Source organism: Ruminococcus sp. HUN007 (genome assembly GCF_000712055.1).
In the GTDB taxonomy this organism is placed as follows: Bacteria; Bacillota; Clostridia; order Oscillospirales; family Ruminococcaceae; genus HUN007.
Genome location: NZ_JOOA01000001.1, coordinates 57,672 through 115,342 on the forward strand (window position 1 = coordinate 57,672; position 57,671 = coordinate 115,342).

Here is a 57,671-nt window from a genome sequence, read left to right on the forward strand (position 1 = left end):
ACGCCGGAATACCAGTACCGTAGAACAGATTTGCCGGAAGTCCGATAACTGCATCGAGAAGATTGAAATCTATTATCTCCTTACGGATCTTCCCCTCACTTGCTCCGCGGAAAAGAACACCGTGCGGAAGAACAACTGCCATTCTGCCTCCGTCTTCATCAAGGCAGTTAAGCATATGAAGTACAAATGCATAGTCACCCTTTGATGACGGAGGAACGCCCCAGGCAAATCTGCCGTAAGGATCAAGTGAAGCAGTCATTTTCTCTTTCTTCTTATCCTCACCGCTTACAGCTGAAAGGAAGCCACTGTCCCATTTATCGAGTGAGAACGGAGGATTGGCAACCACACACTGGAACTTCATGAGTTTATCATCTTTGATATTCTGCGGATTAGCCAGCGTATCGCCCTGCCAGATCTTTGCGTCGTCAACGTTATGAAGGAACATGTTCATCGTACAAAGCGCCCAGGTCTGATTGTTTACTTCCTGACCATACACGGCTACCTTGTGCGAAGGAACTTTTTTATACGCTTTCAGAAGCAGACCGCCCGAGCCGCAGGTTGGATCGTAAATACGGTCATTTTCCTTCGGCTCAACAAGTTCAGCTACAAGCTTTGACACGTTGTTAGGCGTAAAGAACTCACCGCCTTTTTTACCGGCATCGGAAGCAAAGTTTGCTATCATGTACTCGTAGGCATCACCAATGATATCCGCACTGTCGAGCTGTGAAGGGCTGAGATCAAGTGTCTGGAAATCTTCAAGAAGATTACGTAAAATCGCATTCTTGTCCTTCGTCTCACCAAAGTCAACAGTAGAGTTAAAATCAATAGCTCTGAAAACATTTCTTAGTTTTTCACTGTTGTTATTTTCAATCTCAGCAAGAGCAACGTTTATTTTCTGTCCGATCTCATTATCGTTTCTGTTCTTATACAGATAATCAAAAGTAGAAGTTTCAGTAAGGGCGAAACGTTCATTTCTCATTGCACGTTCAACTCTTGCCATGTCGCCCTTGTACTTTTCAGTGTATTCTTTCTTTGTTTCTTTATAAACGTCATTAAGGTACTTTACGAAGAGCATAGCAAGAATATAATCCTTGTAACGAGAACTGTCTATTTTGTTTCTGAAACTGTCGCAGGCACTCCAGAGTACCTTTTCAATATCGCTTTTACCTGTCATTGTAACATTCCTCACATTCTGTTTATTTTATTTATCAATGCTTTGTAATACTGTTCTTTTTTCATCTTAAGCTCTTCAAGAAGTTTTAATTCTGCAGAAGCAAGCTTATAAACTTCAATTACATTTTTCTGTTTCTCACAAGCCGGTAAATCTATTTCAGTTTCCCCGACAAGTGTTGGTTTTATCTGTTTAAGAATTCCGGCACAACTCATATTGAATTTCTTTTTAATTCTGTCTTTGTTCATATACCACGCAATGTATTCCGGATCGGCTTTTTTATTTCTTACTCTGACAATAACAAAGTGAGACGGAATAACCAGTCCTGAATACTTTTCGTTTATATAGACCGCAGTATACGGTTCTGATGTTTTTATGATCACATCACCGGTCTGTGTAAGGTAGTTTGAAGGAAGCTCCTCTTCAGTATAATACGGAATCAGTTCATTCATGATAATCTCGCAGTTACTGTTTACCGCCTTAAGATTAAGCTGTCTGTATTCAAAACCTTTTTCCTTGTCCTTCGCTTCTTTTCTTGAAAGTACAAGACCGGTTTTGACCGAAGCTATTTCACTTAGTTTCATATGTCCTCCGATAAATTTATTGTTATGATAGTCATGTAACCCTATGATTTAATTATAACCTCTGATAAAAAGGTTGTCAATAGTTTTTTGAAATTTATTTTTGTTATGTATTCTATGTAACTTAATGATTATATGATTACGTTCAGAGCTCCGGCAGTCACAGTTCTGCAAAACAGAAACATTTTGAAGTTAGCATCCTATAACTGATGTGTCATAAAAAAACACAGCTCCCTCAGGAAAAGGAACTGTGTTTAAGTAGATTACGTATTATGGATATAGGATTTGGTAAATCAGTATGTCTTTGATGCGCACTGCATCTGAACGGCGTCAGGGATCGGGGCTTGCGCCCCGGGGCCTTTACGCCTTAGCAGTATTATTTTTTTACGTGGAAAGCGTTAATACCTGGATAGCATGCAGAATCGCCGAGTTCTTCTTCAATTCTGAGGAGCTGGTTGTACTTTGCAACTCGTTCTGATCTTGAAGGAGCACCTGTCTTGATCTGGCATGTGTTGAGGGCAACTGCAAGGTCAGCAATTGTTGTGTCTGCTGTTTCACCTGAACGGTGTGATGAAATAGCTGTGTAGCCGGCAGCGTGTGCCATTTTGATAGCTTCGAGTGTTTCTGAAACAGAACCGATCTGGTTGAGCTTGATGAGGATTGAGTTACCTGCACCAAGTGAGATACCCTTTGAAAGACGTTCTGTATTTGTAACGAAGAGGTCATCACCAACGAGCTGAACCTTATTACCGATCTTTGCAGTCATTCTCTGCCAGCCTTCCCAGTCTTCTTCGTCAAGACCGTCTTCGATAGAGATGATCGGGTACTTGTCTACGAGTGATTCCCAGTGAGCGATAAGTTCATCTGATGTGAATTCCTTACCTGACTTAGGCTGCTTGTAGAAGCCCTTGCCCTTTTCGCTCTTCCATTCTGATGAAGCTGCGTCCATAGCGATCATAAAGTCCTTGCCAGGTTCGAAACCTGCAGCCTTGATAGCTTCGAGGATCTTTTCGATAGCTTCTTCATCGCTTGTAAGCTTGTTAGGAGCGAAGCCGCCTTCGTCACCGACAGCAGTAACGTCGCCCATGTCTTTGATGAGCTTCTTGAGTGTGTGGAACACTTCTGCACACCAGCGGAGACCTTCCTTGAATGAAGGAGCGCCTACAGGCATGATCATGAATTCCTGTGTGTCAACTGCACTGTCTGCGTGAGCACCGCCGTTGAGGATGTTCATCATAGGTACAGGAAGCTTTGTTCCCTGAATGCCGCCGAGGAATCTGTAAAGCGGGATTCCGAGAGCTGTTGCAGCAGCACGTGCTGAAGCGATGGAAACAGCAAGGATAGCGTTGGCACCAAGCTTTGACTTGTCCTTTGTTCCGTCTGCAGCGATTATAGCCTTGTCTATTGCATAAATATCTGAAGCATCCATTCCTGTAAGAACATCATTGATAACTGTGTTGATATTTTCCACAGCCTTCTGAACGCCCTTGCCGAGATAGCGTGACTTGTCTCCGTCACGGAGCTCAAGCGCTTCGAATTCACCGGTTGAAGCACCGCTCGGAGCAGTACCTCTGCCTACTGTTCCGTCTGCAAGATAAACTTCAGCTTCAACAGTAGGATTTCCGCGTGAATCAAGAATCTCGCGGCCGACAACCTTTTCAATTTCTAAAAAATCCATATTATTTTACTCCTTATCTGCCGCTTTAAATATGCGGCTTATCAGTATTATTAAAGTGAAGGCGAATTTCGCTCACTAAATAATCAAAGTTCTTTCAGACTTAAGGCGGAAAGCTCGCACTTCTTTCCGCCTTTTGAAAGAAGTCTGAGAATATGAATTATTGATTAGCCTTTGCTAACCGTTTATTATTTTATCATAATAGTTAGCCTTTGTCAACTGTTATTTTATAATTAATCATCCAAGAGCCGTATCAAGCGCCATCATAAGAGTAAATCCAACCGAAAACATTAAAACACCGATATTTGAGTGCTCGCCTTCAGATATTTCAGGAATAAGTTCCTCAACGACAACGTAGATCATTGCACCTGCAGCAAAACTGAGCAGGTACGGCATTGCCGGAAGTATAAGTGATGAAAACAGTATGGTAAGAATCGCACCCGCCGGTTCCACAGCTCCTGAAAGAACACCTCCGCAGAAGGCTGCAGATTTTTTCTTTCCTTCCGCACGCAGAGGCATTGAGATGATCGCACCTTCCGGAAAGTTCTGTATCGCAATTCCAAGTGCAAGAGCAAACGCTCCGCCGGACGACATCTCTTCCGTTCCTTGCAGGAGTCCTGCGTAGACAATACCGACTGCCATTCCCTCAGGAATGTTGTGAAGTGTGACCGCAAGCACCATCATAGTAGTTCTCGCAAGCTTTGACGGCATACCTTCTGCTTTCTCCGCATTCATGTGCAGATGCGGAATGATCGTGTCAAGAAGCAGCAGGAACAGAACGCCGAACCAGAAGCCGGCAACTGCCGGAATAAATGATAATCTTCCCATCCCCTCTGCCAGCTCCATGGCAGGTATGATAAGGCTCCACACCGAAGCTGCAGTCATAACACCTGCTGCAAAGCCTGACAGCATTCGCTGAACGTTTCTGCTCAGGCCGCGCTTCATAAAGAATACGCACGCCGAACCGGCTGATGTTCCGAGAAACGGCAGCATAAGTCCGGTTATAATTTCGTTTTTCATATGCATCTACCTTTCTCTGTTACTAAGTAAACACTGATTAAATCGGAAATCCGACTACGCCGGATTTCCGGATGCGGGATTTGCGGGGCTTCGCCCCGGAGCCCCACGCTGATTTATGAATAAATCAGCGTTTCCCTAAAAAACAACAGGCAGGCCGGATCATTGTCCAGGCCTGCCGGCTGTCTCGCCATGTGGTTATTCTATGAATTACAGTATGTCGAAGATGTCATTTTAAGAAAAATCAGATAGTTTAATTATGCAAAACGTGCGCCAAGTTCTTTAAGTTTTGCAAGATCATCGTCTGAAGGAGTTTCATTTACCATAACTCCTGCACCGTCAACAAGTTCAGCACCTGTCTTCTTTGTACGTTCTTCCCAGTTGCGCATCCATTCACCGTCACCCCAGCCGTATGAACCGAAAAGAATTACTTTCTTTCCGCCAAGACTTCCTTCAACTGATGAGAAGAACGGCTCAAATTCTTCTTCCTCAAGCACTTCCGCACCCATTGCCGGGCAGCCAAAAGCAATAACGTCGTAATCGCTTACACTGCCTCCGAACTCTGAAACTGTAAAAATATCTGCGCCGGCACCATCTGCAATTGCTTTTGCCATTGCTTCAGTATTTCCCGTACCACTCCAGTAGATAACCGCTGTTTTCATTGAAATTCCTCCTTGTATTGCTGTACTGCAGCAAACAGCTCAGTACCCTGTTTTATCTGAGAACAGAGATACTCTCTGCATTCTCCGTATTTTTTAAAAAGGAGCTTTGCCTTCTCTGCTTCATGATATACTTTCCATGTCCCGCAGAGAAGACAGTTCCTTCCTTTGTTATTTATAAATCCCCGTACATCATCAACAGGATATCCGAGAAAAGCTCCTATCTCATGCGGAAAATTTCCGAACCGTATACGTGATGACAAACGTTTCAGCTTGTGCTCGGTACTGTCATCAGAACTGTATCCGTATTCGGAAAGCAGTTCCTTTACATCGGGACGGGAAAGCCATGCTTCAAGTATATCTCTGTGATAAATGTATATAAGTGTTCTTCTGCCGCATCGGCAGAGCACTTTCATATCAAGTCCGAATCTACCTGCACGTCCGGAAAACTCTTCGCAAAGCTCACCGATCAGCTGCTCCGGCTTATCGACGGTAAAAAGATTGGCACATTTAATACCTGTAAGAGCGGGAGCTGTATGCTCGGAAAGCTCTTTGTCAAATTCTCTGCGTTCAGGCTCAGACATCAACTCACCTGCTTTTCGTACTGTGCAAGAAGATTCTTTAAAGCGCTTGCACTTGATGAGTGAAGATGCTTAACCGGAACACCTGATTTCTCAGAATGTTTCTTTACCCCGCCGAGCATCTTGTGTGAACAGGTGCCTGTAAATACTATCACAAGATCAGGTTCACCGATCTTATTTTCAAAATCAGCCGGCATTTGTGTAAATACCTTTGATTTGAAGTTATAATTATTACAAATATCCTTATATCTTGTTGCCATGCGGTCGTTGCCGCCTACTATCACCACGCTCATTTATTACTCCTTTTCCATTGGGTTAGTTTTGACTAACCGGCGTACAATAAATAAGTTAGCGTTTGCTAACTGTAAACAGTATAACATAATTGCTATGACTTGTCAACCCCTGATCGCCTACATTTTTTTGTCGGCATTATCTGAGCAGAACAAAGCGGTGAATAGCAGTTAAGCTTATTCCAGAACGGGAGCTTTTAAAATATGCACCTTAAAGATATATGCAGAAAAAAGACCATCGGGTAATGAATGGCCTGATCATAAAAAATTGTGAAAATCATAAATCTGCTTTCATCTAAACAGTAAAAGATACTGCCCTTCCGTTTCTGATCTTCAGAGTACAGTCGCAGCATTCTTCAATAAACTCAGGATCATGGGTAGATACAAGAACAGTACTGCCATTCTCTGCAAGTTTACGCAAAAGTACGCCTACCTTTTTCATGTGCGAATAATCAAGGCCGGATGTCGGTTCGTCAAAAAGCAGAAGTTCTGCACCGGCAGCAATTGCTGAAGCAATAGCCACGCGTTGTTTCTGACCGCCGGAAAGCGCCATAGGATGTGTGTCTTTAAACTCAAGAAGACCGAGATCATCAAGTATTTTATGGCAGCGTTTTTCATCCTTGTCTTTCATTGAAAGCAATACTTCCTTTTCGACACTGTCGGTGAACAGCTGATGGTTCACATCCTGCATTACCATGTACGAAAAACCGATACGCTTGTTTTTTCTGTACTCCCTGTCTTCCGAAACAATAACGCCAGTGCAGTCCTTTTCAAGTCCGCACACGCATCGCAGAAAAGTGGATTTACCTGTACCGTTGCTGCCTATCACCGCAATTATCTTTCCCTTCGGAACGGTAAGTTCAGGAATACACAGACTTAAAGCGTCGCCGTCAGAAGCAGAATATTTCTTTTTCCGGAAAATATACGGCTTATGATGATACGAAAAATAAAAATCCTTTAAATGTATCCCGTCAGTGATCTGACAAAAACTGTCGTTCTTATTATTATCCGAAAGCAGTGCGAGATAGTGTTTATTAATATTTGTCGGACGCAGTTTAAGCTTTGCTGTATCTTCAGGAGACAGTCCGGCAAAATCTTCGGCTGACCATTCACGGATGATCCTGCCTTTATCCATACATATCACACGGTCGGCGAGATCCTTGATGTACCAGAGTCTGTGCTCGGATATAACGATCGTCTTCCCCTGATTTTTCCACTCAGCTATAATATCATGAAGCATTTTCATCGATTCCATGTCAAGATTGGAAGACGGTTCATCAAGCAGAATGATATCCGGAAGCAGTGCCGCCACTGATGCGCAGGCTATTCTCTGTTTTTCACCGCCGGATAATTCAAAAAGACTTCTGCCAAGCAGATTATCAAGATGCATTTTCCGGCAGACCGTTTTCTTTCTGGACAGTATTTCGTCAGGTGAAAGTCCGATGTTTTCAGGACCGAAAACTACCTCTCCGTCCGTATCTACAGAAAAGAACTGGCTTCTCGGATTCTGAAAAACAGTTCCGACTACCCCTGCAAGTTCATAAAGAGGCGTTCTGGCAATATCATGACCGTTTACAGTAACTTCACCTGTAACATCTCCATGATAGTAGTGAGGTATAAGACCGTTCAGAAGACGGATCACTGAAGTTTTGCCGGAACCGGATGCGCCGCACAAAAGAAGTGTTTCTCCTCTTTTGACTGAAAGAGAAACACTGTCAAGAGAATTGAGCGCAGCACCCTTGTACCTGTGAGTAACATTATTTATCTGTGCTATTGTCTGCGTCATTTTATATACTTGAAAACCACGAAAACTGCAAGCGCTGTCATAAACAGCAGAATAAAAATATAGTCTGCTGCTCCAATTTTCAGCACCTGCGCACTGGTTCTTTTCTCCTTTCCTCCGAGGCCTCTTGTTAAAGCGGCAGCGGATAATTCATCGCCTATATTCACACAGGAAAACAAAAGCGGTATCATACGGTATTCGACCATACTGGCAGCATTACCTCCGCCAAGCATTATGCCACGCATTTTCATCGCATCACGTATAGCGGAATATTCCTCTTTTATCGTTGGAAAAAAGCGCATGACTACTGCAAGAGATATCGTAATACCATCAGGAACGTGCATTTTCTGCATGGCACTTACGAACTCACCTATCTTTGTAGTTTTTACAACATACCAGGCTGTGATCATTGCGGGCATGAACTGCACGATTATGCTGCAGTAGCCTACAAGAAAAGCTGACAGAAATCCTTTTGAATTCTCGGAAAGAAACTTAAAGGAAATAAGCAGCGCTGCCACATAGAGTATCAGAAACCTGAACGCCGCAGCATAATGTTTTTCAGAAATAAGCAGCATTATAGGTATCATGGTTATTATGATCCTGACTACCCAGAGAAAAGGTGAAACAGCGCTCATCATAACAACAGCCGACACCACAAATATCATTAAAAGCTTTGTTCTCGGGTCTAGCTTTAATTTCATTACACGATTCCTGCCTTCTCAAAATGCTTCTTAACAACAGCCTTGCCGATATAGGCACCGATACAGCCAAAAACAAAGCAGAGAATGAGCAGTACAGCTATTGTTTTAGAGTTGATCGCACGGAAAAGATTGTCGCAGTACTCTGCGGAGTAACCTCCGTCAACAAGACTTTTTTTGTAGGAATCAGCAGTTACGATGACCGGGAAATAATTTGCGCATATCCAGAGACAGAAAACACCATGACTTAAAACTGTCTTTTTAAAACTCTTGTATCCGCCTGATTTTGCAATAAGATCTGCGATCAGACCTGCTGCAATTATAAGCGGTGCGCCGAGATATCCCATACCGGTTACGAACATAATAATCGCAAGAAGAACTGACATGATAGTCAGCATTCCGAATTTTTCAATTTTTGTATAGAACAGCATCATAGGAACAGAACCGACGATCGGAATCATCACTACATAAGACGCTACAATGTACGGGTGAATAAATCCAAGCATTCCGCATGCAAATTCAACCACGAACAGAAGTGCAGTAAAAATACCTATCGTAATAAAATCCTTTGCTCCAAGTTTGTTATTATCCATTAAAAAAACTCCTCTGTTATTTTTGAGAACCGCGGTTACCTTACGCAGTCCTGGTTTTATGTTTTATCATTATCCTGCCCTGAAGTCACCACCGGAAAGTTGCCCAGCGGTCGTTCATCTTAGGGAACAGTAAAGCGAACAGTTTTGCGCGCAGGGTATACTTTGTCGCTTCCTCATTAAAGCTGTGCTCTTCCACAAGACGAATACCGTCTGTCAGATCAGCTATTTCCTGCGCTGTATCAGTACCGGAAAGAAAGTGCGCATTTGTATTTCTGACTGTATCATGCTGTTTCTCCATTTTAACCATCATTTTGCAGTTCTGTTCTGCTATAAGCGTACCTCCGTCAGGGAAATTGTTTTTGAGTATTTCGAGGAAGGTACGGATCTGGTCAAAAGTGAAATACATAAACAGTCCTTCAGCCAGAAAAACCGGCTCTGATTTACGTCCTTTGAGTGCTTCTTTCACCTGGCCGCACCAGCTGTCTTCAAGCGCACTTCCGGCGATCATTGTTACTCTGTCACGTTCGTCAAAAGCTTTTTTCCGGGCAGCAACTGCATCAGGCAGGTCGAGGTCGAACCAGAGTATTTTTCCGTTGTCCACTCTGGAAAAACGATCATCAAATCCTGCTCCTACATTGACCACAACAGTATCCGGATTTTTTTTAATTATCTCCTTTAACTGACGGTCCAGCATTATCGTTCTTGCAACAACGCCTTCATGTGACATAAACTTATCATACTGGTCAGTTTCAATATTAAGTGCCTTTATTATTTCGACTGCCTTCTGATCCCTTATACGCGGCTTTTTTCTGAGCGTTTCATTGGCCTTTATAGCCAGCGGAATAAGAGCAGTAGTCTGAACATCACCTAATTTTAGTTCCATAATGAATAATCCTCCTGTTTTTGTTCGGTTAGGTACCGCTAACTATTATAACACAGGATAATTCAGGAGTCAAGGGAAACACTGATTTAATCGGAAATCCGGAGGCGGGATTTGCGGTGCTTCGCCCCGAAGCCCCGCGCTGATTTATTAATAAATCGGCGTTTACCAGGAAAAAAAGAGGCCGTAAAAACAGCCTCTTTTTGTATTTATCATTTCAATAAACAAAACCCCATATCAGAAAGCATCTTAATATCACCGGCTATATCGTTGCCTGAAGTTGTAAGCATATCTCCGGTGATCGTTGCATTCGCTCCGGAAAGGAATGCTTTTTTTCCGCAGTCTTTCATAAGATCCCTGCCTGCAGCAAGACGAATCTCAGCTTCAGGAACTATATACCTGAATATAGTAACAGTCCTGAGTATGTCATCTTCAGAAAGACGCTCAAGATTTTCAAGCGGAGTACCCGGAATCGGCATAAGAGCATTTATCGGGATGGATCTTACTCCGAGTTCGGCGAGACTAACTGCCATATCAATTCGGTCTTCCCATGTTTCACCCATACCGATTATGCCGCCGGAACATACCTCGAAACCTGCGTTTACAGCACGTTTTATACAGGCGATCTTATCATCATACGTATGCGTTGAGCATATTTCAGGAAAGTATCTCCGTGAAGTTTCAATATTGCAGTGATATCTGCTTACACCGGCCGAACGAAGTCTCTGAAACTGTTCATCTGTGAGAAATCCGTGGGAGCCGCAGAGCATCATATCAGTATTTTCATGAAGTACGGTATATGCTTCAACGGCTTTTTCAAAATCAGTTTTATTAAGTGTCCTGCCGGCAGTAACGATCGAAAACCTGTGAACTCCCCTTTTTTCGTTATGCCTGCACTCTTTCAGTATTTCTTCTGTCCCGAGGAAAGGATATTCATTAACTCCGGTACAGTTGTGAGCTGACTGGGCACAGAAACGGCAGTTCTCAGAACATTTTCCGCTTTTCCCGTTAATAATACTGCACAAATCAACCTTATCACTGCAGAAATGTCTTCTGATACGGTCAGCACCTTTACACAGTGAATCGAGATCTGCTTTGAGAAAAAAAATCTGTATTGTCGCCGCGGACTATACGTTTTCCGTTTATGATCTCACCGGCAAGTTTTAAAACATCCATAGCATTTTCCTTTCATACGTGCATCATAGTTAAATAACCACCTGACAAACAGGCTCATACTACTTTATTATACTCTTTCAGAATTTAAATGTCAACTTATTCTCGAATGTCAGGTATACAATGTACTGGGAAGCAAGAAAAATATGATTCTGAGAACAGAAAAAAATCTCATATTCGCTCTCAGAATATATAAAAAGAGCAAAAAATGATATGTAATTACTGCTATAAAAATGATAAAAAACATTGAAAAAAACAGTAAAGTATGATATAATAATCAACATTAAAACTGAAAAGAATCAACATTAAATATGAAAAGAGGCTCAGACTATGATAATTGACAGAATAAACTCACCGGCAGATGTAAAAAAACTAAACAGCGACGAACTTATTGCACTTGCAGCAGATGTCCGTAAAGGTCTTATGAACAGACTTTCAAAGCGCGGCGGACATTTCGGTCCTAACTTTGGTTTCGTTGAAGCGACCATCGCTTTGCATTACGTTTTTGATTCACCGAAAGACAAATTTGTATTTGACGTATCCCACCAGTGCTACACTCACAAAATACTCACAGGCAGAAAAGCAGCTTTCTACTCGGACGAGCACTTCGGTGACATTTCCGGATACACTAATCCTGAAGAAAGTGAACATGACTTTTTCAATGTAGGTCACACTTCAACTTCCGTCAGCCTTGCCTGCGGTCTTGCGAAGGCAAGAGATCTTAATGGCGGAAAGGAAAATATCATCGCTGTGATCGGTGACGGATCACTCAGTGGCGGTGAAGCTCTCGAGGGACTCAACTTTGCTTCTGAACTTAAAAGCAATTTCATAATAATTGTAAATGACAACGATATGTCTATCGCTGAAAACCACGGCGGACTTTATAAGAACCTAAAGGATCTCCGTGATTCAGGTGGCAGATGCGAATGCAATCTTTTCAAGGCTATGGGGCTTGACTACATGTATGTAGCTGAAGGCAACGATATTTCCAAACTCATTGAAGCTTTTAAAAAGGTAAAGGATACTGATCATCCGACAGTTGTACATATCCGCACTGTAAAAGGGAGGGGCTATGAAATTGCTGAAAAAGAAAAGGAAAACTGGCACTGGCACATGCCGTTTGATCCGGAAAATCCTGACGCACCTTCTGAAGGCAGCGGTGAAGACTATGGCAGCATGACATGTGACTATCTGCTTGCAAAAATGAAAAAGGACAAAAGCGTTGTTGCAATGGTCGCTGCCGTTCCTGTTAATATTGGTTTTACAGAAGAAAAACGAAAAGAAGCCGGCGATCAGTACGTTGATGTCGGAATTGCTGAGGAGCATGCTGTTGCTATGGCATCCGGCATTGCCAAAAACGGCGGAAAGCCTGTTTTCGCAACTCATTCAAGCTTCTTCCAGAGGACCTACGATCAGATCTCACAGGATCTGTGTATAAACGGAAATTCGGCTACCCTGCTTGTAAACACTGCTTCGGTATTCGGAATGCATGACATTACTCATCTGGGTATATTCGATATTCCGATGATATCAAACATTCCGAACATGGTTTATCTCGCTCCGACATGCTGTGAGGAATACTTTGCTATGCTCGACTGGAGTATTGAACAGAACAGCTTCCCTGTTGCCGTAAGAATACCATGCAACGGTGTTGTCCACTCTGACAGAACTTTTGACACAGACTACAGCGACCTTAATAAATACAAAGTAACGGCCGAAGGCGAAAAGATCGCTGTTATCGCCCTCGGTGACTTCTATCAGACCGGTGAAAAGCTTGCCGCTCTTATCAAAGAAAAAACAGGAACCGCTCCGACACTTATCAACCCGCGTTACATAACCGGTATTGATGCTGAGCTTCTTGAAAGCCTTAAGAAGAACCACGACAGAGTCATCACTCTCGAGGATGGAATACTCGACGGCGGTTTCGGAGAAAAGATATCACGTTTCTACGGCCCGTCTGAAATGAAAGTATATAACTACGGCCTTAAAAAGGAATTTATTGACCGTTACAGCGTTGATGACATACTTAAAGCCAACAGAATAACTCCTGAACTCATCTGCGAGGATGTACTCTGATATAAAAAAGAAGGGACAACATGGGGACAATAATTGAAATCAAAAACGTAACAAAAGAGTTTAAAACACTGAACCGCCACGAAGGTCTTAAAGGAAGCCTTAAAGATCTGTTTTCGCGCGATTACAAAACCGTGCGTGCGGTAGACAATGTTTCGATGAGCATTGACCAGGGCGAGATAGTCGGTTATCTCGGACCGAACGGTGCCGGAAAATCCACCACTATCAAGATGATGACAGGCGTGCTTGAACCGACTTCCGGCGAAATACTTGTCGGAGGAAACGTTCCGTATAAGAACCGTTCAAAGAACGCAGCTGAAATAGGCGTCGTTTTCGGACAGAGAACACAGCTGTGGTGGGCACTCCCCCTCATCGAATCGTTCAGACTGTTAAAAGACATTTACCAGATATCCGACAAAGACTACAACGATATGCTTGAGCTCTACAAATCGCTTGTTGACATTGAGCCGCTCCTGCACAAGCCGGTACGCCAGATGTCGCTCGGTCAGCGTACACTCAGCGACATTCTTGCTGCATTTCTGCACAATCCGAAAATAGTCTTTCTCGACGAGCCGACGATAGGACTTGACGTATCGATGAAAGCAAAGATACGCATGCTTATCCACGAGCTCAACAGACAGAAGAATACTACCGTTATTCTTACAACACACGACATGGGTGACGTTGACGCACTCTGCCGCCGTATAGTTATTATCGACAAGGGCAAAATGCTCTACGACAACGACATAGAACACCTCAAAGGATTTTTCGGTTCATACCGTACTCTGAAGATCAGAGTTGACGGAGATATGAACACTGAAGCTGAAGCAATAAAAACGGAAGTGCCTGATTTTAAAGTATCTTCCGACGATGAATGGATATCGGTACTGGTAGATGAGGAAAAAACGAAGGTACTTGATGTACTTGGCCTTCTGCAGAAAACACACAATATCCGCGATATGAAACTCGAAGAAATATCCACTGAGGATGTCATCAAAAAGATCTACGAGGAGGGTGTGCAATGAATCTGAAGAAATATCTCACATTCACCCGTGCCGGAATCATCGAGGCACTGCAGTTCCGCCTTTCATTTGTAGTAATGGTCGCAGGAAACCTGCTTTATCTCATAGTTGTTTACTTTCTCTGGAAAGCAATTTACGCTTCTGCCGGAACCGATACTGTAAACGGCATGACTTTTACTGATACGCTTATCTATCTCGTACTGGCCACTGCGCTTTTCAATTTCATGGAAATGTACACGGTCTGGGAGATGGGACGTAACATACAGTCCGGAAAGATCGTCCTTGATCTGCTCAAACCAATGGAATACCGGAGGCTGCTCTTCTGGTCATATTCGGGCAGTTTCGTGATGCAGTTCCTTCTCACATTTCTGCCGACATTCATTGCGGTTTCAATCGTGACCCGCGGAGCAATACACTTCGGTATCAATATTCTTTACTTTATAATATCTGTAACGCTGGCGGTCATGATCAACTACAGCATTGATTTTCTCGTTGGAACAGTCTGTCTGTACACAGAATCCATCTGGGGCATAAACATTATGAAACAGGTCATTGTCCTTCTCCTTTCCGGTGCAACGATACCGATAGCATTTTTCCCGGATACAATGAGAACAGTTGTATACTATCTGCCGTTTCAGTCCATTTACAACGCGCCGCTTTCGATTCTGCTCGACGCTGATGCTGAACCGAAAACCGTATTCAGCACTCTCGGGATACAGCTTGTATGGTGCGTGGTAATGGCCGTGCTCAGCAAGGCATTCTGGAAAACATCGCTGCGACAGATAACCGTGAACGGAGGTTAAACCATGAAACGAAAAAGTTTAAGTTTTTATTTCCGTATCTACTGTAAGATCCTCGCACAGGACCTTAAAAGCAAAATGAGTTACCGTGCCGACTTTATCATTTCCACCATCGGCATGATATTTACCGACATATCCGGTTTCATAAGCTTCTGGATCATGTTCCGTAACTTTCCTTCAATAGACGGATGGAACTACTACGAGATACTGTTCCTGTACGGATTTTCACTGATCTCGCTGACACCGGTGCAGTGCTTCTTCGACAACAACTGGAGCCTGCGTCAGAACGTATATTCCGGCGACTTCATCAAATACTGCTTCAGACCGATCAATCTTTTCTTCTACTATCAGTCGGAAGTATTTGACATAAAAGGCCTCGGCCAGCTCGCTTTCGGTATCGGAACGCTCATCTACGCCTGGATAAAACTCGGTCTCGGATGTTCAGCGTTCATGATCATCAAACTGATCATCTTCCTGCTCACTGCGTCGCTTATCATGATAGCACTTCAGAACGCAGCGGCAGCTACATGTTTCTGGATACAGAATTCATTCTACGTACTTGACCTCGTATACCGTTTCAGAGACTATGCAAAATATCCGGTAACCATCTTCAGCCCGGTATTCAGATTTATTTTTACATTCTTAATGCCGATAGCATTCATCGCTTACTACCCGAGCCTTGTAATACTCCGTCCGGACCAGATACCGGTACTCTCGTGGCTTTCACCGGTCATCGGTGTTCTGTTCTTCTTCATCAGCTACAAAATATGGATGTACGGAGCTACAAGATACAGCGGCACAGGTTCGTAATGTAATGTTACCGACCACCTGTAATGTCGTCCGACAGCCGCTGTATCTTTTCATGCAGACACCGCTGCCGTTATAAAAAATACAGCACCATCATTCCGGTACATAAAAACTGGTCTGATGGTGCTGTTTTCTTTTAGGTTGGGATAAAGCCGGAAGGAATATGCTGATTTTCATTCCTTCCGGCTGTTATAATTAATATCTGTAACTAAAGGGTTGCTTCGTACAAGGTCTTGTCACCTATCTGAATCTTTTTAATTCCCTGTTCTTTGTTCTTATTGAAATTAAAACTGAGCATATATCCGACCGTCAGATCAAAATAATCAAGGTAATCGCAGATCTGCTTTTCACCTTTCTCATTGTATCTTTCACCATGCCAGATTTTCAGTTCAATCACATATCTTCTGCCAAGGTAATGAACGACTACATCCATGCGCCTCTGATTGCTTGTCTGTTCTTCGATGCTGTATGTTCCTGTACCATTTATGATCGGTGCAAGGTAAGTAAGGAAACGTTCTCTTCCTTCAGCTTCAAGAAATTCCTCAGTATCGTTTCCGTGAATACGATTATGTTCCTTTATAAAATACTCCATAATAAGCGGAATATCAAGACCGCCGTCAACCTCTGCAAAAATCGTCTTATTCGCAGAAGCCATACGTTTAAGATCTTCATTCTTCCTGCTTTCACCAATGAAGTAAGTACAAAGTCTCATCTCAAAAATACGGTTTGTTATTGCTACAACATTATGCTTATTGTAAATAAATCCGTACATTCTAAGCTGTTTCTGAGCTTCGTCATCTGGAAGATGAGCAACTGTATCTCCTCTGAAAAGTATGTTTCTCAGCTGAAGCTTTAAATCAGGATATTCCTCTAACTTTCCCATAACTGAGTCAAAAAGCGAATTATCTTCCGAAAGGATTATTCTTACAGCCTCATCAACACCCGCTTTTGTCCACGCTTCTGTAAGACTGTCAAAATACTGCGGAACAAGTTTCGTATCTATAATCTGACAGATTCGGCTCACAAAAAACGGGTATCCGTTTGTATAAGCTGTAATCTCCTTTGCAACACCAGCAGTATCCATACCCGTATTATGGTCAGCATCATACTCTTCAAGCATTCCCTTGATACCAGACTCCGAGAGACTCATATCAATATCGAAGTCAGCGGCGATATTCCACGGACTGTTCAGCTTGTGGTCTTCATCAGGTCTGATTATACCTTTCAGATGCTTGACATCCGTCACACCGGCAAGGATCACGGAATGAAACGTCTTATATCCCGGGTTCTTCGCTCTTTTCAGGTAATTTGCACGCAGCTTACCGAGAAAATCCAGAAAAAACCTGATTATTCGTCGCAGTATCAACTTCATCAATGATCAGAACGATAGGTTTAGCATTTTGCTTACACCAGCGATCAAAGATCCTGAAAATATCATTCATTACAAGGCTCTTATCTTCTGCAGTGAGTGTCTGAAATGAGTCATAAAATTCATCAGGCAAAGGAATTTCTATTGAATCTCTTGTATCACACAGCACCTGTGCCAGTCCTTTGACAAACGAGCTTTCATCAAGATAACTGCCATCAGTAAGATCCTGGAAGTCAAGACTGATCACATCATAATAATCGGACAGGAATGTATCTAAAGCCGTCAAAGTAGTAGTTTTACCATACTGACGCGCGCGGTTGATAGTAAAATACTTCTTTGCATCTACGAGTTTTTTTATCTCTTTTACACGCTCTGAGATATCTACCATGTAGTGTTCTTCAGGTATACACATAGCGGTTGTATTAAAAACCTTCATGTACTATTCTCCTTTCTGACAGAAATTCTTCATCTATTCATAATCATATTTATTATACCATATCAGAGTCCGGATGGAAAGAACTTTTTTTCCTCGCCCAACGACTACAGCCGGAAGAAATGAGCTGAGTTTCATTCCTTCCGGCTGTTATTCTGATGTCACCATCAAATGTGTTATCATTGACTTTGCAGCTTGTACATGTTATACTTTAAATAGGCAACAACATTATTTTGCAGTTATTATTGTTATTTAAAAAGATAAAAAAATGACGTCCACATTGATTGATATCATTAAAATGTTGACGTTATAATATTACGTGGAAAGGAATGATAAAATATGATGGTATTACTTGCAAAGCCGGTTGATCAGGCAATAGTTCTTAATCCTGATAAAGCCGATGAATTCATCAATAAAAGAATAGATCCGCAAGTTAAAGCGGAAATACTTAGAAAAGCCGAAAGAATCAGAAAAACATACGTATGGGACGATAGATTTAAAAAATAATTTATGAGCAGATCATCACACTTTGCTGTTATAGACACAGAAACAAACTGGCATGATGAAGTCATGTCCATTGGAATAGTAATTTCAGATTCACTCACTTTCAGACCGATAGGAACAAAGTATTATCTGATCGATCCGGAGTACCGTTCCGGCGGGATGTATTCAAATGTGATCAGTGTCCCGAATCATTCAGTTGATATGTGCGGTTCAAGAGAAGCTGTCATAGCTAACCTCGCACAGGGACTGAAGGCCTGCAACGTTAAAGGGATTTTCGCATATAATGCAAAATTCGACTGCGGTCATCTTCCTGAACTGAGCAGTTTCCAGTGGTACGATATTATGAAACTGGCTGCTTACAGGCAGTATAACAGAGCTATACCGGAAAATGCTGACTGCTTCATGACCGGAAGACTGAAACGAAATTACGGGGTTGAACCGATCATGCAGATGCTTTCCGGAAAAAGTTCATACTGTGAAGTACACAATGCTGTATGTGACGCAATAGACGAACTTGAACTGATGCGGCTTCTCGGTCATCCGCTCGAAGTATACGACTGTGCCAAAATCAATTAATATCCAAATGAACCGAAGCGAAAGCCGGTACTGTTTACTTATCAGTACCGGCTTTGCTGTTTTTAATTTATTTATGAGAAAAAAGCATTATGCAAGCATTGCTTCAATACTGCTCTTTGGTCTGTATCCGACTGCGGAGTTTACTACCCTGCCGTCCTTTATGAGAACTACCATCGGGATACTGGAAACGTTGAACGCTGCAGCGAGTTCAGGCTGTTCGTCTACGTTTACCTTTCCTACTTTTATTTCCGGATGCTCATCTGCGATCTGTGATATGACCGGTGCAAGCATTTTGCATGGTCCGCACCATGATGCCCAGAGATCGATGAGTACCGGCTTGTCTGATTTATTTACTACTTCATTAAAGTTCTGGCTTGTGATTGTGATTTCTGACATAAAGCATTCTCCTTGTCTTTAAACTGAAATTCTTTACAGAAAACGCTGATTATTCTTAAAACGGTATGTGGAACGCGGAAGGTATCCGTTATTTTTTCATACCGTATTTTTTTCTGTATCAGTGTTTTCTTAATCTATGATTATATTATACACAACGTAAACATCTTTTTCTGTGACTTTGTCACATAAATCTCATCGTCGGTTTTCATAATTATTATCAACCTATTTATATTTTCTATGTGCAGTATATTGAATTATTGTTTGATATACGATATAATAGAGAGTACAGGATTGTTTAACGGAACACTGACTTATTCATAACCGGCTGAAATCCCGGATTTTGGTCTCATCAGTGTTTCATTAATGTTCAGCATTTTCATTTCATAACCGGAGGAGAAAACATGAAAAATCACAGAATATCCGCATCGCTTGCAGCTGTCGTTCTGGCTGTCAGCCAGTTTGCGGTTTCAGGCTCATCGGGAGCATCCGCAGACACAGTAAGAATAAAAAAGGCCGACCAGAGCGGCGAGGTTGTCAGCGGAGGATTCTATACTATTTCGTCAGTGCTCAGTGAAAAATATATTACCGCTCAGAGCGACGGAACGGCAGACCAGTGGTCACCGCTCCCGAATGATTCCCAGAGGTGGCAGATATTCACCGAAGACGACGGTTACTGCCGTATAATGTCGGCAAAATATCCTGAAAAGTCACTTACCGTTGAAAACGGTGACAGCACTAACGGAAACAGGATCATTCTTTCAGAATACAAAGATCTGAATTCACAGCACTTCAAACTTAACAAAACCGGCGACAATTACTACATAACAGCAGAATGCTCCGGAAAAGCTGCACTTGACGTTTACGGACAGAGTTCCGAAAACGGGGCTGTTATCGACCAGTGGGACTACTGGGGCGGTGCAAATCAGCGCTTTTACATCTCACCTGCCGGCAGCGGTCAGGTAACTGCTTTCGGTGATCTGAACGGCGACGGCAAAACAGATATTGCCGACAGGATCCTCATGCAGAGCGGACTTACCAATGGTTTTGACAAATCTGCATCATATGCCGCTGACTTAAACTATGACGGAAAGAATGACGGCGACGACCTCAGAACAATGAATGAGTATTTCTTCGGAAAAAACGGCTCATCAACGACCCTCTGGAATTCGGAAAGCAACAGTGAAGGAACGGCATTTCTCTTTGCCTACTTCCTCGGAAATGCTCCGGAACAGGAACGTCTTTCATATGCCGTAAGCACTGACGGATATAACTTCAAGGCTCTTAACAACGGTAAAGCTGTATGGAAATCAAATGTCGGAACTGAATGCATACGTGACCCGTATATATTTAAATGCGAGGACGGAAGCTACTGCATGCTCGCTACTGACATGAAATCATCGCTCGGCTGGAGCAGCAACAGGAACATAATCAGCGCCCGTTCTGACGACCTGATAAACTGGACCGATGTCACACTTATAGAAGTAGCGAACAAATATCCTTCCATGATGGGTTCAGACCGTGCGTGGGCTCCGCAGGCTATCTACTGTCCGGAAAAGAACACCTACATGATTTACTGGGCAAATCATTCAAATGAGACCGGAAGCAGAACGATCATGTACTACGCATACAGTAAAGATCTGAAGCACTTTGACACCGAACCTTCCCTCCTCTTTGCACCGGCAAACGGCGACAGTGCCATCGACTCAGATATCATTTTCCAGAATAACAGGTACTACATGTACTATAAAAACGAGACCAACAAGAGGATCTATCTTGCAACATCGGACAAAGCGGAAGGTCCGTGGAAGGAAGTAAAGCAGATCTCGGAAGGAACAATGGGCGTTGAAGGTCCGAACATTTACAACATTCCGGGCACTGACCACTGGATCCTCATGTCAGACGCTTACGGCGACGGTTACTATGTGATGCAGGAAACAGACGATCTTGAAAACTTTAAACGGCTTGACAGAAACGCTTACAGTTTTGATTTCACACCTCGCCACGGATATGTTATACCAATTTCAATGAGCCAGTACAACGCCCTTCTGAAAGCATATCCTTCTGCTTCTATCGCACCGTCTGGAGCAGGAATTGAACCGGTAAAAACGATGATATCAGCCGGTGAAAAAGTTTCTCTTCCGGACAAGGTGGAGTGCACATACTCGGACGGCAGTTCCGAACAGTTTACAGTTCAGTGGAATCAGGACGAACTTGATGCTCTGGACACTTCACTTAAAGGAACATACACAGTTTCAGGAAAAGTTCAGGTAAACAGCTACAGTGACCCGTTTATTAAGGAACGTGCCGATCCTTTCGTAACTGACGGAGGCGACGGATACTATTACTTCACTGCTTCATATCCGGCATACGGCAGCGTTGACAAAGGCTATGACAGAATAATACTCAGACGAAGCCAGACTGTAGCAGGCCTTGCAGATGCCGAGGAAAAAACAATATGGAAAGCCCATTCCTCAGGAATTCTTTCAAAACACATCTGGGCACCTGAAATGCATAAAATAGGCGGAGCATGGTACATGTTCTTTGCTGCGGGCGCAAGCGACAATATCTGGGCTATACGACCGTACGTTCTCAAATGTGACGGTGATCCGTTTACAGGTACATGGAAAGAGTGCGGTCAGATGCAGCCTTCATCAGGAGACAAGGAATCATTCGCCGGATTCTCGCTTGATATGACCTACTTCGAAAACGGAGGAAAGCACTACGTGATCTGGGCCGAGATAAAGGGTGTTTCTTCACTTTTCATGGCAGAAATAGATCCAGCTGATCCGACAAAACTTATTTCAAAACCGATAATGCTCAGTAAACCTGAATACAGCTGGGAACTCGTCAATGAAAAAGTAAATGAAGGACCGGCGGTGATCAAAACAGATTCAAAGGTCTATGTCTTCTTCTCAGCATCAGGAACAGGATCTGAATACTGCGTAGGACGTCTTGAAGCCGACATCAATTCGAACCTGATGGATCTTTCGAGCTGGAAAAAGCTTTCGTCACCTGTACTTTCCACATCTGATCTGAACGGTCCGTCCGGTCCGGGTCACAACTGCTTTGTAACTGACGAAAACGGTGATGCGCTGATAGTTTATCATGCACGTCCTGCCGAACACGCCGATAAAAAGTGTGACACCTATAACAGCAATCCGCTTTATGATCCGTGTCGTCATGCAAGAATAAAACGTGTTCATTTTGATGCAAACGGTGTTCCTGTCATCAATATGAGCAGTCAGGCAATTCTGCCGTCAAAACAGCGTACAGTCAGCGCGGTAATCACAGTCAGTTAAACAGTGGCACGTGCTCTTTAAGCACATTTATAATAAAGGGATGATATGATTCGGGCGTCAAAAGGGTAAGACCAATCTGAGCCAACAAAAGCATCTTGAAAATTTAATATTATTACAACAAATGAAAACGCGAAATATGGTACAATAGAAGTATCAAATTTCGGAGGAAAAAGAAATGTCATTCGTAGCAAACGATTTAAGGAATGAACAAATATCAATGTTCGATTCCACGCTGAATTTAACAGAAAGAGAACGCAGATTTTTAGAAAAATCATGGGCAAAAGTATTTGCTGAAAAAGTATTTCCTGCAATAGATGAAACACCGTATGCGGTTCTTTACAGCGAAAAATTATCGCGTCCAAATACTCCGGTAAACGTTCTCGTAGGCGCAATATTCATTCAGCAGCTAACAGGACAGTCCGATGATGAATTTCTTGAATCATTGCTGTTTGACATAAGATATCAGTATGCACTTCACACAACATCATTTGATGAACAGCCCCTTAGTGACAGAAGTCTTGGAAGATTTCGTGAAAGATTAGCAATGTATGAAATTGAAACAGGAATAGATCTCATACAAAATACGGAAAAAGAAATAACAGATGTTATGGCGCTTGTTATGGGAATAGATCATCATCTTAAACGTATGGATAGCATGATGATATCTGCAAATGTGAAGAAAATGTCGCGTCTCGAACTGCTTTATACATGTGTTTCAAACCTTGTAAAAGAGATGAAACGCAGTAATGCAGAAGTGCCTTTGGAATACATGCATTATGCTGATGTAGATGACAGAAATAAAGTAGTATATCATAATCGTAGTGAATCTGTTGATAGCAAGATTGTAACTATTCTTGAAGATGCAAAAATTCTGATGAACCTGTGTGATGAAGATATTGAAGACAGCAGTGCATATAAATTGCTGGTACGCTTTCTCAATGAGCAGACTAACATATATCCTAACGGAATCCGTCAGCTTAAAGATGCAGACGATTCAAGTATGGATTCTTCAATACTTCAGAATCCTGCGGATCCGGAAGCAACATTTCGCCATAAAGCAGGTAAAAATCATATAGGATACGCTGCAAATTTAGTAGAATCATCAAATGAAAACGGTGATACGCTTGTAACTGATTTTCAGTTTGAAGCAAACAATTACAGTGATAAGAAATTCATCAATGATGCAATGGAAAGAATGAATTCTCAGCCGGAAGACGACCGCACAGTAATAGTAGCTGACGGTGCATATACAGCTGATGAAGCATTAGCAAAATCAAAAAACATTGAAATTGTAAACACTAATCTTACTGGTAAAGAAACACCAGATATCAATGCTGATTTTGAATTCAGTGAAGACGGAACACAGATCTTAAAGTGTCCCGGAGGACATGAACCAATAAGCTGCAGCTACAATAAAAAGACAGGGCAGTGTGTAGCATCCTTCGATAAAGAAAAGTGCGAAAACTGTCCACACTTTAATGAATGTAAACCTAACTTGAGAGTAAAGGTTTGTAAGAAAACAGTCTCATTAAAAAGTAAAAACAGAGCTCAGCAACAGAGAAAACGTTCTACAAAAGAATTTAGTGACTTAACTAAATTCCGAAATGGTGTTGAATCACTTCCATCCATTCTTCGAAGAAAATATCATGTTGACAAAATACCGGCAAGAGGTATGATTCGAAAGAAACTATTCTTTGGAGCTAAAGTAACTGCTATGAACATCCAGAAGTTTTGCAAATTCATGCAAGGCTCGGCATGCCGCGCCCAAAATGCGGTAATAGCCTGAAAAATGAGTAAGGAAAGCTACTAAATATTGAGATTTACGTTTCGATATATCCATAATTTGTAATAATATTAAATTTTCAAGATTCTATTGGAATTTTGAAAAGTCAAAATCGCTGTTTTGACGCTCTAATCATGATATTATGAGAAAAACAACTGCCTACACAAAGATCCTGACAGCGCTTATACTTCTTACCTGCGTTACAGCCGTCGCAGGATCATATGCTCCGGTCAGCGATCTGTATACTGATAAAATCTATCCGTATTTATGCGACGGAATAAGTTTCATTACCGGCGCGGTACCGGTACCTCTCGGTGAAATGACCATGTACATCGGAACAGTCTCGCTGATCATTGCAGTGATACTGCTTATACTCCTTGTCTTCAAAAGGAAAAGTCCGGTATACAGACATTTCTGTGCAGTATATTTTAAAGCACTTCTCATGGCTCTGGTTTGTATTGTCTTTATCTATGTTCCGACCTGGTATGTTCCCTTCTGCGGAACAGTACTCGGCCGGGGCAGCAATGAAATCAGAACTGATTTTGACCACGAAGACCTGAAGGTGATCATGTGGGATACGATTGAAGGCATAAACTCCGCAGCCTGGGAAATAGAGATTGATCAGAACGGAACAGTGGTTTATCCTGACGAAAAGGAAGGCAGAGTCCTGATCGAAGAAGCCATGAAAGGAATAAGCGGCGAATTTGTGAGGCTGGACGGATACTATCCTCCTGTAAAAACAGCTTTATGCTCTGACATTCTTGAAAGGATGTGTATAGGCGGCTACAATTATCCGTTTACCATGGAGCCAACGCGAAACAAATACAGCGGTCCCCTTGAACGTTACGTTCTTGAAGCACACGAATACGCTCATCACAAGGGCTACGAAAAGGAAAACGAAGCAAACTTTTTAAGTCAGCTCGCACTTATAAACAGCAGTGATCCGTACATGCGGCTTTCAGGATACTACAATATGTACTGGTATCTAATCGATGATTTTACTGATGAGTTCAGTAAAGCAGATGAAGTTATGGCCAAAAAGATATGTTCAGGCGAAATTGTACTCCCGGGTGAAATCGGAGATTCTGAATGGATGAGGGCTTATGAAGATATCTACCAGGAAGTCACAGGCGTTCCGAAACTGAGCTGCCGCGCATGCGCGATATACGGATTCTCGAATTCAATTGAAAAAGAAATGTACAATGCTGATCCTCATCCGATAGATGAAATGCCGGCAGTTGAAAATGCTATCTGTGAAGTTTCAGATACCGGCTGGGAAGTTCAGGCAGAGATACTGAAAGAAAATTCATACGATGATGTTGTTCTTCTCTGGCTTCAGTACTACAGTGAACGCAGGAAAGAATTCAGCATACATAACTGATCATGCTGATATATCTTTGTGCTGAAATTTAGTCACGGGTTCTTTCCGTTACATTTGTCATTTAAGTAAATTACAATCATACCGCTTTAAATTACATTTGACATCTGTTATGTTATCCGGAAATAGTGTATAATAATTATAGTGAAAAGAAAAGATTCACTTTCTACTGATCCGGAAACAGATCAGAACCTGTAAAACAGAAAGGACGTTTGTGTTATGAAGTCAAGAAAATTATCTGAATACACGATGTTTTTTATAATTTATGCATGCATAGGATGGATCTATGAAGTATCACTCGAAACTTTTATTTACCGCTGGGGATTCAGCAACCGCGGAGTTCTTTTCGGTCCGTGGCTTCCTGTATACGGATTCGGTGCACTGACATTCATTGTTCTGTGGTACAGACTTATAAAAGACAAGCCGGTCGTTAAAAAGTTATGCATGATTCCTGTAATATTTCTTCTCACAATGTTGACAGCTACTGCACTTGAACTACTTACAAGTTATCTGTGTGAATGGACGATGGGTTCATGGCCGTGGCAGACGTATAAGGATTACGCGATAAACTTTGAAGGCCGTATCGCGCTCAGTCCGAGCATCAGATTCGGTATCGGCGGTGTGGTATTCCTGTATGTTATCCAGCCGTTTCTCGATAACCTTGCAGCGAAACTTTCCGACAAGCAGGCTAAAACAGCAGCGATAATTATACTTGCAGTGCTTGGCATCGATATGTTCTGCAAGTTTGTTCTTCCGGTCATTTCTGTTTAATACAGAGTGACCGGATTTTTTATAAAACAAACGGTTACCGGCGTGCTGATCCACTCTGATAACCGTTTTATTCTGCAAAAAATAAAGACCGCAAAACAGGTTTGCAGTCTTTAACAAGTGGAAGAGGGTGGATTCGAACCACCGAAGCTGAAAGCAACAGATTTACAGTCTGCCCCCTTTGGCCACTCGGGAACTCTTCCATAAGAGCTGGTGAACGGACTTGAACCCCTGACCTGCTGATTACAAATCAGCTGCTCTACCAACTGAGCTACACCAGCACATCGAGGCGACAGGACTCGAACCTGCGGCATCTTGGTCCCAAACCAAGCACTCTACCAAACTGAGTTACGCCTCGTAGTGAAAGCTGTCGTTTCAGACAGCTTTATTATTATACTACACTAACATCACTTTGTCAATAGAATTAAAATAATTTACAATTTATTCATAAAGCAGTATGAGATCCGTGACGAATCCGGACTAATCCCGCCTCCGGAAATCAGTGTTTCCTTAAAGATCTTTATGGTGGAACTGCTTTCTGCCCTCAGCGTAATCAGCAACTATCTGTCCGCTTCCGTATAGCTTGTATTTGTATGTTGTGAGTCCTTCAAGACCAACCGGTCCCCTTGCGTGGATCTTGCTTGTGCTGATTCCGACCTCTGCGCCGAAACCATAGCGAAATCCGTCGGCAAATCTTGTTGAGCAGTTAAGATATGTTCCGGCTGAATCAACGAGATTCATAAACTTTTCTGCCGTTTCGAGGTTTTCTGTAATAATGCAGTCTGTATGGTGAGAACCAAAATTATTAATGTGTTCAATCGCTTCATCAACACCGTCAACAAGCTTGACTGAAATGATAAGATCGAGGTATTCTGTAGCAAATTCATCGTCATTCATGGATTCGCATCCGATAATGTCTGACACTTCCCTGCTTCCGCGCACCTTAACACCATTAGCACGGAGAGCTTCAGCTACCTTCTTCAGGTTTTCAGTGCCGAATGCCCTGTCAACAAGCAGAGTTTCAGTAGCATTGCATGCTGCTGTATACTGGATCTTGGCATCGACCGTAACACGGCATGCCTTTTCTATGTCAGCGTCCTTGTCAATATAAGTATGACAGATACCATCTGCATGACCCATTACCGGGATCTTGGTATTGTTCATGATGTACTGAACAAACTGGTTGGAACCTCTCGGGATGATAAGATCAACTGACTTATTGCATGCAAGAAGCTCATCAACTTCACTGTGTCCCTCCACCTGATACATACAGCCTTCCGGTGCACCGCTGGCTACAGCTGTTTTATAAATTATATCAAAAAGGACCTTGTTAGTATTTACTGTTTCCTTACCGCCCTTGAGCACAGCACAGTTACCGCTTTTTATACAGAGCGAAGATATCTGGACAAGAGCATCCGGTCTCGCTTCAAAAATGATTCCTATAACGCCGATCGGGCATGATATTCTTTTCAGAACAAGTCCTTCATCGAGTTCGCGCTGAAGCATTACTTTATTGATAGGATCAGCAAGTCCGACGAGCTGTTCAATCCCTTTGCAGACATCTTCAAGCTTGTGCTCATCAAACTTAAGTCTTTTTACCACAGACTGCGCAATGTTGTTTTTTTTCAGCATTTTCAAGATCGAGTCTGTTTGCTGCAAAGATCTCATCCTTTGATCTCTGAAGTGCATCTTTTACATTCTTAAGAACCTTATTACGTGTTTCAATATCAAGAGCAGCCATTTTACAGCTGTCTGCTTTCATTTTTCGTGTTATTTCTATCATAGAATTACTCATTGTCACTAAGCTCCCTGATTATATAATTATCGGTACGGTTTATGATCAAAACCACCTGTTATTATTTTATCATAAAAGCTTATGAAAATCCAGCATATTATAGTAAACGAATAATTTATTTTTCGTTCACTGTATTTTAAGGAAACACTGATTAAATCGGAAATCCGGCTTCGCCGGATTTCCTGAGGTGGGATTTTCGGGGCTTCGTCCCGGAGCCCCACGCTGATTTATTCATAAATCAGCGTTTCCTTAAGTTTATATCCGGTTAGCGTATACAACTGTAAATGTAGAAAATTTCATAAGCATTTAGTACAATTCCACTTATATGAAACATTCGAAAACGAACATAAATTTTTCTGACAGAGCTTTACGTACAAAAATCACTTCTTTTTTACTGGCTATATATGGCATTATTCTGTTTCAAAATCATTGATATATACAATTGCATTACAAAAATATAGATTTTTTATAAGTAATATGCTATAATATGAACAACAAGGTCAATTATGCACACCACTTTTGACGAGGAGAGATCATATGAATAAAAAACCGGTTATCATAGCAGTTTCATTGATCATAGCAGCAGCTGCCTTTGCAGAATACAGATTTTTCATTTCTAAAAATAATAAGCCTGACACAATTCAGGTATCTGTATCCGAAAACGTACACCAGAACAATTCAGGGCAGAAAGACAAACCTCTGATCGTATCAGACACAGAAGGTCTAAAATACTTTTACAGCGGTATTAATTCCTCTGAAAAGGATTATCAGAAGATCGGAAACGAACTCCTGAAAACAATGGACAAAATCGAAAAAATGTATCACGGTACAATTACAAAGAACGTTGATGAAAGCCGTGAAGACAACGGAACTGTTTACTATAAAATAAAAGACAAAACATTCGGAAGCATAAACGATGTTAAATCCTATATGAGTGCGAGTGTTACCGAATCACTTCAGAAACAAAGATATCCTGATCTGACTGACGGAAACAAACCTGTCATAAAAGAATTTGAAGACGGTCTGTATATCATAAAAGGTGACGGACCTTCAAAGGGATTTGCCTGGGAAAAAAACGAAAACAAAACCATAAAGCTTGCAGTTACAGGAAAAGGTGAAGGAACCTTCACCATATCTGCTTCCGGATACAAAGTGGAAATAGTAGATGAAAACGGCACATGGAAGGTCAATTCCATAAGCGGATCATAATGTATTTTCTTATACTTTAAAATAACAATCAAAAGCCGGCATATCAGAATTACCTGCGTATTCTGATATGCCGGCTGTTTTTGCTGTTACTTTAATTACCAGACTGATACTTTTGAAGAGAACACCTTTGAGCTGCCCTTATAAAGAGAAATATTCAGATCGGAAGGAATAAAGCTTCCGCCGGTGTAAACAGGTGTACATTCATATCTGTCAGCTGTACCGTCATTCATCATTTTTTCAGCAATAATATCGTTTCTGGTTTTCAGTTCGTAAACTGGCTGCGGTACAAAAAGCCTGTTTTCTTCCGGTACAGGTGCTCCTGTGAATTCAGGAATAATTACAGTCTGTTCTACAGATCCGTCACTGTAGCAGCGGAGAGCTTTTCCTATGGAATCCACTTCTTTTACATTTGTCAGTGAAAGGCTCTTTATGATATTGTAATTAAGCTCATTTTCAAATTCCCACGGGGACTTCGCATCAGCACTTCCTGAGATATTTACTACTTCCCTGTCACGTATAACGATACACAGACTGTCTTCAACAAGAAAATCTGCATCAAACTGAAGAACATAAGCTGTATCGCCGCCGTGAGGTGAAGGAATAATGATCCTGCCGGAATGAAGCTTATTTATAAAAGTTCTACCGTCTCCGGAAAACTTCACTGTCATTTCAGATGTATTTACAAACTTTTTAAGTTTGTCGGACAGTTTTTTCACAAGGCTGTCAGGCATATCACAGGCTTCACTCACGCATTTATCAATGTAATCGTTGTAAAGTCCTGCTGCTTTACATACCCCAAGTTCCTGTTCAAATGTATTTGAGTATCTTGTTTCCTCAAAATCGCTTTCATCCATAAGTCCGGATGCATCCCATTCCACTGTGATTTTGTAGTTGCGGAATGCTTTTTCGATCTGCTCCTCGACTTTCTTATAAATCTCAGGAGTAAAATCAATGCAGTAGTATACTTTCCATGGATTTCTTATCTGGATATAATAGTCATTCTCAAATTTTCTGCTGCTGTCGCCTGAAACAGTTCTGCCTGATTCATAATAATCTTCAAGAAATCCCTGAATGTCATCAGCAAAATCTCTGCTGCTGACCTGGCAGTTCATTTTTTCACGGATAAAAGCAGCCGGATCAGCATCGTCTGCAAGCAGAGGCTCTGTACTGATACAGTCAAGCAGTCTGCTGCTGAGATGATTGTTTCTTGCAGCCCACATAAACATATACGAAACCGGTGTACATGCATATGTCTGTATTTTCATTGCATCATAATCGCCAAGTGATTCACGGGTCTTATCATTTGCAATACAGTATTCATCAGTGACCTTTTCACTCACATCAGAAAAGCTGAATATCAGATTATTCTGTCTTCCGTCATAAAGGACATCTTTTCTGACCGGCTTAAACTCTTTAAGAGGCGGTGCAGGGATATCCGGTTTGTTTATTACAATGTCTGATTCTTCCTCTTCATATCTGACGGAAACGTCCGGACTGTTATCAGAGGAGATTTCCTCATCGTTTTTCTGACGCATTCTGTATCCTGCGATCACAGCACCTTCGGTGATCACCCCTATAGCCCATACTATCATGGCACTAAGAGAGAAACCATTCAGAAATTTAGCAGCGGTAAAACCGAGCAGAAGTACAAAAAGCTGAAGTCCTACGCATAGAGAGATAACACCTTTTCGTTCTTTTTGGTATCGGACAATTCCGATCAGTGAAATAATGAGACAGAGTGCAAAGCTAGCAAGAGCAATAAGGGTATATACTCTTCTGTCTCCCGAAAATTTTGTTGATGCAATCAAGGAAGCTGCCGCCAGACCTGCCCCGGCTACTGAATCGGCAATCAGAAAAACAAACTTCCATAGTGGTTTTCTTGTTTCATTCATAAAATAGATGATCTCCTGTTATCCATAATCCCTGAATATATCATAATCAAATCACAGTTTAATTATAACATAATTTAATTAAGATTAAAAGAGATTTTTATAAATAATGCCGCAGGTTTTTTTAGTTTTAGTAAAATTCAAGACTAAGCTCAATTATTTTCCTAATTTAATATTGAAATGTTAAAACGAATATGTTATAATATACACATAAGGCAATTATCTTAATTTCATTTTTTACAAAGTGCACATACTAAGGTTTTGCTGACCAGATTACAGGCCCGTGTTTCACGGCTTTGGATTACGGGGATTAATTCAATACGATCTGTATTATGATCGGTGTTTCCTTAGGGCAGATATTTATCTGCAGCAAAAATATTTTTGAGAAAGGGAGTTACTAAATGAATTATGATTTTCTGATCAGTTCCGCTAATGATGAATTACAAAAAAGATACTCCGGTGGTACAGCCCCTGTGCCCGGCGATACTATTTGTGTGATTTGTTCAGAAAACGGAACAGTCTACAAAGGGTATAATAATGTTATGCCAAACGGCGACAACATTCATGCTGAAGTTGCTGCGGTAAACTCACTCCGTGCCGGTGGTCAGTCAATGATCAGAGCGATCACTGTATTCGATTCATTCAACAGAGTACCGATTATTCCGTGCAACGGCTGTATTCAGATGCTGCTTTCCATTGATTACAGAAACATCAACACTGTTATCGCTACTCCAACCGGAATTATTCCTATAACCAATTTTCTTGGTCATAACAACGGCTTTAATTCCGGGCCGTCACAGTCGGTGAATATGATGAACAGCGGTATGAACAACGGCATGTCGCGAAATGTATCGATGTATATGAATCCTAACACCTCACAGAATAATTCAAGATACATTAATCCTTCAATGGGTCAGTCCGCTTACAGCGGCGGATCACTCCATATGAACGGCTCAATGAACAATTCAGTATACATGAATCCTGTAAATTCTGTGAATACAAGCATAGGCCAGAGATCATATACAGCCGGAAGTGCAAAGAAATCCAGTACGCTGAAAAAACAAACTCAACGATCTTCTCAATGATGACGATGAAGACTGATCAATTATTTTTATGAAAGGGATGTATTATTTATGGCAGAAGTAAAACTTAACGAAAAACAGAAACGTCATATTTCAAAAATGGGGCTGATCATAATCGCTCAGGTTGTGATCATGGTAACTCTCACAATTATTATGGTTCTTGTGGTTTCAGACAGGATCGACAAGATGATCGTTGCCGACAACACAGCGATCACAAAGGAAAAATGTGCTGAGCTTGAACTCTATATGCAGAATTCGTCCACTATCCTGTCGGACTATACATCGGCCGGAGAAATTCTTGATGTACTCGAACATCCGGACGATCCTGAGGCAGTTGCAGCAGCTCAGGCTTACACCGAAAGGATCTCAGCAGGACTCAAAAACCTTGAAGGTATTTATGTATCCAAATGGAACACAGAAGTTCTTGCACATACAAACCCGAAAGTAGTTGGTATCATTACAAGAAGAGATCCTGAGTCTCTCAATGATCTGCATGAGAAAATCATAAATTCCCCTGAAAACATGTACAGCGCAGGTATCATCCTTTCACCTGCATCAAGTCAACAGATCATTTCACTGTACAAAGGCGTATTCGACAGTTCAGGAAAACCGATCGGTCTTGTTGGTCTCGGTATTTTAACGGATGGTATTGTTGAGGATATGGAAGCCCGTAACACCAAGATCACAAGCGATTCTCAGTACTATATGATCGATACTCACAATCAGAAATACGTTTTCGCTCACAACAAAGATCTCATGAATAAAACTCTTGATGATCCGGCTGTTAATACACCTCCTGAATTTATCAGTCTTTCAAATGAACTTGCAGCTACGATGGAAAACAAGAGCGGTACATTTACTTTCAGACGTGACGGAAAACTTTTCTACGGTATTTACAGCTATGTCGGCTACATGGGTCAGGTATTCATTATCGACGGCAGCACAGGCGAACTCTTCCGACTCACATACGATATGCTTATTTACCTCATCATTTTCACAATCATCTACATAGCGGTCGCATTCTTCTTCTACAGACTTGTTAAGAAGCAGGAAGAAACAGTAAGCAGGCTTGACAAGTCAATGAAGAAAACAGCAAAAACAAAGGAATCTCTCAACGCTGCTATTTTCCAGGATATTCTTACAGACTGCAGAAACAGAGTTTCATTTTCAAACGACTTTGAACGAGGCAATATTCAGGATTCGCCAGACCATCCTTATTACTTCATGATGTTCAATATCGCAATGTTCAGCTCGATAAACATTCTCTACGGTGAAGATATCGGTGACGAAGTACTTACTAACGTTGCAAATACTATCCGTACAAATCTTGAAGGTGCTGAACTCTACCGTACAGGCTCTGACGAATTCGTAGCAGTAATGCAGGAGCAGGGCTCACTTGCAGGACGCACAAGGATCTGCAGCTATGCTGATCAGACAATAGCATCACTTTCAAATCCGATAAATACATCAGCAGGTCCGGTAAATGCAGTTTTCAGAGCATCAATAGTTAAGAAGAGCACCGGAATCGATCTTTCAGTTCTTCCTGCTCTTAAGGATACACTCAATCAGAGCGGTCAGGCAACTCCTGGTCAGATACCTTTCCTCGATATGGATACTCTTTGATAAAAAACATAATAAAAAAAAAGATATGGCTCTGTGCTTTCCTCAAAGGGGGCACAGGGCCTTTCTCGTTCTAAATACGTTATAAACTGCATAACTGATAAGCACAAAAACGCCCCTCCGTTTCTGGAGAGGCGTCTGATAGTATAATGGTTTGTATCTTAATTACTTAACATACTGTGAAAGGCCTGAGATCTGCTGATCCTTTACTGCCTTGGCTACAAGGCCGGCTACAACATTTGCACCCTTTTCGCAGAAGTGTGTGCCGTCTGTAGAACCAGCTACAACACCCTTGAGGTGATATGAAAGCGCTGTGTCATAACCAACTGAATTGTAGTGGTTGACCATTATGGTGTTAAGATCTATACACGGTATCTTATACTTTGATGCAAGCTTCTTGCATGCGTCGCAGTAATTTGTATAGCTGTTGATGAATTTACCGTTGCTGTAAGCGTTCATTCCAATTACTGTAGTAACGAGGATCGGTGTGCCGCCCTTGTTCTTGGCATCGTTTATAAACTGTGTCATGTACCATTCATAAGATCCTGATGAAGGATTGTCAACGTTTCCGCAGGTTGGAGCGTAACGGTCGGCGTTCGACTTGCCGGCATCGTTGATGGCGAACATTATCATTACGTAATCGCCTGTCTTCATGCTGTCAGCTATTGTCTTCCATCTGCCTTCGTCGTAGGCTTTCTTTGAGCTTCGGCCGGCCATTGAATGGTTGGCTACTGTAACGTCTGAAGTGAAGTAGTTTCCGAGATAATAACCCCATCCCTGCTGCGGAGCGTAGCTCTCACGGTAGGACTGAACTGTTGAGTCACCGAGAATAAAGAGCGTAGGGTTGGAAGATGTCGTCGGCGTCTGTGATGAATTCGGATCATATGTCTCAGCTATTGGTTCATCAGTAAGACCTATTGTGATATAGTCGAGGTTAGGTCCGCCCTGATTTGCTACTGTGGAAATAAGCCTGATCGTGTTTGCTCCCTTTACAAGCGGAAGAACAATTCCGAATTCAGCCCATGTGGTCCATGCACCGGTTCCGGTAAATGACTGCATCCAGTAATCACTGGTCTTGTCGTTTACGATTATCTTCATTGCACGGTCTGTATCGCTTCCGTTGGCAAAACGGATATGGGTCATGTAGTTGCCGTCCTTTGCAGCGTTTACTGTAAATGTTATGCTGCTCGAATCGTTGTTGTCAAGGTTGATGTATCCGCGCGGATCAGTAAATCCGGTGTTTGTTGTTTCTATCATACCCTGATCCCAGACCTGATCAACTGCAAAGTATTTCTTATCCGGATCTTCCTTTGGAGCAGGTTCCGTGAATGCTGCATCTTCACCGAAGAGATATTTCTGAAGAAGAAGAACGTCTTCGGAATTAAGCTCACCGTCACCTGTAACATCAGCTTCTGCCTTGTATTCACCGGCAAGCACTGCGCTCTTAAGTGAAATAAGATCTGCAATATTTATCCTGCCGTTCGAATCAGTATCACCCATGTTTAACGGTTCCGGTGAAGGTGAAGGTGACGGCGAAGGAGACGGTGAAGGGCTTGGTTCCGGAGAAGGTGAAGGAGAAGGACTCGGCTCCGGCTGTGCCTGACCGATCTTCATAAGTCCCTGAAGGATCTCGGCATTCTTATCTGCCCCCTTCGCACTCTGATGAAGATCATCTTCAGAACCGTTTGCCTGGATCGCGTAGTAGGATTTCATAGCATCATAACCGCCGATGCTGAAACCGAAGTCCTGCCACGCATTGAAGAGATCCATTACAGGAACGTTCTGTTCACTTCCTACCTTGTCGAGTTCACCGCCAAACCAGCGTCCGGAGAGTTTCGGATTTCTGTTAAAGTCACCGCGTCTTCCCTGCTGCTTTACAAGAATAACGTTCATTCCCTTTGCCTTGCAGGTCTTGACCATGTCAGTGACTACAGAATAATACTCTGATTCATTTGAATAGTTTTTGTCGTTGATACCGATCGAGATAATGTAGTAGTCCCCGGCTTTTCCGTAGGTCTTAACCGGATCGAACTGGCCGCTGGTGTAAAATCCCTTTGCATACTGACCGCTTGATGCCTGGTTGCGTATCTCATAAACTTTAGTGTCTACATATTTGTAAAGGAACTGGCCCCATCCGTGCTGAGCTGTATCTTTTACATTGTAGTAATTTGCTACCGTAGAGTCACCGCAGATCCAGATCGTCGGTTTCATCTCACCGGTGGTGTTGAGCTGTTTTATTTCAATGGATGAAATAGTGTAAGCAGCCTTATTCATTCCGGCTACTGCTGCCACATTGAGCTGTCCGTCTGTTACAGGGACCTGTATCGACTCAACGGCATTGTTACCGGTAAGATTGATCATCTGAGGCATACCCTCGATATTGATCGTCGTTCGCGGGCTGTTACCGGTCATTACAGTTACCTGATAAAGACCTTTCGGAAGGTCAACATTGAACTGTCCTCCGGTAAACTGTACTGCGTCAGCTCCTGCGCCCTGTCCCTGAGCAGCTGCATTGGCCACGCTTCCTGAGAAGCCGTATCCTCTGCCTGCATTGTATCCGTCTGAAGCACTTACGCCTGTAAAACCTCCGGCTGCACCCGAACCTCCCAGATCAAATTTCCAGTCAGTCTGTGCTGCTGATGCCCTGTTTCCCGTACCAGGCAGTGTTCCCGCTGCTGCAGATAATGCCATGGTAAACGAGATAAGGCCGCTGATAATTTTCTTTTTCATAACCTCGCTCCTTACGCGTTTACATTACAATCGCTCCGAAAAAAAGTATTTCCGGACACAATCCTTATCATACAGTATACCACTTTATGCACAAAAAATCAATGCGTATGTATGGATTTTTCTACACAAAAGAAGACTTATTTCTGCATATTTTCTATAGACACACTTAAGGAAGCTTTGAGTTATTAATAAATCAGCCCGTGGCAGGGCGCGAAGCCGTATTTCCGGTTTAATCAGATTTTAGTATAAGTCCTGCCTTTTCCTTTAGTTTAAGATTTCCGGCATTCATTATTCCGAAATATTCTGCAGAACAGATCACCTCTCTGCATTTTTCCATAACGGCAATCGCTCTGCTTACAGCTTCATCACTTACCGGTTCAAACGCCTTTTCCGAAATTACAACAGACGCAAGAGCTGATGCTACCGGGTATTCCACATCATTTTCATGGATAACGCCAGCCGCAAACGGAATACCTTCACGGTAAAGTCTGCGGTAAACAGGAATTCCAGCTCCCCCGCCGCCTATGACAAAGACTTCAGGTTCGCCTTTTCCGCCGAACGGTTCTGCCGCACCGAAATACCAGTTGTATCTTCCGTCTTTTATTTCATAAAGAGTATCGATATAATCACCGGAAAAGATCTCTTCAGGTGTTCCGTACCGTTCAGCTTTTCCATTATGTATACAAAGGACAGAATCGGAAAACTTCTGAGCCAGATCAAGTTCATGAAGTGACTGTACGACCGCTATATTTCTTTCCTTTGCAAGTCGTCTGAGCAAAGTAAGCAGATGCAGTTTATGACCTGTATCCAGAAACGAAGTCGGCTCATCAAGAAGCATGATATCCGGTTCCTGTGCTATTGCTCTGGCAAGCATGACAAGCTGACGCTGGCCGTCACTTATCCTGTTGAAATCAGTATCGCAGAGATGATCTGCACCGGTAAGCGTCAGAGCATCATAAACTATTTTTCTGTCATGGTCGCTCAGTATTCCGAACGTTCCCGTATACGGATATCTACCCGTAGCCGCAACGTCAAAACAGGTCATTCTGTCGGTGATAAGTCTTCCGGTAAGCATGACCGACAGTCTTCGGGCTACATCCTTTTCCTTAAGCCCGGTAAGTTCATCGCCGCAGAGAAATACCTTTCCGGATGCGGCCGGCAGCTGACCGGCAATGGTTTTCAGTACAGTAGATTTACCAGCTCCGTTAGGTCCGATGAGTGTACAAATCTCTCCTGATGAAATGCTGATCGTGATACCATCTACGATCACTTTTTTACCATATCCTGCGCCAAGACTGTCCGTATGTAGAGATGAAGCATTGTTTTTCTGATCAGTATTTATCATGACATGCTCCTTTCCTTAGCACGGTGAAGCATTATATAAATAACGACCGGTGCACCGAAAACTGCAGTAACGGTACTTACACTCAGCTCCTGCGGAGCAAAGAGCATACGCGCGATAAGGTCGCATCCCATACAGAAAACACCGCCTCCGAGAAATGCTGCCGGTATAAGAATGACAGGTTTTGAAGTCCCGAACATCCCTTTCATAAGATGCGGAACAGCAATACCGACAAAAGATACCGGTCCGGCAAAGGCTGTGACACAGGCGGAAAGAATGCTTGAAAGAAGTATGAGAAACACACGGAAAGCGCGGATATTCACACCCATATTCTCGGCATAGGCCTCACCGAGCTGATACGCACCTATCGGTTTTGAAAGAAGGAATGTAAGAATAAACGCTGTAAAGACCATGGCAGACATCACACGTATATCCTGCCAGTCTGCTCCCGAAAAAACTGCCCTTCGACCAGTTATGCAGGTTAACTATATTTGCGTCATCTGCAAAAGTCACAGCAAAATCGGTAAGAGCACTGCAGATATATCCTATCATTACACCTGAAATAACAAGCTGCGCCATGTTCCGTACTTTTCCGGAAAACAGAAGTACGGTCATCATACACAAAAGCGCACCGGCAAATGCCGCACCGATCATCATCCATGAATTCATGGCAAATCCGTACCGTAAAGATGTAATCATGATCAGGGCGACAGTGAGTTTCGCACCGGATGAAATACCGAGCACAAACGGTCCTGCAATAGGATTTCTGAAAAAGCTCTGCAGCAGAAATCCCGAAACCGAAAGTCCTCCTCCCAGTATCAGTGCAGACAGCGCACGCGGCATACGAATATCCATAATGATCCTGTGAGCAGACTGCTCAGTAATACGTCCGGTAAGCACACCAAAAACAGTATCAGCCGTGATCCTGCTGCTTCCGGACGCCAGGCTCAGAATAAAGAGTATCACCGCAGCGACCGCCAGCAGAACAAATCCGGTCACAGCCCGTATTTTTCGTTGTTTTTCCATATCTTTTTTCATTTATTTCTCCGTATATAACAGTTTGACTGAGTTGCTGATCCAGCTTCGCAGAATCTGCAATGGTGAGGATTGCGTGGCTCGCCCTGTTCCCACACGCTGAGTCATGAATAAATCAGCGTTTCCAAAAGAATGTATTCTAAGTATATAGAATTTGCAAATATCTTATGTCAATCACCTTTACATTCAGTGGATCCTGTGCAGATACGTAAGCTGTTCCTTTCCGTCTGCATTACCCGTAAAAATACTGTTTAAGTCTGTTATCATATCTGCTGCTCCGGTTGTCTGCTGGAAGAGGTTCTGTTCGGTGCACCAGACGTTATCGTTCTTCACGGCTTTGAAATCTGCAAATACCGGTGACTTTTCGAGAAGCTGTGCGATCGATTCAAGTTTACCTTCTATCGTGCTGTTGTAAATGAGGATATCTGCATCTTTCGCGCATTCGTAGAAGGTTTCCATCTGAATGTTCATTGTTGACAGTGCGTTGTCTTCAACTCCGAGATCCTCTCCGGTAAAAATGTATCTTCCTCCGGCAAGATCTATCATTTTCGAAATGTAATCCCCCGGCTTTCTAACGTTTACATAACCGTTGGCAGTCACGCTGAAAAACGCTGCGGTCAGACGTTCATTTTCCGGAACATTGGGAAGATCAAGTGAATGGAATCCGGCTGTCTTTTCCTCGAAACATCTTTCTGCTTCATCCTCTTTTCCGAGAATAAGACCGTAGAGCTTCATCCACTCCATGCGTCCGAGAGGATGCTGTTCGTAGCTGGAACGTTCGACGATGACGGGGATACCGAGGGATTCGATCTGTTCCTTTACCGCAGGGCTGTGAGTGATCATTGTGTTTTCAATGGCAAGCGTACAGCCGGATTCGGTAAGTGCTTCGTAGTCGGGAGCGTTGTATTTACCGATAAACGTCAGACGACCGGCATTCATCGCTTCCTTTACATGGGGCAGCATCCAGCTCTCCGTATTGGTCGAAGTCATGGAAACTGCATCGAGTGAGCCGATGGCATCGAAAAGATCGATGACAGATGATGAAGCAAGATATATGTCACCGCTCTGTTCACGTATCACGGGTATAGTACTGCCCTCAGGAACCGGGCATTTTTCGGGAACGAACAGAAACTGATCGGAATCAATGGTAATTAACGCGCACCCGCTTTCCAGATAATCAACGGAAAACTGATCAGCATATTCAAGTTCCATATGTCCGGTTACTCCGGGTACTGATCCGTTCTGACCGTTACTTTGACCCGTATCACTTTTTGATGTACATGCTGATGAAATAATGATCATTACCGGCAGGATAAAAAACAAAGCCAGCTGTTTTGATCCCCTACAGTTCATTTTTTTCTTAATATCTCTAAAATCAAAGATCCGGCTTTGCCGGATCTTCGTAAAACTATTGAAATCTGTTCTCATGATATCGTAGATGAATCAAAGAATAATGTGTATTCTATCTCGTGAGGAGTACTCATTGCTGTTGTATCTGCATTCATTTTAAGTTCAGTGTCAAACGAACTTAACGGAACTTCGAAAACTGATGAACCGTCTGTTATTTCCGGAAGATACTTTTCACCGTCAACGATCATATAGTCGTACTTGTCACTGCTCCACTTAAGAACTGCTGTTGTTTCGCCGTTCTTAACGCTGATCTTTGCAGGACTTTCTACTGATGCCTTGCCGGAGCCGCCTTCGAGTTTTACTTCGACGGTATATTCACCGTCTTCAATTCCAAGAGTTGATGCTGTGATCTTTTCCTTTTCCGGAACAACGCCCTCAGGAAGTGAATCAGCACGGAAAACAAGCACACGGTCGTACCAGAGCTGCTTCTTGTGGCTGAATGCAGCCAAGTTTACCTTCTTGTTGAGTGCTTCAACGGAAACGGTAAATACTCTTCCTTCATCTGTTTCTTCAGGTTCTATGAAAGAAGATTCATCTGCCTGTGCAGCTTCCTCAGCTGTACCTGCGAAAAGATGATCATAGCTCTTGCTGTTTATTGTAAGCTTTGCTGTAAGCGTCCCTTCTTCTGCGGTAAGTTCACAGTCAGCGATCTTAAACATGGATGAGCTGGAGTCAACATCAATATGATAGGTGCCATCCTTAACTTTATCGGCACTTATTTCTTCCATTCCTTCAAATCCGACCTCATCTGCTTCTATTACGTCATCACCCGATGCTACGGCAAGTTCAGTTACCTCAGCCTGTGTAGTTTCTTCGGATTGAGCTTCTGTTTCCGCTTCAGTGACTTCTGCTTCAGTAACCGAAAGAGTTATTTCGCCTAAGCCGCTGTTTTCATCTGATCCTGCAGCTGAAGAGCATCCTGTAAGTATAAATGCAGAAAGAACAGCTGTTAAAATAAAAATCTTCTTCAAAATACATCCTCCTGAAAAAAAGCAGCAGATCATAACCCCAACACTGTATGTGATAATGATATGCTGCTTTTGAATAGTATTATTATCTGTCAGCTGATTATTCAGCTATTGAATCGATAGCTTCCTTAGCGTGATCAACGTAGATCTGACGGATAGCTTCATTTTCACCAAGGCCTCTGAGAACACATTCAACCTTGTAGCCAGCAGCTTCGAACACTGACTTCCATGAATCTTCCTCATCACCGGCCATATCGTTATTAGCGTGGTCACCGGCAACTACCATGAGAGGTTCAAGAACAACACGCTCATATTCGCCAGCTTTTACTGCCTTAAGAACATCATCAACAGAAGGTGTAGCTTCTACAGTACCTACGAAATAGTTTGTATGTCCGTCTGCTGTAAGGAGATCCTGCATTTTCTGATATACTCCGTTTGATTCAGCTTCTGTACCGTGGCCCATGAAGCAGATAGCAGTTTTGCCGTCATCATACTCCTTTGTCCAGTCAACAATAGCTTCTTCAACGCGCTTGAAATCTTCATCTGATGTAAGAAGCGGCTTACCGAAAACAACCTTGTCAAATGCGTCAGCCTTCGCTCCTACCTGATCAAGAAGATCATTATATTCAAAGCCATCCATAAGATGTGTAGGCTGAACAACAAGTGTCTTTACGTTGTTCTTCACTGCACGGTCGAGAGCAGCATCAACGTCATCGATAAGAAAACCGTCACGCTTGTTTACGTGGTCTATAATAATATTTGCTGTAAATCCACGGCGTACACTGTAGTCAGGGAATGCCTTTTCGAGTGAGTCTTCGATAGCACCGATAGTAAGACGACGGCTGTCGTTGTAGCTTGTACCGAAGCTGAGAACGAGAAGTTCGTTTTCACCGATCTCGTCCTGATTGCGGATATTGTCAAGTGATGCATCGCCTGTGTCGTAGTTTTCTTCATCCTCTTCTTCAGTTTCTTCGGATGCAGATGTTTCTGCGACAGCTTCAGTAACTTCCTCAGTTTCAGCTGCTTCTTCGGTTACAGCTTCTGTTTCTGCGGCACTGTTTTCAGCGGCAGAATTACCTGCAGATGGAGCAGAGCTGTCACATCCGGACATAACAAATCCAAGCATTGCAATACTCATAATTACAGCGATCTTTCTTTTCATTAAAATAAGCTTCCTTTCATAAAGAGGTAAACCGCATAAAAAAATGCCTTCATCCGGACGGAGGAAAGCATCACAGACAGACCCTGCCATAACGGAGAGTCTGCAGCAGTACGATCAGTTCCTCGTGATCTGAGCTAAAAGCTCTGTACCAGCATACGGCAGGTTTCCTGACTCATGCATCTTAACGATATGCCCGCCTTCCCGGTTTCCCAGTGACTACATAATATAACAGCATACCGCTCCGCAAATACAGTGACGGGATCGTGCAGGATTCTGACCTGCTTCCCTTTTACCCTCTGTTTCTATGAAACATGAACAGAGGCACCGCATACTTTATATTCAATTTTACCAAAAACAATTGTAACACAACCGTTAGTGAAATTCAAGCCGTTGCCGGATATTTCGGCAAATCCTACAGTTTTTTGTCAGCAAGATAAAGCAGAGCATTGCATATTGCCGCCGCCACATTGCTGCCGCCTTTTCTTCCCCGTGCCACAATACACGGCACTCCCGTTTCAATGAGCATTTCCTTTGACTGAACTACATTGACAAAACCAACTGGAACGCCGATAACCAGTTCAGGAACGAATTTTCCGGACCGAATAAGCTCTGAAAGTCTGACAAGAGCCGTAGGTGCGTTCCCCGCAGCAAATATAACCGGTCTGTCAAGTTCCGCTGCTTTATCCACGGAAGCTGCCGCTCTTGTAGTACCTTTTACCCTTGCAGTTTCAGCAATATCGGGATCTGCCATGAAACATTCGCACGTACATCCGTGCCTTGCAAGTGCTGCCTTGTTAATACCTGACTTCGCCATATTTGTATCTGTTACAAACACGGCTTTTTGAGATATAGCTTTCATAGCAGTATTCATCACATCTTCTGAAAAATACAGATTATCAAGATAATCAAAATCTGCAGTTGTATGGATAACACGCATTACAACAGGTTTTATGTACTCAGGTATCTCAGTTTCCAGTTCCGACTCGATTATTTCAAAACTCCGGCGTTCAATATCAGCCGGAAGTACATATTCAAGGTTCATACGCCCTCCTGAATGATCTTATAAATCATATCCATATCAAGACTCTTTCGTACAGTATCAGCAAGTTCATCGAGATCTTTTTCTCGCTGCTTCCTTCTGTCACTGACTGCACCGTTATACTTAAGTCCCTTTGCTTCGTAAAGAGCTTTAACAAGTGCTCCGGAAACCTCTGAACTGTCGAATATCCCGTGGACATAGCAGCCAGCCGTGTTACCGTTAAAATACCCGCCGCTATCTGTAAGAGGTTTACTGCTTCCTTCTGTTTTACCCATATGGACTTCATAGCCGTAATATGATGCACCGCTAAGGCATGAAAAGAAACCGGTAACGTCCCTGAACCTTCCTTCCGTACGAAGCTGCGTCTTCTCCTCATGAAAAACTGTCCTGCACGAAGGAAGAAGACCGAGACCCTCTGCTGTTCCACCGCACTCTGTCCCGTAAGGATCAGAAACAGTTTCACCAAGCATCTGAAACCCGCCACATATTCCAAATACAGGAAACTTGTAATTCGCCCGTGCTTTGATTTCCTGGCTTAATCCTGTTCTGTTCATCCATTCCATATCAGCTATTGTACTCTTGGTTCCCGGAAGAATGAGCAGATCCGGTTCTCCAAGCTCTTCCGGCTTTGTGACATACCGTACGGAAACGCCCTCGTACTTACTGAAAACATCGAAATCGGAAAAATTCGATATTTTAGGGAGACGGATCACTGCAATGTCAATAACACCTGAATTTCTGGTTTTTTCAAGCCGCGATGAAAGGCTGTCCTCATCTTCAAGATCGTGTTTTACAAACGGTACAACACCGATCACCGGTCTTCCGCATTTCTCTTCGAGAATTGAAATACCGTCATCAAAAAGACTGATATCTCCGCGGAAGCGATTTACTATTAGGCCTTTTACCAGTTCCTGTTCGTGCTTTTCCAGAAGTGCAAATGTCCCGTAAAGCTGTGCAAACACGCCGCCGCAGTCAATGTTTCCGACAAGCAGAACAGGGATTTCAAGCATCGTCGCAAGTCCCATATTGACTATGTCGTCCTTTTTGAGATTGAGTTCGACCGGACTTCCAGCTCCTTCCACCACAATGATGTCGTACTGCGAAGAAAGTATTTCATAGGCTCTGCGTATGTCCGGAATAAGTTCAGTTTTCCTTGAAAAGTATTCTCTGGCACGCATATTTCCGCGTACTTTTCCGTTTACTATGACCTGGGAACCGACATCGGTCGTAGGTTTGAGAAGAACCGGATTCATAAGTGCCGACGGTTCTATTCCGGCAGCTTCCGCCTGAAGAGCCTGCGCTCTTCCGATCTCAAGTCCGTCTGGAGTAATGTACGAATTCAGCGCCATATTCTGTGACTTGAAAGGAGCGACTGAGTGGCCGTCCTGTCTGAATATACGGCAGAGTGCTGCTGTGAGAAGGCTTTTTCCGGCGCCTGACATCGTTCCCTGAATCATTATTGCTCCGGTCATGATAAAACCTCCTTTAAAGCATTTACGAGGATAAGATTTTCCTTTCGTGTCCTTACTGCTGTTCTGAAATATCCTTTTCCGAGTCCTGCAAAATCCGAACATTCACGTATCATTATTCCTTTTCCCAAAAGCAGATCAGCAAGATCGTCCCGCGCTCTGAAAAGGAGAAAATTAGCCGAACCCTCAGTAACTTCAAGACCGCATCCGCGAAGCTCATTCATAAGATATCCGCGTTCCTCTGAAACAAGCTCAACGGTCTTCTCCTTCCACCCTATTACGTCAAGTGCTGTCGCACCTGCATTTTCAGCAGGTACAGAAACGCTCCAGAACTGTCCGGAATCATGAAGTTTTTCTGCAGTTTCAGAACTTCCGCAAAGTGCATAGCCGAGTCTCAGTCCCGGCATGGCAAAAAGTTTGGTAAAAGCCTTTAAAACAATACAGTTCTCATTAAAACAGCTCCTGAGGCTGTGATCAGAAAAGGCTCCCGTAAACGGCATAAAGCATTCATCACAAATAAGAATAATATTCTTTTCAAGACATTTCTCCGAGATCCTTCGAAGCAGATCCGGCGGGATAAGCTTCCCCGTAGGGTTGTTCGGTGTACAGAGAAAAAGCATATCCGTATCTTTATTAAGAAGATCAAGTATTCCTTCATTCAGTATGAAGTCTTCCGACGGCCTGATCGTATGTTCACTGATCTGACAGTTCACTTCTTCAAGGGCATATCGGTATTCGGAAAAGGACGGGATACATATCACAGCCCTTTCCGGTCTGAATGCATGGACCAGCCGGAAAACAAGATCTGCCGCACCGTTACCGCAGACTATATTTTCCGGGGAAATGTTCTCGTAAACTGAAAGCTTTTCACGGAGTTTCCTGCAGTAAGGATCCGGATAACGGTAACATTCTGAAACTCCTGATACTGCAGCGGCAAGTACCTGTTCCGGCATTCCGAGAGGATTAATATTAGCTGAAAAATCAAGAAAAGAGCATCTGTCCGTTACGTCACCGCCATGTACTCTCATAGAAACCACCCTGATAGAATAAGATAACGGAATAATACCGAGAAGACAAGCATAAACACCGAAGAAACATACATAAGCCTGTTTGCGCCCCTTATATCAGCAGGTTCTATCGCCCTGTCGTCATCACCGATATATTCCTTTTTATGAAGTTCACCGAAATACCATGCATCACCGGCAAGGCGAAGATGAAGTGCACCCGCACACGCTGATTCTGTCTGTGCTGAGTTGGGACTTGCATGCTTTCTGCGGTCACGTTTCCAGATACGGTAAGCGTTTTTTCCGTCAAGTCTGATAAACGGGCATGACAAAACCATCAGAAGAGCTGTAAAACGCGATGGAATGTAATTAAGTACATCATCGAGTTTCGCTGCGCATCTTCCGAGGTCTTTATACTTTTCATTTTTATAGCCGATCATGGAATCCATTGTATTGACCGCCTTGTAGACAAATCCTCCGGCCGCTCCGAACAGTGCTGTCCAGAACATAGGTGCAGTAACTCCGTCGGAAGTGTTCTCCGCAACTGTTTCGACAGCAGCACGTACAATGCCGTCACGGTCAAGTTTTGAAGTATCACGTCCGACGATCATCGAAACCGCCTTTCTTGCGCCTTCTGTATCACCGGATTCCGCAGCACGGAAAACCTTCATGCTTTCATCACGCAGATTTCTTGCCGCAAGCAGATAAAATATCATTATACTTTCGGTAATGATCCCAGCAGCCGGATGAATACTGTACGCCAGAAACAGAACAGCTGCCGAAACGACAGCCGTGATCAGTACAACTGTGACCGTTAGAAATACTCCTCCCGTAAAAAGATCATTAAACTTTTTCCGTACAAAACCTTCCATACCGGCGATCAGCTTACCTATCAGCCTGACTGGATGAGGAAGAGTATACGGGTCACCTATAAGGCAGTCAAGAAGAAATCCAGTGATCAGTGGAAGAGAGGCAAAAACAAATTTCATATTTTCTCCGGTTTTGTCAGTACACGACCGTCAAATTCGCATATCCATCCGGAAGCGTTGCCGGTCATCCAGTTGTAGTAATCTTTATGCGGCTCAGAGAACCTGGACATAATCGCCATTATAGTACCGCCGTGAACAACAAAAGCTATGCTTTTGGCGTTGCTGTACTGCTTTGTTATCCTTTCAAACGCTTTGCAGCATCTGTTACGGAAATCCTCAGGCAGTTCACCGTTCGGAAACTGCATTTCACCATTGCTGTCGATCCAGTCCTGATAATGCCTGTCGTTACTCAGTTCTTCCGAAGTCCTGTTTTCGAAATCTCCGAAATCACATTCGCGCATTTCTTCGCATATCTCAGGAGACTGACCCGGAAAGAGTATTTCAGCAGTCTGAATACATCGTTTCATCGGACTGACTACAAGGATCTCTGATTCCGGCACTTTCATTTTTTCAAGCTTTGTCCTCCCTTCCGGACAAAGAGCTTCATCAGTCCTGCCGATATACCGCTTTTCAAGATTTCCCGGAGTCATGCCGTGACGAATTAGTGTGATCTTCACGGGAGATCTCCCTTTATTGCTGTCGGAATGCCGCACATAACACGGATCACTCTGCCTGCATTTTCAGCTATAAGACAGCCGCATCTTCCCACAGCCTCACGCCAGATACGGTCTTTCTTTTCTATCGGTATAACACCTGATCCGATATCATTCATAATTACCACACAGCACGGATTGATCCTGATAAGTTCGTCTGTGTAAGCGACCGGATCAATTGATTTGTCAAGAAGTCTTCTGATAAGGTGATGATAGTTGTTGATGACATCAGCACCTTTTGCAAGTGCGTAGTCACATGTTTCACCGTCAAAATATTTTTCAATGCTCTCAGGCCAGTGTTTTTTTGAATATTCAAGTTTTCCCTGAAAAGCAGGTCCTGTAATGAGTGTCATAATAATACCTCCATCATAATGCCGGCAAAAACTGCTGCGGCCGGAACGGATAATTCACAAATCTGAAGGAACCATCCGCAAAGGTCTCCTGTAGTTCCGCCGAATTCTTTGTATGCGGTCTTTCTGTAGTACCAGAATGAGACCAGCGCGGCAGCAAAAGATGCTAACCCCTGTATTGTATTTATAAAAAGCATCAGCAGAGAAGCAGATGCTCCGAATACCGTTATCATTGCTATCGTCACTGAACGGTAGGACGGTCTGACGAAATCCTGAAGTGTGCCGTCCTTTTTTGCACACCGGAAAGTTACTGCAGAAAGCCCGCTTAAAGAACGTGACAGTATGTATCCGCATGAAACCACGGCAGTGCTTCGAACATCATCAATCTGTGAAAACAGAGCAGTCTGAAGTATAAGGTAAAGGCACACACGAATAACTGCAAACGATCCGATATGAGGATCGGACATTATTTCGAGACGTTTTTCACGTTCAGCATATGAAGAACGAGCATCGGTAACGTCGCAGAATCCGTCGATGTGAATGCCGCCTGTAACAAGTACAGGAATAATCACTGCGACAGCTGCAAAAAGAAACTGTGAAACGGAAAAATAAGTGCAGAACAATCTCCAGGCAAGGAGGACTCCGCCGATGACTGCACCGATAAGCGGAAACCATCCGAGTGCGTACCGCCTGTTCTCTTCCTTCCATTCAACCTGTATCATCGGTATGCGTGAATACATGAGAAAAGCTGAAAGAAGTGACTTTATCATCCGCACTCCCCCTTTCCGTGATCACATCCTGTCTGATGCTCATCTGTACCAGTCGATTCATTTAAAGAATCATCTGAATGAATACCGTCCTTCAGCACGACCGGAATCCCGTAGACACATTCCACGACTTTATCGGCGGCATCAGCAAGTTCAGTATTGAGTTTACCCAGTACTTCAATGTATTTTTCAGTTCCGGATTCATAGAAAATCGAATCGGATCCGACGTCGTTTGTAACTATAACAAGAAGTGAAGTTTTGTCCTTCAGTTTTATTATATCACAGAATATCTTATTTTTACAGTCCGCCGGAAAATTTCCTTCGCCGAACATCTCATTTGCCACAAGGTTTCCAAGGCATTCGAGTAAGACAGCGCTTCCCGGTTCGATGTCGGCTTCTCCCACATCAGTATATTTCTCGATGGTCTCAAAACCTTTAGAAGCACGCATTTTCCGGTGTCTTTCAATAGCCTCATGCGCCTCATCACCGAAAGGCATCATGGTTGCCATATAGTATTTCCTGCCGGAAAACTCATCAAACAGCGATTCAGCATAACGGGACTTCCCGCATTTCGAACCGCCGGTAATCAGTATCATCATAGTGTTAATAGTAGTTTTTCTTTAATTTATATTTCTTCTCCCGTATTCACATATTACGGCCTCTGCTTCCGGGGACTTTAAGAATTATTAATTTATCAAAATGAAGCAGGATCAGTGCTGTTATCCATGAAACAAGTACATTTCCTGCAAAAATAAGCGTTCCGAAGCCGTATCCCCAGTTAAGGAATCCGTAAAAATCATTTGTATCCGGCCATTCGCCTTTTCCGTTTATAATTATATTTCCGGTATAGAACAATCCGTAAACCGCAGTCGGGATCATAGCAAGAAATGTCTTTTTGAACGGAATACGTTCAGATATGGTCTTAAGTATAACAAACTCAGTCATTGCCACAAGCGGTTCCAAAAGATGATAATACAGGTTTCCGCCTTTGTACATATCCAGATCAGGATATGCCGGCTGCAGAAAAAAGGCTACAACAGCAAATGTCACTCCCACTTCCGTGGCAGCCAACAGTTTCCATATCAGTGGCAGCGCTTTACCATTTATATCGCTTACAAGCTTTGCGACAGCTACTCCTCCGCAAAAGATATTGGAAATTACAGTGAAGTATTTCAGATTGTAAATTCCTTTAGAAGTAAGCGCACCGCCATCCTTATCAGTAAGAAACATATAGTACATACCGATTATGGTAAAAAAAATTATGATAATATTAAGAACAAAGCAGATCTTCCATCTGACAGTGTTTCGTTTTGAATTTTCAGTATTCATTGTATGTGCCCCTTTTCAGATCGGTTGAATACACGCAGCAGCAGATAAATCCCCGAATCTTTCTGCGTTAATGATATCTATTAGTATAACATATGATTGAAATTCTTTCAACAGGAAATAAAAAACGTCTGTTCGCACTGGACTTTTGACTGATATTGTGATATTATTATACTTATAAGAGATTTAAATTGAAAATAACTATCGCCACTGATTAATGTCATTTTTTTCATTTGATATCAGTGCAGATATTTTCACAAGTGAGAAAAGCGAGGAACAACATATGAAATATTCAAAAGAGAAAGAACAATCATACTACAACCGAATGCTGCTAAGAAACAGTATTTCAAATTTAGCTGATGACGTGGATAATGGTACTTATGAGTTTCCGTGGAAAAATTTCATCATCAGCACTACAGGAACTATACTTGGCTTAATTATTCGTGATATGATAGGAACAGAGACGCTGCTTCCAAACAAAGGCCTGAAATTCTGCGCTGATGTTGCTATTCTTGTAGTTATGATAACTTTAGTAAACTTAGTGGTTATGGGATTTTCAAAGCTTTTTTAAACCTAAAACGAATTGATTTTTTACCATTAAAACACATAAAATCGAACTATCCCCCGTGTACGGAACATTCCGTATCGGGGGATTTATTGTATGCCTTCGGCATGCTCTTGAAAACAGACCGTCGTTCGACGGCTGTTGTCACTTGTTATCTTGAATCGGGATACAGCTCCGATTCATCATTTAAAGGTTAAAATACTCTTTAAGAAAAGCGATAAAACTGCTCCATTCTTCTGACATATTACCACTTTTCAAAAGTTCATCTCCACCTTCGAAGTTTACTCTGTAAACTTTATCGGTTTCACTATCCAGCACAATAACTTCACTGGTATTCATCTCAGAAAGAACAAGATATTTATCATCAAAGCCATATTCATTTCTGCATATATAAGTTGATGAGCAAATATTATTATGATCATCAATAATATCAAGAAGTTCTATACCCATATTTTCTTCCCAGAAAGGTCCGGCAAATAATGTGTAGAATTGAATAAAATCCTCTGATGGATGTACGTTCAATTCTGAAATCGCTTTAAGCACATCTTCTTTGTTGGCTCTGATATAAACATCGTCGCTTAGTTTCTCTGATAGATTAATTTTCTCAGAAAATCTTTCGCTTTTATTATTCATCAAAAACACCTTCCTTGGTAATTCTCGAATAATTTATATTTATAACTGAATTGGTTTGTATTCAAATGCCTTGTCTATGATCTGCTCAGGAGTTAAATTATCATCATTCCAGAAAATCAAATCACTTACATTAGGATCCGGAACATTTTTCTCTACAACTTCCATCATTTCATCAATTTCCTTTTCTGTGCCATTACATTCAATTATATCAGAAACTAATTTAATCAATTCTTCCCTGCTTAACTTATCACTCATGAAACATTACTCCTATATCTTCATTATATTCCTACTATAGGTACTTCTTATTTCTGTTTATCGATTACGTAAATATCACAATTATTGATATTAAATTTTTTAATTACATCATAAGCCTTTTCTGTCACAACAAGGTACGATTTTTCAGAAACTAAAAAATCTTCACCTGTCCATTCAGTAAAATGATTTTCTTTTATAGTGACTTTTCCTTCCGGTATCAATCTGTAAAATACAGGTATTTTTCTATTGGGATATATCTCATTAAATTCATCACTGAATGAGATTTCAGCATTTTGAAATTTATATCCGGTAAGATCACTTTCTTCAATCTTTTGCTTTAGTTTTTCTGATACCAAAAAACAGGGAGTGCTTTCAATAATGTCATCTCCTAACCATCCGAAAAACTCGAAATGCAATTTAGAGATTTGTTTATCAGAACTTAAATATCTATAATCATAAACAGTGTTTTCTCCAATTTCACCTGCAACTTCCGGTTCCAGCATATATAAACGCATATTTTTTCAACTCCTGTTCATCGAAATTGTACGCCTTCGGCGTGCTTTTGAGTCATTCGACGGCTGTTGATTACACAATCAAATTGACTTCAATTCATTAATAACATTCTGTACCTCATTTGCAACAACTTCATTTTCATTTAAACAGATATTCTCCAAAACAGGTATATACTTTTTATCACCTGTACATCCGAATATAGCTATAACCCCCAGCACCAGTTCAACTGAAAGCGATTCATAATTTTCCATAAGAATAGTAAAGTCGTGATTCAGATTTGACTGATATGTTACTGCTAACTGTATTGCATCCAGAATCATCTCTCTGATATCATCATCCGTTTCATCATTAAATTTTTCTTCCAGATAGCTGATAACCATATCTAAATTTTCAAATGATGCATATGATTCAAAACAATCCTCTAAATGTCCTAAAAGATCAATGATATCGGATTTATTTTTACTGTTAAATATGTTTTGAATTTCTTTGAAGTCCATAATAAATCCTTTCAATTACTATAATACAGATGCAGCACAGAAATAATCCGAACTATCCGCCACGCGCGGAATGGAACATTCCGCACCGGTGGATTTCAATTGAATCGGGGCGCAGCTCCGATTCATCCATTTCCCGACTGATGGTACGCCTTCGGCGTGCTCTTGAAAACAGACCGTCGTTCGACGGCTGTTGTACTTTTCGGTTATATAACGCCATTAAATCAAACCATATTCAATCAAATCCTTTATGTTTGCCGGAATACCTATTGTTATTCCTTCATTCCACTTGGTTCCATCTAAATATTCACACCATCCGCAGGTATCACATTCTAAAACAATTTTTTTACCGTAATTTAATTCCGCCAATATATATCTCAATCCGTCATCACATACAGGACAATCTTTTTTCAGAATAAATCGTAACCATATCCCAAAGCGTATCTCCGATTAACATAGCTAATGTATCTATTTTGTCTGGTGGAATTTTCTCAAATCGCAATGCTTCTGTACTTAAATCAATATCCGGCTCATCTACTATGTATTCATTCGGATCTAAATTCACCAGAACATCTAATCTCCACCTCTCCATAATTTCCTTAGTAAAGTATTTTTTCTTCTGTTTTATCCAGTTTACTACCGATGAATAGAAACTGCAATAGTCCTTTGTCACTTCCGGATCTTTTAAAAGACTAGCAAATTCTTCATGTAATTTAGTTATCAAATATTTTCCCATTTCTCTACCCACATTCAACTATATTTAATTTCTTTAACAACTGATACCACTCATCATTATCTGCATCCGGAATAATATCAGCATATTTTGCACCGAACACATAATTCATCAAAAAATCGTCCAGATATCCTAAACAATCAACCGGATCAGCATCTTCATTGTCCCGATAATATAGATATAATTTTGAATCATTCTTATTGATCAGAACTGGCTCATAAAGGATCTGACCGATGTAAAACCATCTTTCGTCACCGCCAGGAATATCGGAAACCATAAACTGATATTTTTCAAGTATTTCTGCTCCAAATAAATCTATAGCTCCAAACCGTGCACCATTACATTCGCTAAGAAAATCATAATATATTTGAAGAGCAGGATCAGAGTTTTTCTCTTTAATCGTAGTTCCTTCATTTATTGTTCCAGCAATAATACCATTCGGATCTTTATCAAGTTCTGTTTTAACTGACTGAATAATCAGTTTTAATTGTTCGGTCATATTCCTGCTCCTTATAATTTTACACGGAGAAATTGAACGCCTTCGGCGTGCTCTTGAAAACAGACCATTCGAACAATTCGATTTCCTCACTGTTTCTCAACAGCCTGTTTTCTATAAGTATTTTTTTCGCGCTAATCATGTCCGTAATAATCACTTCTTTGTATTCAGCCAGTTTTTCGCATCGCCGCATGCCATCAAAATATCATGATGATTAAAAACCAATAGATAAGATTTTTCTTTATTGGTTACATAAAACTCAAATCCATATGTCTCACCTAAAACAGCTACTAAATCATCGCCGTTTTTAAACAGGAATGATTTTTTCTCATCACTTTCGTTAAAGAACATTACCGTTTCGGTATTTCCAATATATTCATTGATCCAGCTCCATGCATCTGAATTATTAACATACACATAATCAGTCAGGTCATCCCATAGGAAGCAGCTATTTCCTGCGGTGTACTTCTCTGTTATAATTCTTATGATTTCTAATGATACATCCCGTGAAAGTTCAGTTAAATCAATATCCAGGACAGCAGCTGCACGCTTCACTTCTTCGCTTATATTCCACATAATAACTCCTGTTAAATACAATGATCCGTTTAAAAATAATGAAGCAGCACTAACAAGCTGCTATTATTTTCATGACAACTTCTCGTACTTTGCGATATTCTCCTCATCAAATGTATGCGAATTCCGATACAGTGCAAGAGCACCGTCGAGAAGCGGAAGGAGGAGAAGGCCGCCTGTGCCTTCACCGAGGCGAAGACCTGCGCCGATCACCGGATGAAGTCCAAGCATATCGAGGAGACCTTTGGCGGCTGGTTCGCCGGAACAGTGAGACGGAAGCATGTACGCCGCACACATAGGTTTCATTTTAAATGCTACCGCTGCAGCGACTGCAGATATCACTCCGTCAATAACAACCGGAATTTTATAAACTGCACCACCGAGAAAAAGCCCTGTCATTGCGGCTATTTCAAATCCGCCGAGAGTCTGAAGCAGATGAATCGGATCGTCTGCAGAAGGTTTATGAAGCTCAATACCTCGTTTTATCGCATCAATTTTACGTTTCAGTCCATCATCGGAAAGACCTGCTCCCCTGCCGGTCACTTTTTCCGGTAGAACTCCGAGAAGAACAGATGCTATCGCTGAAGCAGATGTCGTATTTCCGATACCCATTTCACCGGAAACGATGATCTTTGTTCCGCTCTCCTTAAGGTCACGGACGATATCCATCCCTGTGACTATCGCTTCGGTCACTTCGTCTTTTGTCATGGCCGGTTCTTTTGTGAAATTCTTAGTTCCGTAAGATGTCTTTCTCTTAACAAGAGAACCGGAATCCACATCTGAGATCATACCGACATCCACAGCTTTTACGTCAGTACCAAATGCCGCAGCAACAGCATTTACATTTGATTTTCCTTCAGCAATCGCCTTCGCACAGACTGCAGTAACTTCACTTCCACACTGAGTAACTCCCTCAGCGACTACACCATGATCCGCACAGAAAACCACCGCAGTTCTCTTTGAAATATCAACATCCGCAGTACCCTGAATGGCCGCTATCTTCATTATCATATCTTCAAGGACGCCAAAACTGCCAAGTGGTTTTGCAATACTGTCCCACCGTTCTTTGGCAGCAATAAATGCTGAATCACTCCATGATGTTATTTTGTTTAGTCTTTCCATATTATTCTCATATGCCTCTTATATACGTCTGCTGCTACAGAACACTGATTTTAAATTTCCAAAAGGTCTCTGCACGCAATGTGCAGAGACCTTTATTTTACTCACTTTCTAAAGCAGATTTGTAATAACCTTGATTTAATACTTCAATATTTGTCAGTTCGCACTCCATTGAGTTGTCTTGTCCACCGATAACATAAGTATATTTTGAAGTATCACCGTAAAGATTATTTTCTTTTGACATAACACGAAACTGACAATTCCTGCCTTTATATATTGAATATACTTCTGTCAGACGTTTACCATCACCTTGAGTTATGGATTCCTGTTTTATAAAGCCTAACGATTCAAAAAACTCTCCGGCTTCCGCCAAGGTCATATCAATATTTACTTTATTCAGTCCTGTTGGATACCAGGTTGACTTTGCAACCTCATAATCATATGGGAAAACTCTGAGCACAACAGCATTGCCTATTCTATCTTTCCGGGCACCTGTCGTAAGATCAGCATTTTGATATATAATTGAGATAGTAATATCAGGATCATTTTTGGAAACAAAACTTGTCACGTCCTGTTCATTATTCAGCATATCGTCTGTGTTTAATGAACTCATATCATACCTGTCGCCAAATTCTGCAATAAACTGGTCTACAGTATAAAAACCGCCATTATGGAAAATATCATTTCCTATCTGAATAAGTCCTGATTGAAAATCTGCGTTTATGATCTCATCAGCAGGCTTGTATTTTGAATCAGAGCTTTCAGTTGCTGCTTTCTCAGTACTGATGCTTTCAGAGTTCTCCGCAGCAGATTCAGACTCGATCTCATTCACTGTTGTTTCTTCGACATTACTTTCATCATTTTTTGAAGCTGTATTATTTTCTCCGCTTCCTCCACAGGCTGTTAAAGAAACTGCAGCTAAACATACCGCAAATATGGATGCAGTGATTTTTAATTTTGTTTCATTATGGTTTTGATTATTTTTCACAAAAGTCCACCTTTAATAGTATTTTGTTATATTATAGCATAAACATGTTTATTTGTCTACTCTAAGGGAGCAAGATGTCTCTTCATTTACACGCTTTCACAAACCGCTCCGCCACACTTATATCCGACGGAAAATACAGATGCGGGAAACCGGCGTACATAGTCGCAGTTGTGTGGCAGCATTCCCACGAACGGCCGTCGGGTTTTACTGCGGTAAATGACGAACCAGGGTCAGTACTTTCCCAGTAGTGAAATTCGTGCGCTTTTATCTCTGCTCCGGGTGTGGTTATCAGACTGTCGGAGTGAGCTTTCATAGTTATATATCCGAAACGTTTAAGGCGCTTTTCGGAAAATACTTCACCTTTGATAACTCCGGCAAGCGGGATCTTTTTTCCGTCATCAGTCAGAAGATACTCGTGCAGATACATAAATCCGCCGCATTCAGCGATCACCGGCATACCGGATAGTACTGCATTCCGGATATCATCGAGCATCGTCCTGTTATCCGCCAGCTTTTCGGCATAGAGTTCCGGATAACCGCCGCAGAGAATGAGACCGTCAGCCTCGGGAAGGTGCTCATCTTCAAGCGGTGAAAAGAAACGGACAGTACATCCGAGCTTTTTCAGAACTTCTATATTCTCCTCGTACAGAAAACAGAAAGCCCTGTCTCGTGAAACGGCTATAACAGCACCCCTGCCGCAGGAAGTGAACTCATATTTCCGGTATGCGGGCAGTAGATCACACTTCAGACCCATTATTTTTTCAATGAGAATATGTTCTTCTGCAAGTTTTCCGAGTGCATCCGTTTTTTCACCGATATCTTCGATCTCCGACGCAGTTACCAGTCCGAGATGACGGCTTTCCAGTATGTACTTATGTGCCGGAAGAAAGCCGAAATACTCAGTATGAAATCTGTCACACAGTTCCTTTGCAAACGGGACAAGTCTTTCCGGAAGATTATTAAAAATAAATCCGGCAATACGGTTCGGTGTAATGTACTTCAGAAACCCCTGCATGACCGCACCGATGGATTCCTTCATTCCGCGGCAGTTTAAAACCAGTATGACCGGTGTTTCCGTGATCTCAGAGACACGATAAGCTGAACCTTCATCTCCGTCGTAAAATCCCATTACTCCTTCGATAACAGAGATATCACTATCCTTACTTCCCTCATCAAAAAGTTCAAGAAGCATATCACGGCCACAGAAAAAGCTG

Annotated in this window: 58 protein-coding genes, 3 tRNA genes, 1 pseudogene and 1 riboswitch (2 of these 63 cut by a window edge); of the genes and pseudogenes, 14 read left to right on the forward strand and 48 right to left on the reverse strand. The window is 42.2% G+C overall.

The features are described 5' to 3' along the window. The 12 genes and pseudogenes from CC97_RS00180 to bioB all read right to left on the reverse strand — a co-directional run. A protein-coding gene (locus CC97_RS00180; protein WP_044973054.1) for a type I restriction-modification system subunit M crosses the window boundary here: on the reverse strand, positions 1 to 1,174 show its 5' portion. It extends 356 nt beyond the left edge of the window; only the first 1,174 of its 1,530 coding nucleotides appear in the window; its start codon is at positions 1,172 to 1,174; its stop codon lies beyond the left edge, outside the window. 11 nt (positions 1,175 to 1,185) lie between these two features. Continuing rightward, positions 1,186 to 1,755, reverse strand: coding sequence for a restriction endonuclease subunit S (locus CC97_RS00185; protein WP_044973056.1), 570 nt, complete (start codon positions 1,753 to 1,755; stop codon positions 1,186 to 1,188). A gap of 373 nt (positions 1,756 to 2,128) precedes the next feature. Then, entirely contained in the window at positions 2,129 to 3,430 is a 1,302-nt protein-coding gene (gene eno / locus CC97_RS00190) for a phosphopyruvate hydratase (RefSeq protein ID WP_044973058.1), read from the reverse strand. A 234-nt stretch (positions 3,431 to 3,664) separates the two neighbouring features. Further along, complete coding sequence (locus CC97_RS00195) at positions 3,665 to 4,447, reverse strand: ZIP family metal transporter (protein WP_044973811.1); 783 nt, start codon at positions 4,445 to 4,447, stop codon at positions 3,665 to 3,667. Positions 4,448 to 4,701: 254 nt separating this feature from the next. Further along, positions 4,702 to 5,106, reverse strand: a complete 405-nt coding sequence (locus tag CC97_RS00200) for a flavodoxin (protein WP_044973060.1) — start codon at positions 5,104 to 5,106, stop codon at positions 4,702 to 4,704. Further along, a complete protein-coding gene (locus CC97_RS00205) occupies positions 5,103 to 5,687 on the reverse strand; it encodes a DUF3793 family protein (protein ID WP_044973062.1) in 585 nt (194 codons plus the stop codon). Before CC97_RS00205 ends, CC97_RS00200 begins: the two co-directional genes overlap by 4 nt. After that, a complete protein-coding gene (locus tag CC97_RS00210; protein WP_044973063.1) occupies positions 5,687 to 5,977 on the reverse strand; it encodes a DUF2325 domain-containing protein in 291 nt (96 codons plus the stop codon). The genes CC97_RS00205 and CC97_RS00210 overlap by 1 nt, the downstream gene beginning before the upstream one ends. A gap of 292 nt (positions 5,978 to 6,269) precedes the next feature. Then, the gene (locus tag CC97_RS00215; protein WP_049962569.1) at positions 6,270 to 7,760 is read right to left on the reverse strand and encodes an ABC transporter ATP-binding protein; all 1,491 of its coding nucleotides are present in this window, start codon (positions 7,758 to 7,760) and stop codon (positions 6,270 to 6,272) included. After that, positions 7,757 to 8,458 carry an energy-coupling factor transporter transmembrane component T gene (locus tag CC97_RS00220; protein ID WP_044973065.1) on the reverse strand — a complete coding sequence of 234 codons (702 nt, stop codon included), beginning with the start codon at positions 8,456 to 8,458 and terminating at the stop codon, positions 7,757 to 7,759. The genes CC97_RS00215 and CC97_RS00220 overlap by 4 nt, the downstream gene beginning before the upstream one ends. Further along, the gene (locus CC97_RS00225) at positions 8,458 to 9,048 is read right to left on the reverse strand and encodes an MptD family putative ECF transporter S component (RefSeq protein WP_044973066.1); all 591 of its coding nucleotides are present in this window, start codon (positions 9,046 to 9,048) and stop codon (positions 8,458 to 8,460) included. Before CC97_RS00225 ends, CC97_RS00220 begins: the two co-directional genes overlap by 1 nt. Before the next feature lie 85 nt (positions 9,049 to 9,133). Then, entirely contained in the window at positions 9,134 to 9,931 is a 798-nt protein-coding gene (locus CC97_RS00230; RefSeq protein ID WP_044973067.1) for a class I SAM-dependent methyltransferase, read from the reverse strand. A 209-nt stretch (positions 9,932 to 10,140) separates the two neighbouring features. Continuing rightward, positions 10,141 to 11,104, reverse strand: a pseudogene (bioB, locus tag CC97_RS00235) (biotin synthase BioB). Positions 11,105 to 11,431: 327 nt separating this feature from the next. On the opposite strand from bioB, the gene CC97_RS00240 reads away from it, so the two are divergent. Genes CC97_RS00240 through CC97_RS00255 form a run of 4 tightly spaced genes read left to right on the forward strand, consistent with a single transcriptional unit; the run spans position 11,432 to position 15,806 of the window. Continuing rightward, positions 11,432 to 13,177: a 1-deoxy-D-xylulose-5-phosphate synthase gene (locus CC97_RS00240; protein WP_044973071.1), complete on the forward strand. Its 1,746-nt coding sequence runs from the start codon at positions 11,432 to 11,434 to the stop codon at positions 13,175 to 13,177. Between the two features lie 20 nt (positions 13,178 to 13,197). Then, complete coding sequence (locus tag CC97_RS00245) at positions 13,198 to 14,199, forward strand: ATP-binding cassette domain-containing protein (RefSeq protein ID WP_044973073.1); 1,002 nt, start codon at positions 13,198 to 13,200, stop codon at positions 14,197 to 14,199. After that, a complete protein-coding gene (locus CC97_RS00250; RefSeq protein ID WP_044973074.1) occupies positions 14,196 to 14,999 on the forward strand; it encodes an ABC-2 family transporter protein in 804 nt (267 codons plus the stop codon). Before CC97_RS00245 ends, CC97_RS00250 begins: the two co-directional genes overlap by 4 nt. Positions 15,000 to 15,002: 3 nt before the next feature. Then, positions 15,003 to 15,806, forward strand: coding sequence for an ABC-2 family transporter protein (locus tag CC97_RS00255; protein ID WP_044973076.1), 804 nt, complete (start codon positions 15,003 to 15,005; stop codon positions 15,804 to 15,806). 205 nt (positions 15,807 to 16,011) lie between these two features. Here CC97_RS00255 and CC97_RS00260 read toward each other — a convergent pair whose 3' ends face one another. Both CC97_RS00260 and CC97_RS20710 read right to left on the reverse strand, forming a co-directional pair. Continuing rightward, positions 16,012 to 17,064, reverse strand: coding sequence for a GxxExxY protein (locus CC97_RS00260; RefSeq protein ID WP_049962570.1), 1,053 nt, complete (start codon positions 17,062 to 17,064; stop codon positions 16,012 to 16,014). 58 nt (positions 17,065 to 17,122) lie between these two features. Beyond that, on the reverse strand, positions 17,123 to 17,608 hold the full coding sequence (locus CC97_RS20710) for an AAA family ATPase (protein ID WP_049962571.1): 486 nt from the start codon (positions 17,606 to 17,608) through the stop codon (positions 17,123 to 17,125). Between the two features lie 336 nt (positions 17,609 to 17,944). On the opposite strand from CC97_RS20710, the gene CC97_RS19880 reads away from it, so the two are divergent. Together CC97_RS19880 and CC97_RS00265 are read left to right on the forward strand one after the other, a co-directional pair. Next, complete coding sequence (locus CC97_RS19880; RefSeq protein WP_156036718.1) at positions 17,945 to 18,112, forward strand: hypothetical protein; 168 nt, start codon at positions 17,945 to 17,947, stop codon at positions 18,110 to 18,112. A gap of 3 nt (positions 18,113 to 18,115) precedes the next feature. Further along, positions 18,116 to 18,685, forward strand: a complete 570-nt coding sequence (locus CC97_RS00265; RefSeq protein ID WP_044973079.1) for a hypothetical protein — start codon at positions 18,116 to 18,118, stop codon at positions 18,683 to 18,685. An 87-nt stretch (positions 18,686 to 18,772) separates the two neighbouring features. On the opposite strand, the gene trxA is transcribed toward CC97_RS00265, so the two are convergent. Further along, on the reverse strand, positions 18,773 to 19,081 hold the full coding sequence (gene trxA, locus CC97_RS00270) for a thioredoxin (protein ID WP_044973080.1): 309 nt from the start codon (positions 19,079 to 19,081) through the stop codon (positions 18,773 to 18,775). A gap of 401 nt (positions 19,082 to 19,482) precedes the next feature. Here trxA and CC97_RS00275 point away from each other — a divergent pair, with 401 nt between their 5' ends. The 4 genes from CC97_RS00275 (at position 19,483) to CC97_RS00290 (ending at position 26,312) form a co-directional block, all read left to right on the forward strand. Then, positions 19,483 to 22,380 carry a family 43 glycosylhydrolase gene (locus CC97_RS00275; RefSeq protein WP_044973082.1) on the forward strand — a complete coding sequence of 966 codons (2,898 nt, stop codon included), beginning with the start codon at positions 19,483 to 19,485 and terminating at the stop codon, positions 22,378 to 22,380. Between the two features lie 175 nt (positions 22,381 to 22,555). Continuing rightward, positions 22,556 to 24,166 carry a transposase gene (locus CC97_RS00280; RefSeq protein WP_044973085.1) on the forward strand — a complete coding sequence of 537 codons (1,611 nt, stop codon included), beginning with the start codon at positions 22,556 to 22,558 and terminating at the stop codon, positions 24,164 to 24,166. 139 nt (positions 24,167 to 24,305) lie between these two features. Further along, positions 24,306 to 25,544 (forward strand): DUF3810 family protein, encoded by a 1,239-nt coding sequence (locus CC97_RS00285; protein ID WP_044973087.1) that lies wholly within the window; start codon positions 24,306 to 24,308, stop codon positions 25,542 to 25,544. A 216-nt stretch (positions 25,545 to 25,760) separates the two neighbouring features. Further along, entirely contained in the window at positions 25,761 to 26,312 is a 552-nt protein-coding gene (locus CC97_RS00290; protein ID WP_044973089.1) for a putative ABC transporter permease, read from the forward strand. Positions 26,313 to 26,430: 118 nt separating this feature from the next. On the opposite strand, the gene CC97_RS00295 is transcribed toward CC97_RS00290, so the two are convergent. The 5 genes from CC97_RS00295 to CC97_RS21470 form a co-directional block, all read right to left on the reverse strand. Next, positions 26,431 to 26,512, reverse strand: a tRNA-Tyr gene (locus CC97_RS00295). Positions 26,513 to 26,517: 5 nt separating this feature from the next. Then, positions 26,518 to 26,590: transfer RNA gene (locus CC97_RS00300), tRNA-Thr, on the reverse strand. A 3-nt stretch (positions 26,591 to 26,593) separates the two neighbouring features. Continuing rightward, positions 26,594 to 26,667: transfer RNA gene (locus CC97_RS00305), tRNA-Pro, on the reverse strand. A gap of 152 nt (positions 26,668 to 26,819) precedes the next feature. After that, a complete protein-coding gene (locus tag CC97_RS00310; protein ID WP_347493459.1) occupies positions 26,820 to 27,941 on the reverse strand; it encodes a glutamate-5-semialdehyde dehydrogenase in 1,122 nt (373 codons plus the stop codon). Beyond that, on the reverse strand, positions 27,895 to 28,104 hold the full coding sequence (locus CC97_RS21470) for a hypothetical protein (protein WP_347493438.1): 210 nt from the start codon (positions 28,102 to 28,104) through the stop codon (positions 27,895 to 27,897). Before CC97_RS21470 ends, CC97_RS00310 begins: the two co-directional genes overlap by 47 nt. Before the next feature lie 537 nt (positions 28,105 to 28,641). Between CC97_RS21470 and CC97_RS00315 the strand changes: the two genes are divergently transcribed. Further along, entirely contained in the window at positions 28,642 to 29,313 is a 672-nt protein-coding gene (locus CC97_RS00315; RefSeq protein WP_044973091.1) for a hypothetical protein, read from the forward strand. Positions 29,314 to 29,408: 95 nt separating this feature from the next. Here the strand turns inward: CC97_RS00315 and CC97_RS00320 are convergent, their stop codons facing one another. Next, on the reverse strand, positions 29,409 to 31,205 hold the full coding sequence (locus tag CC97_RS00320; RefSeq protein ID WP_044973093.1) for a hypothetical protein: 1,797 nt from the start codon (positions 31,203 to 31,205) through the stop codon (positions 29,409 to 29,411). A gap of 398 nt (positions 31,206 to 31,603) precedes the next feature. Here CC97_RS00320 and CC97_RS00325 point away from each other — a divergent pair, with 398 nt between their 5' ends. Both CC97_RS00325 and CC97_RS00330 read left to right on the forward strand, forming a co-directional pair. Then, positions 31,604 to 32,287: a hypothetical protein gene (locus tag CC97_RS00325; protein WP_044973095.1), complete on the forward strand. Its 684-nt coding sequence runs from the start codon at positions 31,604 to 31,606 to the stop codon at positions 32,285 to 32,287. A gap of 48 nt (positions 32,288 to 32,335) precedes the next feature. Next, the gene (locus tag CC97_RS00330) at positions 32,336 to 33,907 is read left to right on the forward strand and encodes a diguanylate cyclase (RefSeq protein ID WP_044973097.1); all 1,572 of its coding nucleotides are present in this window, start codon (positions 32,336 to 32,338) and stop codon (positions 33,905 to 33,907) included. 162 nt (positions 33,908 to 34,069) lie between these two features. Here CC97_RS00330 and CC97_RS00335 read toward each other — a convergent pair whose 3' ends face one another. The 16 genes from CC97_RS00335 to CC97_RS00405 all read right to left on the reverse strand — a co-directional run bounded on the left by CC97_RS00335 (position 34,070) and on the right by CC97_RS00405 (position 50,091). Then, positions 34,070 to 36,634 carry a GDSL-type esterase/lipase family protein gene (locus tag CC97_RS00335; protein ID WP_044973099.1) on the reverse strand — a complete coding sequence of 855 codons (2,565 nt, stop codon included), beginning with the start codon at positions 36,632 to 36,634 and terminating at the stop codon, positions 34,070 to 34,072. Positions 36,635 to 36,863: 229 nt separating this feature from the next. Continuing rightward, positions 36,864 to 37,979 carry an ABC transporter ATP-binding protein gene (locus CC97_RS00340; RefSeq protein ID WP_044973100.1) on the reverse strand — a complete coding sequence of 372 codons (1,116 nt, stop codon included), beginning with the start codon at positions 37,977 to 37,979 and terminating at the stop codon, positions 36,864 to 36,866. Next, positions 37,976 to 38,389, reverse strand: a complete 414-nt coding sequence (locus CC97_RS21475) for an iron chelate uptake ABC transporter family permease subunit (RefSeq protein ID WP_347493440.1) — start codon at positions 38,387 to 38,389, stop codon at positions 37,976 to 37,978. Before CC97_RS21475 ends, CC97_RS00340 begins: the two co-directional genes overlap by 4 nt. After that, the gene (locus CC97_RS21480) at positions 38,322 to 39,014 is read right to left on the reverse strand and encodes an iron chelate uptake ABC transporter family permease subunit (protein WP_347493441.1); all 693 of its coding nucleotides are present in this window, start codon (positions 39,012 to 39,014) and stop codon (positions 38,322 to 38,324) included. Before CC97_RS21480 ends, CC97_RS21475 begins: the two co-directional genes overlap by 68 nt. Positions 39,015 to 39,197: 183 nt before the next feature. Continuing rightward, the gene (locus CC97_RS00350) at positions 39,198 to 40,223 is read right to left on the reverse strand and encodes an ABC transporter substrate-binding protein (RefSeq protein WP_242848080.1); all 1,026 of its coding nucleotides are present in this window, start codon (positions 40,221 to 40,223) and stop codon (positions 39,198 to 39,200) included. A gap of 212 nt (positions 40,224 to 40,435) precedes the next feature. After that, the gene (locus CC97_RS00355; RefSeq protein ID WP_049962572.1) at positions 40,436 to 41,392 is read right to left on the reverse strand and encodes a hypothetical protein; all 957 of its coding nucleotides are present in this window, start codon (positions 41,390 to 41,392) and stop codon (positions 40,436 to 40,438) included. 97 nt (positions 41,393 to 41,489) lie between these two features. Beyond that, positions 41,490 to 42,551, reverse strand: coding sequence for a sirohydrochlorin cobaltochelatase (locus CC97_RS00360; protein WP_044973813.1), 1,062 nt, complete (start codon positions 42,549 to 42,551; stop codon positions 41,490 to 41,492). Between the two features lie 139 nt (positions 42,552 to 42,690). Continuing rightward, positions 42,691 to 42,895, reverse strand: a riboswitch (cobalamin riboswitch). 68 nt (positions 42,896 to 42,963) lie between these two features. After that, a complete protein-coding gene (locus CC97_RS00365) occupies positions 42,964 to 43,593 on the reverse strand; it encodes a precorrin-8X methylmutase (protein WP_044973105.1) in 630 nt (209 codons plus the stop codon). Beyond that, complete coding sequence (locus CC97_RS00370; RefSeq protein WP_044973107.1) at positions 43,590 to 45,062, reverse strand: cobyric acid synthase; 1,473 nt, start codon at positions 45,060 to 45,062, stop codon at positions 43,590 to 43,592. The genes CC97_RS00365 and CC97_RS00370 overlap by 4 nt, the downstream gene beginning before the upstream one ends. Continuing rightward, the gene (locus tag CC97_RS00375) at positions 45,059 to 46,087 is read right to left on the reverse strand and encodes a histidinol-phosphate transaminase (RefSeq protein WP_044973108.1); all 1,029 of its coding nucleotides are present in this window, start codon (positions 46,085 to 46,087) and stop codon (positions 45,059 to 45,061) included. The genes CC97_RS00370 and CC97_RS00375 overlap by 4 nt, the downstream gene beginning before the upstream one ends. Continuing rightward, a complete protein-coding gene (gene cbiB / locus CC97_RS00380) occupies positions 46,084 to 47,052 on the reverse strand; it encodes an adenosylcobinamide-phosphate synthase CbiB (protein ID WP_044973110.1) in 969 nt (322 codons plus the stop codon). Before cbiB ends, CC97_RS00375 begins: the two co-directional genes overlap by 4 nt. After that, positions 47,049 to 47,609 carry a histidine phosphatase family protein gene (locus tag CC97_RS00385; protein WP_049962573.1) on the reverse strand — a complete coding sequence of 187 codons (561 nt, stop codon included), beginning with the start codon at positions 47,607 to 47,609 and terminating at the stop codon, positions 47,049 to 47,051. The genes cbiB and CC97_RS00385 overlap by 4 nt, the downstream gene beginning before the upstream one ends. Continuing rightward, positions 47,606 to 47,998, reverse strand: coding sequence for a bifunctional adenosylcobinamide kinase/adenosylcobinamide-phosphate guanylyltransferase (locus CC97_RS00390; protein WP_044973112.1), 393 nt, complete (start codon positions 47,996 to 47,998; stop codon positions 47,606 to 47,608). Before CC97_RS00390 ends, CC97_RS00385 begins: the two co-directional genes overlap by 4 nt. Continuing rightward, the gene (cobS, locus tag CC97_RS00395; protein WP_049962574.1) at positions 47,995 to 48,765 is read right to left on the reverse strand and encodes an adenosylcobinamide-GDP ribazoletransferase; all 771 of its coding nucleotides are present in this window, start codon (positions 48,763 to 48,765) and stop codon (positions 47,995 to 47,997) included. Before cobS ends, CC97_RS00390 begins: the two co-directional genes overlap by 4 nt. Then, entirely contained in the window at positions 48,762 to 49,361 is a 600-nt protein-coding gene (locus CC97_RS00400) for a bifunctional adenosylcobinamide kinase/adenosylcobinamide-phosphate guanylyltransferase (protein ID WP_044973116.1), read from the reverse strand. Before CC97_RS00400 ends, cobS begins: the two co-directional genes overlap by 4 nt. A 46-nt stretch (positions 49,362 to 49,407) precedes the next feature. Then, positions 49,408 to 50,091 (reverse strand): hypothetical protein, encoded by a 684-nt coding sequence (locus tag CC97_RS00405; RefSeq protein WP_044973117.1) that lies wholly within the window; start codon positions 50,089 to 50,091, stop codon positions 49,408 to 49,410. 280 nt (positions 50,092 to 50,371) lie between these two features. On the opposite strand from CC97_RS00405, the gene CC97_RS00410 reads away from it, so the two are divergent. After that, positions 50,372 to 50,659, forward strand: coding sequence for a hypothetical protein (locus tag CC97_RS00410; protein WP_156036719.1), 288 nt, complete (start codon positions 50,372 to 50,374; stop codon positions 50,657 to 50,659). Positions 50,660 to 50,839: 180 nt separating this feature from the next. Here the strand turns inward: CC97_RS00410 and CC97_RS00415 are convergent, their stop codons facing one another. The 11 genes from CC97_RS00415 to CC97_RS00460 form a co-directional block, all read right to left on the reverse strand. Next, on the reverse strand, positions 50,840 to 51,286 hold the full coding sequence (locus CC97_RS00415; RefSeq protein ID WP_044973120.1) for an SMI1/KNR4 family protein: 447 nt from the start codon (positions 51,284 to 51,286) through the stop codon (positions 50,840 to 50,842). A gap of 39 nt (positions 51,287 to 51,325) precedes the next feature. Further along, on the reverse strand, positions 51,326 to 51,541 hold the full coding sequence (locus CC97_RS00420; RefSeq protein ID WP_044973122.1) for a bacteriocin immunity protein: 216 nt from the start codon (positions 51,539 to 51,541) through the stop codon (positions 51,326 to 51,328). Between the two features lie 47 nt (positions 51,542 to 51,588). Continuing rightward, the gene (locus CC97_RS00425) at positions 51,589 to 52,056 is read right to left on the reverse strand and encodes a hypothetical protein (RefSeq protein WP_044973124.1); all 468 of its coding nucleotides are present in this window, start codon (positions 52,054 to 52,056) and stop codon (positions 51,589 to 51,591) included. Positions 52,057 to 52,134: 78 nt separating this feature from the next. After that, the gene (locus CC97_RS00430; RefSeq protein ID WP_044973126.1) at positions 52,135 to 52,551 is read right to left on the reverse strand and encodes a hypothetical protein; all 417 of its coding nucleotides are present in this window, start codon (positions 52,549 to 52,551) and stop codon (positions 52,135 to 52,137) included. 216 nt (positions 52,552 to 52,767) lie between these two features. Then, positions 52,768 to 52,917 (reverse strand): hypothetical protein, encoded by a 150-nt coding sequence (locus CC97_RS19885; RefSeq protein WP_156036720.1) that lies wholly within the window; start codon positions 52,915 to 52,917, stop codon positions 52,768 to 52,770. 19 nt (positions 52,918 to 52,936) lie between these two features. After that, positions 52,937 to 53,284 carry a hypothetical protein gene (locus tag CC97_RS00435; RefSeq protein ID WP_044973128.1) on the reverse strand — a complete coding sequence of 116 codons (348 nt, stop codon included), beginning with the start codon at positions 53,282 to 53,284 and terminating at the stop codon, positions 52,937 to 52,939. A 4-nt stretch (positions 53,285 to 53,288) separates the two neighbouring features. Next, positions 53,289 to 53,780, reverse strand: a complete 492-nt coding sequence (locus tag CC97_RS00440; protein WP_044973131.1) for a hypothetical protein — start codon at positions 53,778 to 53,780, stop codon at positions 53,289 to 53,291. A 150-nt stretch (positions 53,781 to 53,930) separates the two neighbouring features. Beyond that, entirely contained in the window at positions 53,931 to 54,353 is a 423-nt protein-coding gene (locus CC97_RS00445; RefSeq protein WP_044973133.1) for a DUF6756 family protein, read from the reverse strand. A 69-nt stretch (positions 54,354 to 54,422) separates the two neighbouring features. Further along, complete coding sequence (cobT, locus tag CC97_RS00450) at positions 54,423 to 55,472, reverse strand: nicotinate-nucleotide--dimethylbenzimidazole phosphoribosyltransferase (RefSeq protein WP_044973134.1); 1,050 nt, start codon at positions 55,470 to 55,472, stop codon at positions 54,423 to 54,425. Between the two features lie 97 nt (positions 55,473 to 55,569). After that, positions 55,570 to 56,457 (reverse strand): hypothetical protein, encoded by an 888-nt coding sequence (locus tag CC97_RS00455; RefSeq protein WP_044973136.1) that lies wholly within the window; start codon positions 56,455 to 56,457, stop codon positions 55,570 to 55,572. 82 nt (positions 56,458 to 56,539) lie between these two features. Continuing rightward, a protein-coding gene (locus CC97_RS00460; RefSeq protein WP_049962575.1) for a cobyrinate a,c-diamide synthase crosses the window boundary here: on the reverse strand, positions 56,540 to 57,671 show its 3' portion. Its footprint extends 179 nt past the window's final position; only the last 1,132 of its 1,311 coding nucleotides appear in the window; its start codon lies beyond the right edge, outside the window; the stop codon is at positions 56,540 to 56,542.

What these genes read in the sequence shown, in the direction of transcription:
- CC97_RS00185 (WP_044973056.1), bottom strand. Translation starts at nt 1,755, where the DNA reads ATGAAACTAAGTGAAATAGCTTCGGTCAAAACCGGTCTTGTACTTTCA.
- CC97_RS21480 (WP_347493441.1), bottom strand. Translation starts at nt 39,014, where the DNA reads ATGAAAAAAGATATGGAAAAACAACGAAAAATACGGGCTGTGACCGGA.
- CC97_RS00365 (WP_044973105.1), bottom strand. Translation starts at nt 43,593, where the DNA reads ATGAACCTTGAATATGTACTTCCGGCTGATATTGAACGCCGGAGTTTT.
- CC97_RS00415 (WP_044973120.1), bottom strand. Translation starts at nt 51,286, where the DNA reads ATGAATAATAAAAGCGAAAGATTTTCTGAGAAAATTAATCTATCAGAG.
- CC97_RS00335 (WP_044973099.1), bottom strand. Translation starts at nt 36,634, where the DNA reads ATGAAAAAGAAAATTATCAGCGGCCTTATCTCGTTTACCATGGCATTA.
- CC97_RS00360 (WP_044973813.1), bottom strand. Translation starts at nt 42,551, where the DNA reads ATGAAAAGAAAGATCGCTGTAATTATGAGTATTGCAATGCTTGGATTT.
- CC97_RS00435 (WP_044973128.1), bottom strand. Translation starts at nt 53,284, where the DNA reads ATGGGAAAATATTTGATAACTAAATTACATGAAGAATTTGCTAGTCTT.
- CC97_RS21470 (WP_347493438.1), bottom strand. Translation starts at nt 28,104, where the DNA reads ATGAGTAATTCTATGATAGAAATAACACGAAAAATGAAAGCAGACAGC.
- CC97_RS00245 (WP_044973073.1), top strand. Translation starts at nt 13,198, where the DNA reads ATGGGGACAATAATTGAAATCAAAAACGTAACAAAAGAGTTTAAAACA.
- CC97_RS00405 (WP_044973117.1), bottom strand. Translation starts at nt 50,091, where the DNA reads ATGAATACTGAAAATTCAAAACGAAACACTGTCAGATGGAAGATCTGC.
- trxA (WP_044973080.1), bottom strand. Translation starts at nt 19,081, where the DNA reads ATGTCAGAAATCACAATCACAAGCCAGAACTTTAATGAAGTAGTAAAT.
- CC97_RS20710 (WP_049962571.1), bottom strand. Translation starts at nt 17,608, where the DNA reads ATGAAGGTTTTTAATACAACCGCTATGTGTATACCTGAAGAACACTAC.
- CC97_RS00440 (WP_044973131.1), bottom strand. Translation starts at nt 53,780, where the DNA reads ATGACCGAACAATTAAAACTGATTATTCAGTCAGTTAAAACAGAACTT.
- cobS (WP_049962574.1), bottom strand. Translation starts at nt 48,765, where the DNA reads ATGATAAAGTCACTTCTTTCAGCTTTTCTCATGTATTCACGCATACCG.
- CC97_RS00290 (WP_044973089.1), top strand. Translation starts at nt 25,761, where the DNA reads ATGAAGTCAAGAAAATTATCTGAATACACGATGTTTTTTATAATTTAT.
- CC97_RS00205 (WP_044973062.1), bottom strand. Translation starts at nt 5,687, where the DNA reads ATGTCTGAGCCTGAACGCAGAGAATTTGACAAAGAGCTTTCCGAGCAT.
- cbiB (WP_044973110.1), bottom strand. Translation starts at nt 47,052, where the DNA reads ATGAAATTTGTTTTTGCCTCTCTTCCACTGATCACTGGATTTCTTCTT.
- CC97_RS00200 (WP_044973060.1), bottom strand. Translation starts at nt 5,106, where the DNA reads ATGAAAACAGCGGTTATCTACTGGAGTGGTACGGGAAATACTGAAGCA.
- CC97_RS00410 (WP_156036719.1), top strand. Translation starts at nt 50,372, where the DNA reads ATGAAATATTCAAAAGAGAAAGAACAATCATACTACAACCGAATGCTG.
- CC97_RS00220 (WP_044973065.1), bottom strand. Translation starts at nt 8,458, where the DNA reads ATGAAATTAAAGCTAGACCCGAGAACAAAGCTTTTAATGATATTTGTG.
- CC97_RS00370 (WP_044973107.1), bottom strand. Translation starts at nt 45,062, where the DNA reads ATGACCGGAGCAATAATGATTCAGGGAACGATGTCAGGCGCCGGAAAA.
- CC97_RS00425 (WP_044973124.1), bottom strand. Translation starts at nt 52,056, where the DNA reads ATGCGTTTATATATGCTGGAACCGGAAGTTGCAGGTGAAATTGGAGAA.
- CC97_RS00240 (WP_044973071.1), top strand. Translation starts at nt 11,432, where the DNA reads ATGATAATTGACAGAATAAACTCACCGGCAGATGTAAAAAAACTAAAC.
- CC97_RS00330 (WP_044973097.1), top strand. Translation starts at nt 32,336, where the DNA reads ATGGCAGAAGTAAAACTTAACGAAAAACAGAAACGTCATATTTCAAAA.
- CC97_RS00285 (WP_044973087.1), top strand. Translation starts at nt 24,306, where the DNA reads ATGAGAAAAACAACTGCCTACACAAAGATCCTGACAGCGCTTATACTT.
- CC97_RS19880 (WP_156036718.1), top strand. Translation starts at nt 17,945, where the DNA reads ATGATGGTATTACTTGCAAAGCCGGTTGATCAGGCAATAGTTCTTAAT.
- CC97_RS00400 (WP_044973116.1), bottom strand. Translation starts at nt 49,361, where the DNA reads ATGATGATACTGATTACCGGCGGTTCGAAATGCGGGAAGTCCCGTTAT.
- CC97_RS00340 (WP_044973100.1), bottom strand. Translation starts at nt 37,979, where the DNA reads ATGATAAATACTGATCAGAAAAACAATGCTTCATCTCTACATACGGAC.
- CC97_RS00350 (WP_242848080.1), bottom strand. Translation starts at nt 40,223, where the DNA reads ATGGAACTTGAATATGCTGATCAGTTTTCCGTTGATTATCTGGAAAGC.
- CC97_RS21475 (WP_347493440.1), bottom strand. Translation starts at nt 38,389, where the DNA reads ATGGTCTTTACAGCGTTTATTCTTACATTCCTTCTTTCAAAACCGATA.
- CC97_RS00315 (WP_044973091.1), top strand. Translation starts at nt 28,642, where the DNA reads ATGAATAAAAAACCGGTTATCATAGCAGTTTCATTGATCATAGCAGCA.
- eno (WP_044973058.1), bottom strand. Translation starts at nt 3,430, where the DNA reads ATGGATTTTTTAGAAATTGAAAAGGTTGTCGGCCGCGAGATTCTTGAT.
- CC97_RS00275 (WP_044973082.1), top strand. Translation starts at nt 19,483, where the DNA reads ATGAAAAATCACAGAATATCCGCATCGCTTGCAGCTGTCGTTCTGGCT.
- cobT (WP_044973134.1), bottom strand. Translation starts at nt 55,472, where the DNA reads ATGGAAAGACTAAACAAAATAACATCATGGAGTGATTCAGCATTTATT.
- CC97_RS00265 (WP_044973079.1), top strand. Translation starts at nt 18,116, where the DNA reads ATGAGCAGATCATCACACTTTGCTGTTATAGACACAGAAACAAACTGG.
- CC97_RS00195 (WP_044973811.1), bottom strand. Translation starts at nt 4,447, where the DNA reads ATGAAAAACGAAATTATAACCGGACTTATGCTGCCGTTTCTCGGAACA.
- CC97_RS00390 (WP_044973112.1), bottom strand. Translation starts at nt 47,998, where the DNA reads ATGACACTCATTACAGGACCTGCTTTTCAGGGAAAACTTGAATATTCA.
- CC97_RS00430 (WP_044973126.1), bottom strand. Translation starts at nt 52,551, where the DNA reads ATGGACTTCAAAGAAATTCAAAACATATTTAACAGTAAAAATAAATCC.
- CC97_RS00420 (WP_044973122.1), bottom strand. Translation starts at nt 51,541, where the DNA reads ATGAGTGATAAGTTAAGCAGGGAAGAATTGATTAAATTAGTTTCTGAT.
- CC97_RS00215 (WP_049962569.1), bottom strand. Translation starts at nt 7,760, where the DNA reads ATGACGCAGACAATAGCACAGATAAATAATGTTACTCACAGGTACAAG.
- CC97_RS00445 (WP_044973133.1), bottom strand. Translation starts at nt 54,353, where the DNA reads ATGTGGAATATAAGCGAAGAAGTGAAGCGTGCAGCTGCTGTCCTGGAT.
- CC97_RS00320 (WP_044973093.1), bottom strand. Translation starts at nt 31,205, where the DNA reads ATGAATGAAACAAGAAAACCACTATGGAAGTTTGTTTTTCTGATTGCC.
- CC97_RS00230 (WP_044973067.1), bottom strand. Translation starts at nt 9,931, where the DNA reads ATGGAACTAAAATTAGGTGATGTTCAGACTACTGCTCTTATTCCGCTG.
- CC97_RS00225 (WP_044973066.1), bottom strand. Translation starts at nt 9,048, where the DNA reads ATGGATAATAACAAACTTGGAGCAAAGGATTTTATTACGATAGGTATT.
- CC97_RS00250 (WP_044973074.1), top strand. Translation starts at nt 14,196, where the DNA reads ATGAATCTGAAGAAATATCTCACATTCACCCGTGCCGGAATCATCGAG.
- CC97_RS00375 (WP_044973108.1), bottom strand. Translation starts at nt 46,087, where the DNA reads ATGAGAGTACATGGCGGTGACGTAACGGACAGATGCTCTTTTCTTGAT.
- CC97_RS00255 (WP_044973076.1), top strand. Translation starts at nt 15,003, where the DNA reads ATGAAACGAAAAAGTTTAAGTTTTTATTTCCGTATCTACTGTAAGATC.
- CC97_RS00210 (WP_044973063.1), bottom strand. Translation starts at nt 5,977, where the DNA reads ATGAGCGTGGTGATAGTAGGCGGCAACGACCGCATGGCAACAAGATAT.
- CC97_RS00325 (WP_044973095.1), top strand. Translation starts at nt 31,604, where the DNA reads ATGAATTATGATTTTCTGATCAGTTCCGCTAATGATGAATTACAAAAA.
- CC97_RS00280 (WP_044973085.1), top strand. Translation starts at nt 22,556, where the DNA reads ATGTCATTCGTAGCAAACGATTTAAGGAATGAACAAATATCAATGTTC.
- CC97_RS00310 (WP_347493459.1), bottom strand. Translation starts at nt 27,941, where the DNA reads ATGCTGAAAAAAAACAACATTGCGCAGTCTGTGGTAAAAAGACTTAAG.